This window comes from Mesorhizobium sp. M0296 (assembly GCF_040321675.1).
Classification (GTDB): Bacteria; Pseudomonadota; Alphaproteobacteria; order Rhizobiales; family Rhizobiaceae; genus Mesorhizobium.
Map to the genome: position 1 here is coordinate 107,222 of NZ_JAMYRZ010000006.1, position 55,676 is coordinate 162,897.

The 55,676-nt window shown below is 62.8% G+C and carries 51 protein-coding genes and 3 pseudogenes (2 of these 54 running past the window's edge); 20 read left to right on the top strand and 34 right to left on the bottom strand.

Annotated features, from left to right (window positions below; all coding sequences use genetic code 11):
* Positions 1-232, top strand: the 3' portion of a protein-coding gene (locus NKI97_RS08690) for a PIN domain-containing protein (RefSeq protein WP_352451008.1). The gene continues 176 nt to the left of window position 1, outside the view; only the last 232 of its 408 coding nucleotides appear in the window; the start codon falls outside the window, past its left edge; the stop codon is at positions 230-232.
* An 87-nt stretch (positions 233-319) separates the two neighbouring features.
* Here the strand turns inward: NKI97_RS08690 and NKI97_RS08695 are convergent, their stop codons facing one another.
* From NKI97_RS08695 to NKI97_RS08735, 9 genes are all read right to left on the bottom strand, one after another.
* A complete protein-coding gene (locus NKI97_RS08695; RefSeq protein WP_352634581.1) occupies positions 320-1,576 on the bottom strand; it encodes an RNA polymerase sigma factor in 1,257 nt (418 codons plus the stop codon).
* Positions 1,577-1,662: 86 nt separating this feature from the next.
* The gene (locus tag NKI97_RS08700; protein ID WP_352451006.1) at positions 1,663-2,064 is read right to left on the bottom strand and encodes a YciI family protein; all 402 of its coding nucleotides are present in this window, start codon (positions 2,062-2,064) and stop codon (positions 1,663-1,665) included.
* A 204-nt stretch (positions 2,065-2,268) separates the two neighbouring features.
* Positions 2,269-3,051, bottom strand: a complete 783-nt coding sequence (locus NKI97_RS08705; RefSeq protein WP_352451005.1) for an ABC transporter ATP-binding protein — start codon at positions 3,049-3,051, stop codon at positions 2,269-2,271.
* Positions 3,052-3,061: 10 nt separating this feature from the next.
* The gene (locus NKI97_RS08710; protein ID WP_352833648.1) at positions 3,062-3,859 is read right to left on the bottom strand and encodes an ABC transporter permease; all 798 of its coding nucleotides are present in this window, start codon (positions 3,857-3,859) and stop codon (positions 3,062-3,064) included.
* A gap of 97 nt (positions 3,860-3,956) precedes the next feature.
* Positions 3,957-4,958, bottom strand: coding sequence for an ABC transporter substrate-binding protein (locus NKI97_RS08715; protein WP_352615287.1), 1,002 nt, complete (start codon positions 4,956-4,958; stop codon positions 3,957-3,959).
* A gap of 226 nt (positions 4,959-5,184) precedes the next feature.
* A complete protein-coding gene (gene hutC, locus NKI97_RS08720) occupies positions 5,185-5,916 on the bottom strand; it encodes a histidine utilization transcriptional repressor HutC (RefSeq protein ID WP_352833568.1) in 732 nt (243 codons plus the stop codon).
* 31 nt (positions 5,917-5,947) lie between these two features.
* Entirely contained in the window at positions 5,948-6,970 is a 1,023-nt protein-coding gene (locus NKI97_RS08725) for a zinc-dependent alcohol dehydrogenase (RefSeq protein WP_352833650.1), read from the bottom strand.
* A 15-nt stretch (positions 6,971-6,985) separates the two neighbouring features.
* Entirely contained in the window at positions 6,986-8,308 is a 1,323-nt protein-coding gene (hisD, locus tag NKI97_RS08730; protein ID WP_352748044.1) for a histidinol dehydrogenase, read from the bottom strand.
* A gap of 80 nt (positions 8,309-8,388) precedes the next feature.
* Positions 8,389-9,162, bottom strand: a complete 774-nt coding sequence (locus NKI97_RS08735) for an SDR family NAD(P)-dependent oxidoreductase (protein WP_352451001.1) — start codon at positions 9,160-9,162, stop codon at positions 8,389-8,391.
* 220 nt (positions 9,163-9,382) lie between these two features.
* Between NKI97_RS08735 and NKI97_RS08740 the strand changes: the two genes are divergently transcribed.
* From NKI97_RS08740 to NKI97_RS08750, 3 genes are all read left to right on the top strand, one after another.
* On the top strand, positions 9,383-11,416 hold the full coding sequence (locus NKI97_RS08740; protein ID WP_352833570.1) for a N,N-dimethylformamidase beta subunit family domain-containing protein: 2,034 nt from the start codon (positions 9,383-9,385) through the stop codon (positions 11,414-11,416).
* A 319-nt stretch (positions 11,417-11,735) separates the two neighbouring features.
* On the top strand, positions 11,736-12,359 hold the full coding sequence (locus NKI97_RS08745) for a dihydrofolate reductase family protein (protein WP_352450999.1): 624 nt from the start codon (positions 11,736-11,738) through the stop codon (positions 12,357-12,359).
* 102 nt (positions 12,360-12,461) lie between these two features.
* The gene (locus NKI97_RS08750; RefSeq protein ID WP_352450998.1) at positions 12,462-13,007 is read left to right on the top strand and encodes a dihydrofolate reductase family protein; all 546 of its coding nucleotides are present in this window, start codon (positions 12,462-12,464) and stop codon (positions 13,005-13,007) included.
* Between the two features lie 346 nt (positions 13,008-13,353).
* On the opposite strand, the gene NKI97_RS08755 is transcribed toward NKI97_RS08750, so the two are convergent.
* Positions 13,354-14,010 (bottom strand): TetR/AcrR family transcriptional regulator, encoded by a 657-nt coding sequence (locus tag NKI97_RS08755; protein ID WP_352450997.1) that lies wholly within the window; start codon positions 14,008-14,010, stop codon positions 13,354-13,356.
* Between the two features lie 87 nt (positions 14,011-14,097).
* On the opposite strand from NKI97_RS08755, the gene NKI97_RS08760 reads away from it, so the two are divergent.
* Entirely contained in the window at positions 14,098-14,463 is a 366-nt protein-coding gene (locus NKI97_RS08760; protein ID WP_352833573.1) for a VOC family protein, read from the top strand.
* 14 nt (positions 14,464-14,477) lie between these two features.
* Complete coding sequence (locus NKI97_RS35475; RefSeq protein WP_502907084.1) at positions 14,478-14,969, top strand: GFA family protein; 492 nt, start codon at positions 14,478-14,480, stop codon at positions 14,967-14,969.
* A gap of 65 nt (positions 14,970-15,034) precedes the next feature.
* Here the strand turns inward: NKI97_RS35475 and NKI97_RS08765 are convergent, their stop codons facing one another.
* From NKI97_RS08765 to NKI97_RS08790, 6 genes and pseudogenes are all read right to left on the bottom strand, one after another.
* The gene (locus tag NKI97_RS08765; protein WP_352833576.1) at positions 15,035-15,754 is read right to left on the bottom strand and encodes an SGNH/GDSL hydrolase family protein; all 720 of its coding nucleotides are present in this window, start codon (positions 15,752-15,754) and stop codon (positions 15,035-15,037) included.
* A 60-nt stretch (positions 15,755-15,814) separates the two neighbouring features.
* Positions 15,815-16,762 carry an RNA polymerase sigma factor gene (locus NKI97_RS08770; RefSeq protein WP_352450994.1) on the bottom strand — a complete coding sequence of 316 codons (948 nt, stop codon included), beginning with the start codon at positions 16,760-16,762 and terminating at the stop codon, positions 15,815-15,817.
* Between the two features lie 19 nt (positions 16,763-16,781).
* Positions 16,782-17,713 (bottom strand): annotated as a pseudogene (locus tag NKI97_RS08775) (alpha/beta hydrolase fold domain-containing protein).
* Between the two features lie 332 nt (positions 17,714-18,045).
* A pseudogene (locus tag NKI97_RS08780) lies at positions 18,046-18,213 on the bottom strand (GMP synthase (glutamine-hydrolyzing)); the annotation flags it as partial.
* Between the two features lie 108 nt (positions 18,214-18,321).
* Complete coding sequence (locus tag NKI97_RS08785; RefSeq protein WP_352833652.1) at positions 18,322-18,999, bottom strand: NAD(P)H-dependent oxidoreductase; 678 nt, start codon at positions 18,997-18,999, stop codon at positions 18,322-18,324.
* Between the two features lie 117 nt (positions 19,000-19,116).
* A complete protein-coding gene (locus NKI97_RS08790) occupies positions 19,117-20,013 on the bottom strand; it encodes a LysR family transcriptional regulator (protein WP_352833579.1) in 897 nt (298 codons plus the stop codon).
* 269 nt (positions 20,014-20,282) lie between these two features.
* On the opposite strand from NKI97_RS08790, the gene NKI97_RS08795 reads away from it, so the two are divergent.
* The 5 genes and pseudogenes from NKI97_RS08795 to NKI97_RS08815 form a co-directional block, all read left to right on the top strand.
* Positions 20,283-21,017: an SDR family NAD(P)-dependent oxidoreductase gene (locus tag NKI97_RS08795; protein ID WP_352833581.1), complete on the top strand. Its 735-nt coding sequence runs from the start codon at positions 20,283-20,285 to the stop codon at positions 21,015-21,017.
* A 151-nt stretch (positions 21,018-21,168) separates the two neighbouring features.
* Entirely contained in the window at positions 21,169-21,768 is a 600-nt protein-coding gene (locus NKI97_RS08800; protein WP_352833583.1) for an NADPH-dependent F420 reductase, read from the top strand.
* Positions 21,769-21,771: 3 nt separating this feature from the next.
* Positions 21,772-22,278, top strand: a complete 507-nt coding sequence (locus NKI97_RS08805; RefSeq protein WP_352614862.1) for an SRPBCC domain-containing protein — start codon at positions 21,772-21,774, stop codon at positions 22,276-22,278.
* Between the two features lie 34 nt (positions 22,279-22,312).
* Complete coding sequence (locus NKI97_RS08810) at positions 22,313-23,125, top strand: SDR family NAD(P)-dependent oxidoreductase (RefSeq protein WP_352569204.1); 813 nt, start codon at positions 22,313-22,315, stop codon at positions 23,123-23,125.
* A gap of 3 nt (positions 23,126-23,128) precedes the next feature.
* Positions 23,129-23,241 (top strand): annotated as a pseudogene (locus tag NKI97_RS08815) (alpha/beta fold hydrolase); the annotation flags it as partial.
* Positions 23,242-24,292: 1,051 nt separating this feature from the next.
* Here the strand turns inward: NKI97_RS08815 and NKI97_RS08820 are convergent.
* Positions 24,293-25,186, bottom strand: a complete 894-nt coding sequence (locus NKI97_RS08820) for an NAD(P)/FAD-dependent oxidoreductase (RefSeq protein WP_352833585.1) — start codon at positions 25,184-25,186, stop codon at positions 24,293-24,295.
* Between the two features lie 286 nt (positions 25,187-25,472).
* Here NKI97_RS08820 and NKI97_RS08825 point away from each other — a divergent pair, with 286 nt between their 5' ends.
* Positions 25,473-26,120: a TetR/AcrR family transcriptional regulator gene (locus tag NKI97_RS08825; protein ID WP_352450987.1), complete on the top strand. Its 648-nt coding sequence runs from the start codon at positions 25,473-25,475 to the stop codon at positions 26,118-26,120.
* A gap of 668 nt (positions 26,121-26,788) precedes the next feature.
* On the opposite strand, the gene guaA is transcribed toward NKI97_RS08825, so the two are convergent.
* Both guaA and NKI97_RS08840 read right to left on the bottom strand, forming a co-directional pair.
* Positions 26,789-28,351 (bottom strand): glutamine-hydrolyzing GMP synthase, encoded by a 1,563-nt coding sequence (gene guaA, locus NKI97_RS08835; protein ID WP_352833587.1) that lies wholly within the window; start codon positions 28,349-28,351, stop codon positions 26,789-26,791.
* A gap of 55 nt (positions 28,352-28,406) precedes the next feature.
* Positions 28,407-28,910, bottom strand: a complete 504-nt coding sequence (locus tag NKI97_RS08840; RefSeq protein ID WP_352833590.1) for a MarR family winged helix-turn-helix transcriptional regulator — start codon at positions 28,908-28,910, stop codon at positions 28,407-28,409.
* A 101-nt stretch (positions 28,911-29,011) separates the two neighbouring features.
* Here NKI97_RS08840 and NKI97_RS08845 point away from each other — a divergent pair, with 101 nt between their 5' ends.
* Positions 29,012-29,338, top strand: a complete 327-nt coding sequence (locus NKI97_RS08845) for a hypothetical protein (protein ID WP_352457583.1) — start codon at positions 29,012-29,014, stop codon at positions 29,336-29,338.
* Here the strand turns inward: NKI97_RS08845 and NKI97_RS08850 are convergent.
* The 3 genes from NKI97_RS08850 to NKI97_RS08860 form a co-directional block, all read right to left on the bottom strand.
* A complete protein-coding gene (locus NKI97_RS08850) occupies positions 29,310-29,984 on the bottom strand; it encodes a 5'-methylthioadenosine/S-adenosylhomocysteine nucleosidase (protein WP_352833593.1) in 675 nt (224 codons plus the stop codon). The two genes, NKI97_RS08845 and NKI97_RS08850, sit on opposite strands and share 29 nt — an antisense overlap.
* Before the next feature lie 26 nt (positions 29,985-30,010).
* Entirely contained in the window at positions 30,011-30,469 is a 459-nt protein-coding gene (locus tag NKI97_RS08855; RefSeq protein WP_023677140.1) for a PaaI family thioesterase, read from the bottom strand.
* A gap of 144 nt (positions 30,470-30,613) precedes the next feature.
* Complete coding sequence (locus tag NKI97_RS08860) at positions 30,614-31,903, bottom strand: RsmB/NOP family class I SAM-dependent RNA methyltransferase (protein ID WP_352833596.1); 1,290 nt, start codon at positions 31,901-31,903, stop codon at positions 30,614-30,616.
* A 344-nt stretch (positions 31,904-32,247) separates the two neighbouring features.
* Between NKI97_RS08860 and NKI97_RS08865 the strand changes: the two genes are divergently transcribed.
* Entirely contained in the window at positions 32,248-32,925 is a 678-nt protein-coding gene (locus NKI97_RS08865) for an MIP/aquaporin family protein (RefSeq protein ID WP_023677138.1), read from the top strand.
* Between the two features lie 79 nt (positions 32,926-33,004).
* Here the strand turns inward: NKI97_RS08865 and katG are convergent, their stop codons facing one another.
* Positions 33,005-35,203, bottom strand: coding sequence for a catalase/peroxidase HPI (katG, locus tag NKI97_RS08870; RefSeq protein ID WP_352833599.1), 2,199 nt, complete (start codon positions 35,201-35,203; stop codon positions 33,005-33,007).
* A 147-nt stretch (positions 35,204-35,350) separates the two neighbouring features.
* Between katG and NKI97_RS08875 the strand changes: the two genes are divergently transcribed.
* Positions 35,351-36,259, top strand: coding sequence for a hydrogen peroxide-inducible genes activator (locus NKI97_RS08875; protein WP_352833602.1), 909 nt, complete (start codon positions 35,351-35,353; stop codon positions 36,257-36,259).
* A gap of 55 nt (positions 36,260-36,314) precedes the next feature.
* Here the strand turns inward: NKI97_RS08875 and NKI97_RS08880 are convergent, their stop codons facing one another.
* A complete protein-coding gene (locus NKI97_RS08880; protein WP_352833605.1) occupies positions 36,315-36,917 on the bottom strand; it encodes a cupin domain-containing protein in 603 nt (200 codons plus the stop codon).
* A 416-nt stretch (positions 36,918-37,333) separates the two neighbouring features.
* Between NKI97_RS08880 and NKI97_RS08885 the strand changes: the two genes are divergently transcribed.
* Positions 37,334-37,975 (top strand): peroxiredoxin-like family protein, encoded by a 642-nt coding sequence (locus NKI97_RS08885; protein WP_352450977.1) that lies wholly within the window; start codon positions 37,334-37,336, stop codon positions 37,973-37,975.
* 411 nt (positions 37,976-38,386) lie between these two features.
* Here the strand turns inward: NKI97_RS08885 and NKI97_RS08890 are convergent, their stop codons facing one another.
* The 3 genes from NKI97_RS08890 to NKI97_RS08900 all read right to left on the bottom strand — a co-directional run bounded on the left by NKI97_RS08890 (position 38,387) and on the right by NKI97_RS08900 (position 43,970).
* The gene (locus NKI97_RS08890) at positions 38,387-41,590 is read right to left on the bottom strand and encodes an efflux RND transporter permease subunit (RefSeq protein ID WP_352833608.1); all 3,204 of its coding nucleotides are present in this window, start codon (positions 41,588-41,590) and stop codon (positions 38,387-38,389) included.
* Positions 41,587-42,693, bottom strand: coding sequence for an efflux RND transporter periplasmic adaptor subunit (locus NKI97_RS08895; protein WP_352833655.1), 1,107 nt, complete (start codon positions 42,691-42,693; stop codon positions 41,587-41,589). Before NKI97_RS08895 ends, NKI97_RS08890 begins: the two co-directional genes overlap by 4 nt.
* A gap of 713 nt (positions 42,694-43,406) precedes the next feature.
* Complete coding sequence (locus NKI97_RS08900; protein WP_023674676.1) at positions 43,407-43,970, bottom strand: TetR/AcrR family transcriptional regulator; 564 nt, start codon at positions 43,968-43,970, stop codon at positions 43,407-43,409.
* A gap of 110 nt (positions 43,971-44,080) precedes the next feature.
* Between NKI97_RS08900 and NKI97_RS08905 the strand changes: the two genes are divergently transcribed.
* Positions 44,081-44,869, top strand: a complete 789-nt coding sequence (locus tag NKI97_RS08905) for an SDR family NAD(P)-dependent oxidoreductase (protein ID WP_352833610.1) — start codon at positions 44,081-44,083, stop codon at positions 44,867-44,869.
* A 58-nt stretch (positions 44,870-44,927) separates the two neighbouring features.
* Entirely contained in the window at positions 44,928-46,139 is a 1,212-nt protein-coding gene (locus NKI97_RS08910) for an alkene reductase (RefSeq protein ID WP_502907086.1), read from the top strand.
* 424 nt (positions 46,140-46,563) lie between these two features.
* Here NKI97_RS08910 and NKI97_RS08915 read toward each other — a convergent pair whose 3' ends face one another.
* The 6 genes from NKI97_RS08915 to hisS all read right to left on the bottom strand — a co-directional run bounded on the left by NKI97_RS08915 (position 46,564) and on the right by hisS (position 53,718).
* Positions 46,564-47,667 carry a calcium:cation antiporter gene (locus tag NKI97_RS08915; protein WP_352833613.1) on the bottom strand — a complete coding sequence of 368 codons (1,104 nt, stop codon included), beginning with the start codon at positions 47,665-47,667 and terminating at the stop codon, positions 46,564-46,566.
* Positions 47,668-47,707: 40 nt separating this feature from the next.
* Positions 47,708-47,929 (bottom strand): cysteine rich repeat-containing protein, encoded by a 222-nt coding sequence (locus tag NKI97_RS08920; RefSeq protein WP_352450969.1) that lies wholly within the window; start codon positions 47,927-47,929, stop codon positions 47,708-47,710.
* 67 nt (positions 47,930-47,996) lie between these two features.
* A complete protein-coding gene (locus tag NKI97_RS08925; RefSeq protein ID WP_352833616.1) occupies positions 47,997-49,763 on the bottom strand; it encodes an AMP-binding protein in 1,767 nt (588 codons plus the stop codon).
* 407 nt (positions 49,764-50,170) lie between these two features.
* Positions 50,171-50,872, bottom strand: a complete 702-nt coding sequence (gene hisG, locus NKI97_RS08930) for an ATP phosphoribosyltransferase (RefSeq protein WP_352744035.1) — start codon at positions 50,870-50,872, stop codon at positions 50,171-50,173.
* Complete coding sequence (locus NKI97_RS08935) at positions 50,869-51,987, bottom strand: ATP phosphoribosyltransferase regulatory subunit (protein ID WP_352744036.1); 1,119 nt, start codon at positions 51,985-51,987, stop codon at positions 50,869-50,871. Before NKI97_RS08935 ends, hisG begins: the two co-directional genes overlap by 4 nt.
* Before the next feature lie 171 nt (positions 51,988-52,158).
* Complete coding sequence (gene hisS, locus NKI97_RS08940; protein WP_352833619.1) at positions 52,159-53,718, bottom strand: histidine--tRNA ligase; 1,560 nt, start codon at positions 53,716-53,718, stop codon at positions 52,159-52,161.
* A 231-nt stretch (positions 53,719-53,949) separates the two neighbouring features.
* On the opposite strand from hisS, the gene NKI97_RS08945 reads away from it, so the two are divergent.
* A complete protein-coding gene (locus NKI97_RS08945) occupies positions 53,950-54,201 on the top strand; it encodes a hypothetical protein (RefSeq protein ID WP_352450964.1) in 252 nt (83 codons plus the stop codon).
* A gap of 4 nt (positions 54,202-54,205) precedes the next feature.
* Here NKI97_RS08945 and NKI97_RS08950 read toward each other — a convergent pair whose 3' ends face one another.
* Positions 54,206-54,841, bottom strand: a complete 636-nt coding sequence (locus NKI97_RS08950) for a DNA-3-methyladenine glycosylase I (protein WP_352833622.1) — start codon at positions 54,839-54,841, stop codon at positions 54,206-54,208.
* Between the two features lie 222 nt (positions 54,842-55,063).
* On the opposite strand from NKI97_RS08950, the gene NKI97_RS08955 reads away from it, so the two are divergent.
* Positions 55,064-55,676 carry the 5' portion of a L,D-transpeptidase gene (locus NKI97_RS08955; protein WP_352833625.1) on the top strand. The gene runs 122 nt beyond the window's last position, so the window shows 613 of its 735 coding nt (coding positions 1-613); it begins with the start codon at positions 55,064-55,066; its stop codon lies off the right edge, out of view.

The window sequence follows — 55,676 nt, forward strand, 5'->3', positions numbered from 1 at the left end:
TGCGCTGCTGACCACGCTGCGCGGCCTGTTGACGGTTCATCCGCTCACGCTCGAGACCCACGAAACAGGATTGAGGCTCGCCGAGCGGTACGGCCTTTCCACCTATGACGCGATGATCGCCTCCGCGGCGGTTCACGCTGGCTGCGATACACTTTGGTCGGAGGACATGCAGCACGCAATGGCGCTCGACGAAGGCTTGCGCATCGTTAATCCCTTTCGCGTTGCGAGCTGATCACGCTCATTGAAGGGGGCTGGCCGGGAGCGAACTGGCGGCTTTCGATGTTGCCGAGCGGCGCGTCGGGCACGGAGAGCGATGCTGTCAACCACAAGCGTCTGCGCGGGCGAGGAGAAAGGCCGCTTCGCGCACGTTGCGGGTGAGCTTGGCCGCAGCCTCGAATTCGGCGCGGGCCTCGGCCAGCCGGCCGGCCCGAAACAGAAAATCGCCCCTCGCCGCCGGCAATGGCGCATAATTGCGCAAGGCGGCGGCGTCGGCAATCTCGTCTACCAACCGCAGGCCCGCTTCGGGCCCGAAGGCCATGCTGTGGGCGACCGCTCGATTGAGATCGACCACCGGCGAGGGCATCACTGCACGCAGCCGGTCGTAGAGCGCTGCGATCCGGGGCCAGTCGGTGTCGGCCGGACTGCGCGCCCGCGCGTGACAGGCTGCAAGCGCGGCCTGCAACACATAGGGGCCATCGCCCCCGAGGGCTTCGGCACGGGCCAGCGCGTCAAGGCCTCGGCGGATCAGCAGCTGGTCCCAGCGCGCGCGGTTTTGCTCGGTCAGGGTCAAGAGGGCGCCGTCCGGCCCGATGCGTGCCGGCAGGCGCGATGCCTGGATTTCCATCAGAGCCAGCAGGCCGAACACCTCGGCATCCTCGGCCATCAACCCCGCCAGCATGCGGCCGAGCCGTTGTGCCTCCAGGCACAGGCTCGGCCGGACAAGGTCGTCGCCTGCCGTGGCAGCATAGCCTTCATTGAAGATGAGATAGATGACCTCCAGCACCGAGGACAGACGCGCCGCACGCTCGGCGCCGCGCGGCACCTCGAAGCTGAGCCCGGCCTTTCCGATCGTCCTCTTTGCGCGGACGATGCGCTGGGCGATCGTCACCTCGCTCGACAGGAAAGCACGGGCGATCTCGTCTGTCGTCAGGCCGCCGATGACACGCAGCGTGAGGGCCGCGCGGGCGTCGGCCGAAAGTATGGGATGGCAGGCTGTGAAGATGAGGCCCAGCAGCTCGTCGCCAAGATCGTCGTTCATGGCCATTTCGTTTCCCTCGGCCGTACCATCGCACTCGCCGTCCAGCTCCCGCGCGATCTCCTCATGCTTGCGCTCGCGCATCTTGTCGTGACGGATCGCGTCGATGGCGCGGCGTTTGGCGACCGTCATCAGCCAAGCGCCGGGATTGGCCGGAACGCCGGTCCTGGACCATTCGGATAAGGCTATGACCAGGGCGTCCTGCACCAGTTCCTCTGCAAGATCGACATTGCGCACGAGGCGGGCCAGGCCCGCGATGAGCCGGGCTCGTTCAATGCGAAAAATCGCCTCGATCGCCTGCTGCGTCTCGCCTGCCGTCATGCTGCCTTATCGGCCAAAGCCATAACGAAGGCAAAGCAGGTTGCGGCCGACAGGTTCAGTTGCCGCTAAGCTTCTCACGCGCCCGGTCATGGATTTCCGCGACCTCCGGCATCAGATTCCCATTGCCAATCAGCCATCTCGTACAGCGGCCGGATTTCAATCTCGCTCGGTCCCGGCATGGGATTGGGGCAGCGCTTCACCCAGGCGACCGCCTCGTCCATGTCCTTGACTTCCCAGAGCCAAAAGCCGGCGACCAGTTCGCGGGTCTCGGCGAAAGGCCCGTCGATGACCGTCCGGCGGGGACCATCGAACGCAACGCGCTTGCCCTGCGAGGAGGGCTTGAGGCCATCGGCGTCGAGCAAGATGCCGGCATTGCGCAGCTCGTCGTTAAACCTGCCCATCGCCTCCATCGCCTCCTTCGCCTCGGGCGTGGGGACAAAGCCCTTTTCGCTGTCCTCGGTAGCCTTCACGAGCACCATCACACGCATCGTCTGTCTCCTTGTTGAGCCGGACTCACCGGCCGGCATCGAAACGACGAACGGAGTTTAGGAAATCGACATTGTCCTGCAAATTTTTTTCGAGGTTGAGGAGAAAGCCGCCGATCGCGGCTCGTCTGGTCAGGAATCGCGATGGCGCGATATCGAGATTGGGCGCAACGCTGGTCGCCGATTGTAAGTAATTGAGTGGCTCGCCTAAACCATTTCGGGACGTTTTGAAGCCTCGCGGATCGCCTTGTGTACGCTGCGCTGCAAATCCATAAAGGCCGGGGTTTCCATGACCTCTTCCCGGCGCGGGCGCTCGATATCGACATTGAAGGTCTGCATGATGCGTCCCGGGCCGATCCCCATCACGACGATGCGGTCCGACAGGTAGACGGCTTCTTCCACATCATGGGTGACGAAGAGCACGGTGAGCCTGTGCTCCTCCCAGATCTGCGTCAGGAGTTCCTGCATCTGATGCCTGGTCAAGGCATCGAGCGCGCCAAAGGGCTCGTCCATCAGAAGCATTTTGGGTCGATAGGAAAGAGCACGCGCTATGGCCACCCGTTGCTTCATGCCGCCCGAAAGCTCAGACGGATAACGATTGGCGCTGTGAGGGAGCTTGACCAGATCGAGATGCTCGCGTGCTATCCTGCGGCAGGTCGCGCGATCATGACCCGCGGCCTTGAGGGCGAACTCGATATTCTGCTGCGCCGTCAGCCAGGGAAGCAGGGTGTAGGACTGGAAGACGACGCCGCGGTCGAGGCCCGGCTGCAGGATTGGCGCGCCATCGATGGCAAGATCTCCCGCGTCGAAATCCTGCAGTCCGGCAACGATCGACAGCAGCGTGCTCTTGCCGCAACCCGACGTGCCCACCAGCGAGACGAACTCGTTGTCGGCAAGATCGAGATTGATATCGCGCAGCACTTCCGTGCGCCGCGCGCCCGTGCCGAAGCTCTTGTGGAGACCCTCGATCCGCAGTTTGGGCAAACTCATCGGCCCGGCCTCATTGCACGTGGCCCTCCTGCCGGAACAGCACTTTTCCCAGTGCCTTCATGACCTGGTCGGTAATGAGGCCAAGCACGCCCAGCAGCAGGATGTAGCCGATGATGGTGTTTGTCTGGAAATAACGCTGGGACACGGTGATGCGGTAGCCGAGCCCTGATGTCGCCGCGACAAGTTCCGCCAACACCAGCCAGGTCCATGCCCAGCCGAGACTGATGCGCAACGTGTCCCAGATGCCTGGCAAGGCGCTGGGAACCACGATGCGGGTCAAGATCCTGCGATCCGGCAGGCCGAGTGTCCTGCCAAGGCCAATGAAATCAGCGGGAACCCGCTTCACATTGTCCATGATCATCAGCACCTGCTGAAAGAAGGTGCCGATGAAGATGATCAGGAACTTCTGGGCATCGCCCGTCCCCGACCACAGGATGGAAAGGGGCACGAAAGCGACCACCGGCATGTAGCGGATGAAATCCACAAGCGGCTCGATCGCCGCTTCCCAAGTCCTGAAGCTGCCGATCAGCACGCCAATCGGAATCGCCAATGCCGAGGCGATGAGGAAGCCAACAGAAATACGGTATATCGAGGTCCTGAGATCCAGCCACAGCGTGCCGTCACCCGAGAGCTTGCCGAGCTGGGTCACCACGCTCCCCGGCGAGGGCAGGAAAATCGGCTTTACCAGCCCCAGCCCTGTTGCCGCCCACCAGGCGAGGCCGAGGCCGGCAAAAACCGCCACCGCTAACTTCCGCCCGCGGGCGCGGGCGTGGGGCGCGCCGATCCGGGCGGTTCGGCCACGGCGCATCGGCTGTTTGATCACCGGCCCCGGCGCTGCGTGAGACGGGCTTGGCTTGGTCGCACGCTGCTCGGACATTTGCGTCACCACCGCGAGCCGGCCCTCGTCATTTCGCGGCCTTGACGAATGACGGGTCGATCATCTGCTCCGGCGTCACGTCCGCCTGAAGCAGCCCGGCGTTCTTGGCGGCTGCCTCGACATCGGCGAATGTCTTGGTGGAAAATTCGCCCGTCAGCGCATCCTTGTTTTCGGCGAGAGTATAGTATCGCACGCCATCAAAGGCGGTGTTGAGGTCTTCGACGCTCGAACCGACCGCCTTGGAGATGATCGCCCGGCCGTCGGGCGTGTCGGCATTGTAAGCCTTCAGGGCCGCATCCCAGGTCTTGATCATGGCAAGCACCTGGCCGGGACGCGACTTGATCACCTCATCGCGCACCACGAACACGTCACTGATCAGGCCGGGATCTTCGCCTGCGGTGAAGAGCAGCTTGACGTCCTTGTTCTGTGCCCTGGCCGCGGTGAGATAAGGCTCATAGGTAACCGCGACCGGAACCTGGCCAGCGATCAACGCGCTGCCGGCATCCGCCGCCGGCATTGGAACCGGCTGGACATCGGCGATGGACATGCCATTCTTGGCGAGCGCGTATTTGAGCAGGATGTCGCTCGTCGTGCCTTCCTCGAAAGCCACCTGTTTGCCCTTGAGGTCGGCGACGGAGGCGACGTCCTTGCCGGCGATCATGGCGTCTGCCGTCATGCTGACGTCGAGCAGAAGCACGATCTTCACCGGCAGGCCCGCCGCAACCATTCCCATAGCCGTGTGGGTCGCGATGTTGGCGGCATCGAGCTGGCCGCTCGCCAGGGCGGCGTTGATGTCCTTGTCCTCGGCGAAGTTCACGATCTGCACGTCGGACAGCCCGTTCGCCTTGAACAGACCCTTGGCTTCGGCGACGTGCCACTGGCCGTAGCCAAGCCATGGCTCGATGCCGATCTTGAATGTTCCTGCCTCAGGCGTCGCCGGAATTGTCGTGTCGGCCGCGTAGACCGCCGGGGCAAACCCGACGGCAGCAGCCATAACGAGTGCCCGAAATTGTCCTGCTAGGTTACGCATCATCTTGTTCCCCTTGATGATCAGGCCGCTTTTTTTGAGCCAAACATCCGGCCTGGTGAGAATGCGGGCTTCTGCTCTTGCGGCATCGTGCCTCGGCATCTTAGCTGTCAGTTCAACCGAAGTGCGACGACACTTCAACGTCAGCAACAGCGGATGTCAAGGCTAAATACATACATGCATATACAAGTTAGACACCTCTTTCCGACTCTGAATCGCTCCACTGCGATCAGGTTTTTTTGGACGGAGAATACCGACTGCCAAGCGAGTAGCGGCTTCCAACGTAAGTCAGCTTGCTGATCGTGGCAACGACGGCGCCCGTCCATGTCCGGCGATGCAGAAGCAGGCAGCAGCTGCCGGTATCGATGCCCAGATACCGCGCCGTCTCGGCATCGGCAGGGGTCGCCGAGATGATGTGCTCGACCTCCGTCACCGGGGTTTTCTGCATGAGGTAGTCGTAGGTCGCTGTCCTGGAAAAATCCTGCTTGTCATAGTCGGGTATCAGGCCCGGGTTGACGAAGCGCTCTTCCAATTGCACAGGCAGATCGTTCTCGAAGTTGACGACGATGGAATGATAGACCGACACGCGCTTTGCAAACTCGAACGAAAGCGCGAGCTCCTTTGTCGGCATGATCTTTTCGAGGACGATAACCTCGGAGCGATGCCTGTTTCCCCGCGCGACAATTTCCGCCGCGATGTTGTTGATCTCGATCAGTGCGGATTGCGGTCGAGGTGGCGCGATGAATGTGCCGACGCCCTGGAGCCGGATCAGAAAACCCGCAGAGGTCAACTCCCGCAAGGCACGATGGACCGTCATCCGAGACACGCCGAGTGTCGCCACGAATTCATTTTCGGACGGCAGCTTGCGGTCCTTGCTCCATCGCCCCGTTCCGATGTTCGTCAGGATGTAGTCCTTGACCTTCTCGTAAAGAGGGCTGGCGGTGTCGGGCAAAGTGATCATTTCAAAAATCCTTTCCGGCAAGGTTCGGAAATCACACGCGCCCGGCAGACCGCATCCGGATGATTGTTTTCAAACCATCGCCCTGCCCCGCCAACAGCCGCTCATAGGCTGCGGGAACATCATCCAGGCCGATCTCGCGGTCGATCAGTTCGACCATGGGCTCGGTCAATTCGCCGAGCATCCGAATGGCGTCGGGAAGCTCATCGGCAAAGGCGTGGCATCCCAGCAATGCGATTTCGCGTTCAACCAGGATGTTGGGATCGATGTCGAGGCGGCCATGGAATATGCCGACCATCGCAACGGTGCCGCCGGCATCGAGAACGCCGAGCAACTGGCCGAGTGCTGCGACGCTGCCGGTTGCTTCGACGGCAGCGAGCAAGGGGGCATCCGCGGTGGCGGCGGCAATGGCGTCCCGGTTCAAGTCGACGATGCTGGCGCCGGTGATCCTCGCCACCCGGGCGCAGCGGCCCTGATTGCGGTCGGCGACGAGCACGGTACCTGCGAATGTCCGGGAAAGCAGCAGTGCGGCAAGCCCGCCGATAGTCCCGCAGCCGACGACAAGAACGGAGCCGGCCGTTTTCGGCAGACGCCGCACTGCGTGCATCGCTACAGCCAGCGGCTCGGCCATCGCCGCGACCCGTTCGTCAAGCACGGCATCGACGATGTGCAGGAGGCGTGCGGGCAGGACCGCCTGTTCGGCAAATCCGCCGTCGCATATCTCGCCGACGAAGCCCAGCGACGTGCAAAGATGCCGCTTGCCTGCATGGCATTGCGCGCATTCTCCACACCAGAAACGGGAATCGGCGACCACTCGGTCGCCAACACCGACGGTATCCACGCCCTCGCCGATGGCAATCACCGTGCCTGTCAGCTCATGGCCAGCCGTCGAAGGCGATCGGCTTATCCATTGGCCCGTGCGGAAGTTGTGGAGATCGGAACCGCAAATGCCTGCGGCATCGACCCTTAGCTTCACCCAGCATGGTTCGGGAGCGCCTGGCGCGGCGATATCCTCGACGCGCAAGTCGCCGGGTCCATAGAGTCGCGCCGCCCTCATCGTCATCATTTCCGCTCAGCCGGCGAGATAGCGATCGCGGATCTCCGAAACCGCGTTCTCATGCGAGCTGAATCCTTCGTAGCGGGCGAGCCTGCGGGCATGCAGGGCGAGTTCCGGATAGGCCGCCGAGGTCACATAGCCGACCGACGATCTCTTGACGAAATCCGTCACGGAAAGCGGTCCAAAGGTTCGCGCCCACCGGCTGGTCGGCAGCACCGCATTGGGCCCGAGGACGAAGTTGGCGAGGGTCACCGGCGTATGCGGACCCATGAGGATCTCGGCGGCTTCCGTGATACGTCCGAGATGCGCAAATGGCTCCGTTGACAGAATCTCGAGGTGCTCCGGCGCATAGTCGTTGATGAACCGGTAGCTGTCCTCCAGCGACTCGGTCAGCACGATGCCGCCGCGCTTCCCAGTCAGCACCGCGCGTGAGAACTCCACACGCTGTTCGCTCATCCTGGACCAGTGTTCCGGTATCGCAATCAACGCGGCTTCGGCGACCTTGCGGCTGTGCGTCACCAGGTAGGCCGAGGAATCCGGCCCGTGCTCGGCCTCGATCAACAGGTCAAGAGCGGCCAGGCCGCCGTCGACGCTGTGATCGGCAAAAATGATCGCTTCGGAAGGACCGGCGGGGAGACCTGTGTTGATGATCGGGGACAACACGCTCTTTGCCGCCACCACCCAGGGGCTCCCCGGCCCGACGATCTTGACGGCAGGCTTCACGGTCTCGGTCCCATAGGCGACGGCGGCGACCGCATGGGCGCCGCCGCACTTGTACACGGTCTCCACGCCGGCGATGCGGGCAGCAACCAGCGTCGCGGCGTCGACGGAACCATCCGAAGTCGCAGGCGTCACGATCGCGATCTGGGGAACCCCGGCAATCACCGCCGGAACCGAGGTCATCATCGTCACCGAGGGAAAGGCGCCTTTGCCGCGCGGAACATAAAGCGCAACGGAAGCAATCGGTGTGTATCGGTCGCCCGCATAGGCGCCTGGCCGAACTTCCTTGAGCCACATTGTTTCCGGGCGCTGCTCCTCGTGGAAATGCCTTATGTTCTCGATGCCGAACCGGATACTCTCCACGACATCCTTCTCGACCTTGTCGAATGCCGCGTCGAACTCCGCTTCCGAAACTTTCAGTCCACCGTCGGCAACATCGGCTTTGTCGAGTTCGCGTGCAAACCGGAGCAGTGCCGCGTCACCTTCATCCTTGACGGCCTGGATGATTGGACGGACCTTTTCGATGAAGGAAGACAGATCTCCTTCGGCGCGTTTCAGTAAACTGGCCCGCTGATCGACACTGAGGGATGACAGGCGGTGGAAGCTGACGTCAGACATGGCGGCTCCTTTTCTTAGAACGCAATTACGATTAGCGCTTGTCGATCACTTCTGGGACACGTCTCCGGCCCCTGAAGCCTTCAAATCGATGCGAGAAAGCCTCCATCCACGGGAATGGACTGGCCGGTTATGTAGGCTGCCGCATCCGAAGCGAGGAACACCGCGATTCCGTGCAGGTCCGAGAGATCACCAAAACGGCGCTGCGGAATCTTGGCGAGCATCGATTGCTGCCATGCCTCGTTGCTGTAGAACACGTCTGTCATCGCTGTCCTGAAATAGCCAGGCGCAATGGCGTTGACCCGGATCCCGAGATCGGCCCACTCCGCTGCAAGCGCCCGCGTCATGCCGAGGAGGCCTGATTTCGACGAGCCGTACGGCACCGCCGTGGGGACCCCAACCTCGGAGGTCAGCGAGCAGAGATTGATAATGACGCCGGGCCGTCCGGCGTCTCTCATCTGCCGCGCGGCGGCTTGGGCGCAGAAGAAGGCGCCTTTGAGATTCGTATCGACAATCCGGTCCCACAAGGCCTCGTCGACATCGAGTGAAGGCCGGACCTCTTCCACCCCCGCATTGTTGACGAGAATATCGAGACCTCCGAGCAGGCTGCCGGCCTCGGCAGTCGCCGCCCGGCAGCGGTCGACATCGGTGACATCCAGGGCGATGGCATGCGCGACCCCGCCGGCGGTGCGGATGGCGGCCATCGTCTTCTCGAGCGAGGCCACGCTGCGCGCCGTGACCGCGACGTCGGCGCCGGCCGCGCTGAGCGCCTCGGCGATGCTGCGCCCGATGCCACGGCTTGCGCCGGTTACAAGCGCCTTCCTGCCTGACAGATCGAAGAGAGATGCGTTGCGCATGTCATCCTCCTTGGTAATGTCGCGCTTGGACCGATCGCGTCGAGACTATCCGAATGCAGCTTATCTATACAAGCATGTACATCATGGCTGTAGTGCGCCATGCGGAACTTGTCAGAGCGGCAGCGCATTGGCCGACATCGGACCGGACTACGCGGTTCGCCCCAGCCCATCTGGAGTTCATCGGGAGGGATAGATGAAGCGCGCAGTAGACCACGACGCGATGAGCGTGGTTGGCTATACCACCCCCTGGAGTGCCAAAGCAGGCCAGCGGATCAAGCTCAGCCTGTCATGCGATCGGCCGATAAAGGCCACACGAATTTGCCGGCTCGACAAGCCGGCTCCGGAATTTCTCGCCTGGCCCATCGAAACGGTAGGTGAAGCACGGCGTCGGCATTTCGACCAAGGGTCGTTCCTGTTCGTGCGAGCCGGCGAACTGGCCAAAGTACAAGCCGTCCACGTCATACGTTTTGAGCTGTTCCTCACGCGCAACGAAGGTGCGCGCACGATCCTGGAGGCAGGCGCCCTCGGGCTGCGCCTCCGCGACGGCGCATTTGTCGTGAAAATCGGTGACGAAACCTTTGTCGAGAAGAAGGCGCCAACTGGTGTGTGGCTCACCGTCGAGTTGGACCTGCGGCAGGAACAATCGCGTCTGCGCATCAAATCCCACGACCGTCTCGCGCCTTACGAACTCCATGAAGGTTTTGGCGGCCCGGCGCGGAACCTCCAGGCGCACGGCATCCATTTCGGCGCAAGTGCCACCAACCACGAACCTACCCTCAACGCGAAATTTGCTGCGATCCGGCTCGACACCCCACACGGGACCATTGCCTGGGATTTCCCGACGCTGTTACCAACGCAGCCGATCCTGTCGTCGGGCGGAGCAGATCCGTTGCTCCTCGACGTGATCAATCAGCCAGCCTTCTGCGTGACTTCGGCACGCTGGGACGGATCGAGCTTCGAGCCTCGCTTGGTGCCGTCGCACTACGACGCTATCCATTGCCACGACGACGATATCGGCCCGCTTGAGTGGCCGGCATCGCACCGCGCGACGATCCCTGAAAACGCACACCCAGGCGTCTACGCGTTCCAGGTCGAATGGGAGGGTGGCTACGAACGCGTGGTGTTCTTCGTCACCTCTTCACAGGTTTCGTCGCCGCTGTTGTATCTCGTGCCGACGGCGACCTATCTCGCTTACGCGGACGAATGTCTCCCGGATCATCTTTATGAATGGAAAGGCGACGACCGCGGACATCGCTTCGCGATCGCCAACAATCTGAAATCCCTTTACGACTACCATTCCGACCTTAGCGGTGTTTCCATTTGCTCCTACAAAAAGCCGAAAGTGACGCTCAGGGACGATTACGATTATCCGCTCTGCGGCTGCCCACACAATTTGCCGGTCGATCTGCATTTCCTCCGATTCTGCCACGACAATGGAATCGTGTTTGACATCCTGACCGATCACGATTTGCACGAATGCGGCATAGACGGTTTGCGTCGACATCAAGCCGTCGTCACCGGCAGTCATCCCGAATATATGTCGATCGAGATGGAGCAGGCGCTGCGGCAGTTTGTAGCCGAAGGCGGCAGCATCGCCTATCTCGGCGGAAACGGCTTTGCTGCCACTGTGGCTTTCAAGGACGATCTGATGGAGTTGCGGCGCTCGCCGCTGGAGGCCGGCCGCACCTGGGACGGCCCGGTCGCCGAACAGGCGCTGTCGATCACCAACGAACCAGGCGGTTATCTCCGCTGCCGCGGCCGAGGCGAATTCTCGCTGATCGGCAGTGCAATCTCATTGATGGGTTTCGATGGCGCACGCCCCTTCACGCGCACTGAGGAAAGCCATGAAGCAGGATGCGCATGGCTGTTCGAAGGCGTTGAAAATGCGACCTTTGGCACGAACGGCATCGTGCTGGGCGGTGCCGCGGGCTACGAAGTGGATGCGACGGACCCAGCCCTCGGCACTTCCGCTGACACCGTCGTGATCGCGCGTGCGACGGGATTTCCCGACAGCTTCTTTCAGGATCCGACGCGCTGGTACGAGGGCGGGGATAGGCAACGCATCGCCCGCCGCTGCGCCGAAATGACCCTGCGAAAGCTCGCAGCAGGCGGCTTGATCTTTTCCGCAAGCTCGGTTGCCTGGTGCGGCGCGCTGCCAGCCGCAGGCGCCATGAACGATGTCGGCAGGATCACGCTCAATCTGCTTACCCGCCTCGGCGCCACGAAAGGAGAACCGGCCGAGAAAAATCGATAAGCTGATTGGCGCCGTTACGGAAAGACCCGTATCCGTTTTTGGGAGTCAAATCAGTCGGCGTGCACCGGCTTCGTCTCACATGCCTCTCGCCACCTGGCGGACGGCAGTTGCCTCAGCCGCAACCTTCAGGTGCGCTGCTTTGACAAACGGCGCTGAACCAGAATTTGGCGCGGCATCAACGACACCCTCGCCGACTAGGCAAGGAAGCTCGGTATCCCTCTTCGGCGGCGTGCAAGCGTTGTCGGACTATCCCGCAACGAATTGTCGGAACTGACCGATCTGGCCCGTCCTTCGGTCTCACCAGCGCTAGGAAGAAGCGATGAGAGACTTGATCTTGAAGATGTCCATATCGATCCGTGACCTGGATGGCCGAAACACATGGATGTTCGGCGCCGATCAAGAGGCGAAGGCCTGGGGCGTAGAGTTCATATGGAACTCGAGCCTGCACATCATGGGCAGCCGCAGCTTCCGTGACATGGCCGCCTGGTGGCCGATCTCCTGCGACCAGTTCGCGGCGCCGATGAACCAGATCCCCAAGGCCGTCTTCTCACGACGGGGACCGGAGATCCTGAGGGAGGTGAGCAAGTCGGCGGCGCTCGATGAGGCTCGCGCCGTCAACGCGGGAACCGGTCAGCCGGCAAAGTTACAGCCCGGTGGTGAAAGTTGGGCGGAGGCCTATGTGGCGAGCGGTGACTTGGCGGAGGAAGTCGCGAAGTTGAAAGCCCAAGAGGGCAAGCCGATCATCGCCCACGGCGGAGTGAGCTTCGCCCGGAGTCTCGTCGCCCAAGGACTGGTCGACCAGCTCGCCCTGACGGTGGCCCCCGTGGCGCTGGGCAAAGACCTGCCGCTGTTCTCCGAACTGGTCGCGCCGATGTCTCTCAAGCTGGTGAGCTCGAAAGCCTTCCCGGGGGGCGCGGTGGCGCAGATTTACCGGCCAACGTGAACACGTCAGAGAATGTGTGCAGCCAACGAACCGACGAAGTGAGGGCGAGGTATAAATGAATGCGATCCCTTCGGATCGTCGTCGATCGATAGGAGCCTGTGCATGGCGAAGCTTGTGTTCGGAATGATGCAGTCGCTCGACGGCTATGTCGCTGGCGCCGAGGGCGGGCCCGGGCTGCCGATGCCGGGCGAGGCGCTCCATCGCCACTTCAACGCCCATGTGCGCGGGATCGCCGGCAGCCTCTACGGCCGGCGCATGTACGAGGTAATGCGCTATTGGGACGAGGATCAGCCGGGACAGGACCAGGTCGGGCGCGACTTTGCGGCGGCCTGGCGGGCGCAGCCGAAATGGGTCGTCTCTCGCACCCTGAAGTCGGTCGGGCCGAACGCCACGCTGGTGGACGACGATCTCAAAGGGTTCGTTAGGGCGCTTAAAGCCGAACACGAGGGCGAGATCGAAGTCGCCGGACCGGAGCTTGCGGGTAGTCTGACCGAGCTTGGCCTTATCGATGAGTACCGGCTCTACTTCCGTCCCATCGTGCTTGGTCGCGGCAAGGCATTCTTCGCCGGCCCCCGGCCACCGCTGCGTCTCGTGGCCAGCGACCGGGTTGGCGAGGACGCGATCAGAGTGACGTACGTTCCCGCCTGATCATAACCCACCCGACATCCTAATGTCCGTCGGACCGAATTTGAGCTCATTCCCTCTCGATCGTTTTGAGCCATGGTAACGCGAGGAGGCGGCAGCACAAACTTTTCTGCACGCCCTAAAGAACCGACTCTGCGATCCGTCAGAAATCTGCGCTCTTGATTTCAAAAGGGAATTTCGGCGATTCGGGATCAGCTCGGTTTCGGCGACTATCGACAACAATCGGTCGATTTTCGACAGCCGCGCCGCAACAAGCCGCGACCCACTGGGGACCAAAAAAAGGACCGTCAAACACGGCCGAACGGTCCGCACGGTAGCGCCCGGCATTCGCTCGTCGCCGTGGCGTGCCTCACTTGCCGTATGACGCAAGGAACACCCGCACGCCGGCCGCGGCGTGCCGTCGAAGCTTCGCCGGTTTCGGAATCGACTCGTCACCCAACAGCATGGCCCTGTTCAATGGCTCGCCCATAATCAACCAATTGAACTGGGAAGCGGCGACGGCCGGATCATCGATCGCAAGCAGGCCGCGATCAGCCAAGCGCTCGAACAACACTGCCATCGCCGCAATTGCGCGCCCGGGTCCGCCATCGAAGAGCGCCTTTGCCAGTTCTGGGAAGCGGCCGACCTCGCCGATCACCAGACGGCGCAGCTGCATGACACGCGGCGTGAGCACCACGGTAAGCTGTCGGTACGCATAGCGCTGAAGATATTCGGCAACATCCTCGCCCTCAGCGAGGTCCGGCATTTCACTGTGGACCCGATCGCTGGCTCGATTGGTCACGCTGCTTACGATCTCCACGAACAGCGTCTCCTTGCCTGGAAAATTTTTATAGACGGTCTGCTTCGACACCGCCGCAAGCGCTGCGATCTCATCCATACTGGTGGCCAGATAGCCTTTTTGCAGAAACACCTCTGTCGCCGCATCGAGGATGGCCCGCCGCTTTTGTGCCGATCGGCCCTGCTCGTCGAGTTCTTGTGAAACACCTGCTGAGGGCGTCCTGGTCATGCCTCTGGCGCCTGCGCTGCTAATTGACTCATAGTACTGGACCGTCTAGTTTGATTTGAGCCGGGATGCAATGGGGAGAGATCGACAATGCACATCCAGTTCGCGGAGCTTCCGGTGTTCGACCAGGAACGCGCCAAGGCGTTCTACATCGATCACCTGAACTGCCGCGTCGTCGCCGATCAGCCAATGGGCAATGATGGGTGGCGATGGATCGAACTCGGATTTCCAGGTGCCGAAACCACCCTCCACTTCCTAAGGCGCAAGGACGAAACACCATCTGAGGAGCCCGTCCTCGTGCTGGTTGACAACGAAATCGAAGTCACCGTTCAGAGACTCAAATCGCGAGGCGCCGAGATCATAGCAGAACCGCGCCCTGCGCCATGGCAACCGGGGCGCTCGATCGCGGAATTTCGGGACAGCGAGGGCAATCGCATGATGATCACCAGCAGATGACGCACTCACCTATCATGACCGCAACTTGCTCTTGCGGTGGCGTCGAACTCAAAGCCTTTGGCAGGCCGATCGTGAGCAGTGCCTGCTACTGCGACGACTGCCGGAAGGGAGCTGATCAGATCGAAGCTTTGCCAGGTGCTGGCGCCATACGCGATCCCGATGGCGGCACCGAATACATCCTCTATCGAAAGGACCGCATCGAGTGCTCCAAGGGGGCCGAATTGCTGAGGGGTTACAAGCTTAAGGAAACTTCAGCCACGAATAGGGTCATCGCCATGTGCTGCAATTCAGCGATGTTAATGAACTTCGATAGAGGTCCGCATTGGGTCTCGGCATACAGAGCGCGGTTTCACGGAGAACTCCCGCCACTGCAGCTGCGGATTTGCACTAAGTTCAAGTCGGACAGCGATGTCATTCCTGACGACGTGCCGAGCCACCGGGGTTATCCTCTAGGGTTCGTCGTTAAACTTTTGGCATCGCGCGTGGCGATGTTGCTAGGTCGATAAACCGGCCGCCAGCCTGCGCGATAAGACATTCAGATAGGTGCGCAAATCGGATACAGCCTTGCCGCTCAGGGTTCAGGCCTGACGAATTTCTGTAGGCGATCCGCCACGATCAGCCCTGCCCGGCTGTTCAAGTGCACGCCGTCGGTGTGAAATAGCCAGCCATTTACGCGGGCGACATCATCCGGACGCTGCCGCAGCACCAGTACGCGAAAAGCATCGCGATAGAATGGAAGAAAGTTGAACGCCGTGTAGGCCCGGCCAGGCGAGGCGCGAACCGCCTCGGTGAGCGCCTCATGGAGCGGGACATAGCCGCAGCGTTCCTCGTGCGCGATGGCCGCCACGATCGCAGAATATTCCTTGATCCGCCGGTTGAGCTCGCTCTGGAACGGGTCGTCCGAATCCGGCGCTTCTCCTATCGGAGGGAGCGAGCAAAGGCCGATGTCCGCCGCCGTCTCGCGCTTCAGCCTGCGTGCTATCTCGGCCAGATTCTCGTGGAACCAATCGGGCGAAGGCGTGCGGGGCAGACGCTTCCAAAACGTAAAGAATCGCCGCACTTTGCGTGACACGAGCGTGAGAACATCATTCCCGCCGACCCAGACGATGACCTTGTCGGGACGACAGGCGAGCACATCCGGCAACCGCTGCAGCGCGTTGTAGGCCAAGTCGCCGCCGACGCCAAAATTCCGGAACTCAAATTGCCCGTTGCCCGGCCGCCGGCGGAGCTCCGCGATCCAATCGAATGCCTGGCCCTTGCCCGCCGTGCTGCTCGATCCGAGGCACGCCACGATTTTTCGTTGAGAATTCACCAGCGTGACTCCGCCAAGCCAGAGTGAGAAATCGTCGCCTTATGCTCTTCCCAAAACGGCTGGCCAAGGCGTGAGCGTCAAGTCGGACTCCGAGGCGTTTCCAACGACCCACGGGCAGGCATAATAGTCTTCGATGCGGTCGATGACGCGACCGGCGACATGGACACGAACCGGCCACGCGACCTGCCACTGGTCGCCTCGCTGGAAAAGCACGAGGAGGACAGGTTCTCCGTCGATCGTCCCCAACTCCATGGTCCACGTCTCCGGGTTTCGCTCGTATTCGACGAAATAGGGAGAGCTTCTGAGCAGGCCGTCATAGCAATCGGCGACCCGCAACCGGGCATCGGCGCTGGTCAGGCCCCGCACGCCATCCCAGTCATGGCGGTTGAAGAGGTCAACATAGCGCTGCAAGAGCCGCGCGGTGTCGGGATCCAGCGGGCGGCTCGGTTCACCGACAGGTTCCGCGGGCAAGCCGGCGAGCTTCGCACGTCCACGGGAGAGCGCGGATTTGACGCCGCCAACCGTCGAGCCCACGAGTTCCGCGGTCTCTTCCAGCGAATAGTCGAACACATCCTTCAAGAGCACGCAGGCGCGCTCCTTGGGCGGCAGATGACCGACCAGCCGTTCGACGGCGCGATGGGCATCAGTGGTCGCTGGCTCTGCAGCGATGACGCCGATGTCGTCCGAATAGGCGCTTTCCGCTCGCTCGCGCGCATGGCGCCGCCTCACAAAGTCAATGCAGCGATTGTGAGCGATGCGAAACAACCAGGGTTTTAGCCTGCGGGGATCATCGAGGGTCTCGATCTTCGTGTAGGCCTCGAACAGCGTCTCCTGCATGAGATCCTCGCCGTCGAGCCGCGAGCCGGTCATGCGAGTGCAATAGCGATGCAGTTGCGCGCGGACGCCCCACACTGTCTCGAGGAAGGCTCGATACTGCGCGTCGAACAGGCCGGTCGGTCGCTCGGGCATGTCCTTCAGCTGCCACATCTTGGTTTCAATTTGCCAGTCATGCGACCTCCTGACCTTCAGCGCGTATTGCCGCGGTTGCGGCCAGACCAAGCTTGGGGCGAACCCATTGTGCCAACCGCGCGATCGCGTCGTCGGCTTCGGGAGCACGCCCAGCCATCATCTGGAACGAGTGCAGCATCCCCGGAAATACGTCCAGGCGCACCTCGACGCCGGCGGCTTTTGCGCGGTCGGCAAGCGCCCGGCTGTCGTCGAGCAGGGTTTCGTCTCCACCCACTTGCAGATAGGTCGGGGGCAGCCCTTCAGATCGGCAAAGATCGGGCTGGCGAGTGGATCCCTGGGATCGGTACCTGCGAGGAGTTGCGATGCCAGCATATCCACGGCCGCCTTCTGGAAGAATGCGTCCTTCTCGCGATTGGCTTCATAAGAGAGCCCGCTCGCCGACAGATCGTACCAGCCAGAGATGCTGAGAATCGCGGCCGGTAGCGGCCGTCCCGCGTCACGGAGTTTCATCGCGGCCGCAACGATCAGGCCAGCACCAGCGGAATCGCCTGCAGCTATGGTGTGCTTCGGCGCGATACCTTGCTCGGCGAGCCACTCGAACGCGGTCACGGCCTGCTCGATTTGGCGCGGAAACTTGCTCTGGAAAACGTAGTCGTAAGTGGCGAGCAGCGCGTAACAGCCAATCGCCTTGGCGAGGTGTCCGACCATCTTGCGATGGGTCCAGATCGATCCGCCGAGATAGCCACCGCCGTGCAGGTAAAGCATGACCCGATCATTGGCCGCCGCTTTTGGCTGAACCCACAGCGCGGTCTTGTCGCCGAGTTTGGTCTCAATGTAATCGACGTCGCCCGGCTCTGCCGTCAAGACAGACCACTCGGAGACTTCCGGCGGCAATTCCCGACCGCTGCGCCAAGCCTCGGCGAGCGTTTCATAGTGTATCTTGTTCGCTAAGCTCTGCTTGCTGTTCATTGTCACGCTCCAATTCGTTGTGGAGGGCGACGTTCAGGATGACCGCGCCCATCAACAGCTAAGACGGACGAACTGAGCGAAAGGATACGTCGCCGGCAGATGCAACGCCTCGCCGGTGGCAGTTGCCGCGGACCCCGGGTGTCAAACCCAGCAAGGCTAGGCTGCTCCACCCTTCTCTGTGGGACGTTCGTTCCAGACATTCGCCGATCGGCCAGATGCTTCGTCTATGCCGTCGCCGGGTGGCCGGGGGCTGGGACTATTGACTATTATCGCCGAGCCAACATCGCCTTAAACATGCTGCTCCATCCTCTTCTACTCCGCAGTACTCCTTGTCACTCCCACTCGATTGTGCCTGGCGGTTTGCTCGTCACGTCATAGACGACGCGGTTGATGCCGCGCACCTCGTTGATGATGCCGGTGGCGGCGGCGCCCAGGAATGCCATGTCGTGACGGTAGATATCCGCGGTGCTGCCATCTACCGATGCTGACGCTTTCGGCGCGTATGCGCGTACATACCGATAAGGGCAGCGGTCACGAGCCGCGCTGTCCCCAAGGGCATTGCTCTACCTGCGCCCTTCAAAGAAAAGGAGCATTGTGACGGGGCTTAGCTATAGATGCTGTAGCATTGATCTAATGCGATTTATCGCAGCATCGACACCTTGCCTAGGCAGACTTTCAACCTTGTAAAATGAAAGGAACGTAAGCGAGGCTTGAGGAGCACAGGTATTCAGAATAGCTGTCTTGAGAACACGCCGCACTGGCCGCCTGAGGATCAGCCAATCGACCCACCAAGGTGAGCCCAAAGTGGTTATTGCAACCACCTTCCTTAACTGGCGAAGTCGCGGTTGTATGGCACCAAGATCGGCTGCGTGATCGTATGCAATACCAGGCACCCATACCCTGTCGAACCAGCCCTTCAATATAGCTGGAGGTCCGAACCACCACGTGGGAAAAATCAAGACGATAGTCTCGGCCCAGAGAAGATCCTCAATCTCTTTAGCTACCTCTGTAGTCTCGAATCCGGAATAGTAGCTCGCGCGCTCCGCCGGTGTAAGAGCCGGGAAGAAGCCAGATCGATACAGATCAACATGTCGGCACTGGTGCTTCGCATCCATCAGGGTGTCGATAGCTGCGTTCGAAAGCGTTTGGCAAAGGCTTGGATTGAGTGGATGAGCCGTGACAATCAAGCATCGCATACTAATATTTGAATCCTCCCCAATTTGGTTGCGCTGCGCGTCATCATTCGTGCGGCGCGGTGCTCGGGCAAAGCTTCTCATACCAATCATGGATTTCGAAATAGCTGTACGCGCCACAGTCTTCAAAGAGCAATTGTTTTTCGACGCCGAGAATGGCCCTTCTACAGCGGTACGCTCGAGACAGCGCCATCGGTGACCTGCCAGGCGTCAGTCGCGCGATATGGACAGCCCCGCGAGAAGCGGCGCGTACGCGGCGAGCCTGTGGGATACGAACTCCGTGAAGAGCCGCACGCGCTTCGTCTTGCGTGTCTCCCCCTGTGTGAGAAGCCAGAGCGTTCCGTACATGTGCAGGTCGGTGCCCGGCACCCTCACCAGTAGCGGGTCGGCATCGCCGACGAAGCAGGGCAGTGTCGTGATCCCGAGCCCTTGCCGTACAGCAACGATCTGCGCCTCGGCGTCCGTGGTCCTGAAGGGAACCCCGGTGGTGCGAACCTCACCCTCGCTGGCCCATTCCGGAATTCCATGAATGCTTATGACGATCCACCGGATGGGATCAGGCGCGCCCGCACGCCACGCGGCTAGTCGATCGCAGGACATATAGACGCCGCCGAACAGCTCCGGTCCCTTCAGGCCGTGAAGATTGAGCGGCAGGGTTTTGCGGTCGTAGACGACGCGGATCGCGACGTCGGCCTCTCGGTTGGTCAGATTTGCCAGCTCGCCGGACGACAAGATTTCCATCTCGATGTCCGGATGCAGACGCGCGAAATCGGCGAAGTCCGGCATGAGCAGATGTGTCGCGAGGGGCGGCGCCAGCGTCACCCGCAGAAGCCCGCGAACGCTCTGGTCGCGCCCCAAGACGCGCGTCTCCAGCTGGTGCGACGACGCTTCCATCTGGTTCGCGAGCTCGAGGATCTCCTCGCCCGCAGCCGTCAGGCGGTAGCCCGAAGGCAGCTTTTCGAACATGTGCGCCCCGAGGCGTTCCTCGAGCTGGGCGATGCGTCGCAGCACGGTCGAGTGATTCACCCCGAGGCGCTCGGCGGCGGCCCGCACCGAGCCTCCGCGCGCGACAGCAAGAAAGTAGCGAACGTCATCCCAGTCGATCATGGTGCAATCCCGCACCGCGCGGTGCGCCTTCCAAAGCCCGTATCTAACACATCGAACAGCAGTACGGGCGTTCATCATAGCCTATGTCGACGAGTGCGGCCCAATTCCGAACGGCGAACACCGATCGTCGCGGCTGGCGTCAGTTGTCCAACCGGATCGATTTCGCACCACCGATGTGCGCGCTTCCGCACTCAACAACTGACGCCGGCGGACCCATTTCGAGGCTCTCGGGGGCAGATGCTGTCCCGACACCACGAAAAGGAGAAGTCATGGGAAAGCTTGAGGGTAAGGTTGCAGTCATCACGGGTGGATCGAGCGGCATGGCGCTGGCGAGCGCCAAGCGGTTCGTTGAAGAAGGCGCCTATGTTTTTATCACGGGCCGGAGACAGGAGGCGCTGGACGAGGCCGTCAAGCTGATCGGCCGGAACGTGACCGGCGTGCGCGGCGACGCGGCCAATCTCGACGACCTCGACCGCCTGTTCGATACAGTCAAGCGGGAAAAGGGCAGGATCGACGTCCTGTACGCGAGCGCCGGCACAGGCGAAGCCGTCCCACTGGGCGAGATTACCGAGCAGCACTTCGATGCGGCCTTCGGCCTGAATACGCGCGGCACGCTGTTTACGGTTCAGAAGGCGTTGCCGCTGTTCAACGATGGCGGATCGATCTTCATGACCGGGTCGGTTGCTTCGATCAAAGGTTTTCCTGGTTACAGCGTCTATGCGGCGAGCAAGGCGGCGCTGCACGCATTCGCACGCGGGTGGCTCAACGAACTCAAGGGCAGGAATATCCGGGTGAACGTGCTGCACCCGGGGCCGATCGCCACACCGATGCAGGACCAAGTCCTCACCGAGGAGGCGAAGCAGATGTTCGAATCCCTGATCCCGCGGGGAAAGATGGGGCGTCCTGAGGAAATTGCGACGGCCGCGCTGTTTCTTGCTTCCGACGATTCGAGCTTCGTGAATGGGGTGGAGTTGTCCGTCGATGGCGGCTTCTCGGCCATCTGAAATTGCGCCGGATCGCGGGAAGCGGCTGACCGGCGGGAACTAGCGTGTCCATGGTGGAACGACCACGCAAAGGTCGCCACACAGCGGAACGAATAACCCAGCGCCGTTGAAGGCCGGGGAAATCAATACCAACACGGATCGGAGAAGCATTATGAGCTACGCAATTGTAGGATTCGGTAAGATAGGCCAGGCCCTCGCCCACGCCTTCGCCCGTAAAAACATCGACGTGGCCATCGCGAGCCGCCGGCCGCCCGAGGCGTTGGCGCCGCAGGCTCAGGCGATTGGACCCACGGTCGTCGCCAAGTCGCTGCGGGATGCACTCGAGGCCGACACAATCATCTTGGCGGTCCCGTTCGGGGAGCATCGGGAGGTTGCGAAGGCTCTGCCGAGCTGGGAAGGCAAGACAGTCATCGACGCGATGAACGCGTTTCCAGTCCCTGAAGAGCTGGACGGCCTCCCGTCCTCCGCCTTCGTCGCGAAGGCGTTCACCGGCGCCAAGCTCGTCAAAGGGTTCAACCATCTGGTTGCGGCCACCCTGGCTGCCGATCCGATCGTCGAGGGCGGGCACCGTGTCGTCTTTCTGTCGAGCGACGACGAGGACGCGACCGCTCCCGTGGCGGCCTTGGCCAAACAACTTGGGTTCGCACCCGTCAAGCTGGGAAAGCTCAACGAGGGTGGCGCGCTGGTGCACGCGCGCGGCCGCACTTGGGGCCAGCTCATCTTCCAGGATTTGTTCAAGAAGGAGCAGTAATCGATGTACGACCATGTGACCTGGCCCGAGCGATATGATCCGAAAACGTCGGCCATCTACGCACTCAACGACATTGACGTGAAGGCGCCGCCTGAAGCGGTCTGGAAGCTGCTCGTCGAAGCCGAGAATTGGTCGAGCTACTTTCCCGCCGAGGATCAGGTCAAGATTCTGACGGGGGAGCCGGAACTGACGCTCGGAACGCGATACAGCCGTGTGACGGTTGGATTTCCGATGAGTCTGGTCGTGACGGAATGCGAGCCCCTTCGCAGGCTCGCATGGGCGACGACAGTTGATGGCGACGAGACCGGCTCAAGCGCATACCATGGCTGGGTCATCACGCCTACGGACCATGGCTGCCATGTGCTGACCGAGGAAACGCAGCAGGGCCCCTTCTTCCTCGATGAGCTCGGGCGCAAACATCCCGGCGCACTCTACCGGTATCACCAGGACTGGGTCGAAAGCCTCGCCCACGCAGCGGAGGCGGAAACAGCGAAGACGACAGTGGATTGATTGCGCTTCCTATTTAATTTTGGAGATGAATGAGATGAATATCGAACTCAAAGGCCGCAAGGCCATTGTTACCGGATCCACCGCCGGTATCGGCCGCGCGACGGCGGAGGGGTTGGCGCGTGCCGGTGCATCGGTCGTCGTCAACGGCCGTGGAAACGCTCGGGTCGATGAGGCGGTGCGGCAGATGCGGCAGGCCTTCCCCGGCAGCGACATCTCGGGTATCGCCGCTGATCTTGCAACAGCGGAGGGGGCAAAGGCCTTGATCGCGCATGCGCCGGACGCCGATATCCTTGTGAACAACGTCGGTACAGCACACATCCGGAGCTACAACGGCGTCGAGGATATCGCAAATATCCCCGATGAGGACTGGCTTGACCTCTTCCAGTTGAACGTAATGAGTGGCGTGCGCGCGAGCCGTCATTACCTGCCGCGGATGGTGGCGAAAGGCTGGGGCCGCGTCGTGTTCATAAGTAGCGAATCCGCAGTCAACATCCCTAAGGAAATGCTCGACTATGGCATGACCAAGACCGCTCAACTCGCGGTCTCACGCGGGCTTGCCGAGGCGGTCGCGGGCACGGGCGTCACCGTCAACGCCGTCCTGCCGGGACCTACCCGCTCTGAGATCCTGGGCAACTTCATGGCGAAACAGGCTGACGCAAATGGAATCACGCAGCACGAAGCCGAGCAGGGCTTCCTGCAGGCGATGCGTCCGACGAGCCTCATCCACCGCTTCGCGACCACCGATGAGGTGGCCAACATGATCATCTACACATGCTCGGAGCAGGCTTCGGCGACCACCGGCGCGGCTTTGCGGGTGGATGGTGGCGTGGTCCGCTTCGTCGCGTAGCAGGACGACCAAATTGTTCCGTTCGCCAACTCGGGTCCGCTGTCGGCCAAGGTGCTGAAGCATGGCACGCTTAAGTCTACAGGGATCTGCCGCACGGCATGCGCACGATCCACGCATTGCGGGAGCACTCTGAAACTATGCGGGCACGAGAACGTATTCAGCTACGGCGCCGTCCCCGCTGTGCTCGGCGGCCGTGCGCTCGTCTCGTTGGTCCCGCCCCGGGGCTTAGACCATGATACAAATCCACGGAACATGATGTCTATTGTCCGAGGAATTGGATCGGCGCTCCAATCCCAATCCAAAGCATGTGCTGTGAACGGCGCGGTATATCGATCCCTTTGAGCCTCTCTACACATAATCGAAGGTCTATCGCCGACCTGCAAAACGGCTGCTTGTTCTTGCAGAATCGCCCGCGAACTATCGCCTCCTATCGTTGACCAACAATTTCCGAATATATCCGACAGTACTCCAACCTACTCTACCGTACGCCCCATCATTCCCACTCGATTGTTCTAAATCTAGTTAGGCCATTGATATAGCTAGGTTTTTTATTCGTTGCCGCGCAAGAAGCCGACCCATGGGCCGTCAAAACGTTACAGTCTTGATTTCAAAGGGAAAAATAGCACGAAAATTTTTTGTGCGGTTTCGGTATCTATCGAAGTCGATCGCCTTTCCAGACCCACTTTGGGCAACTCAGGTGGGTTTCACAGCGAACGAAGAAAGTACCGTCACCAACTTTCATAGCACAGCGCGCGCCACAACGCGACCCGCCGCGGCAGCGTCATCCAAGCGCCATCCCTCTCCGTTTGTAGGTGAACTGGATACCGCTGGCAGTGCAAACTGGACACTCCCGGCAGTATAAACTGGACACCTCAAGACCCACTCGCTCCGAGGGCGCGACAGCACGGTTCAAGGTGCAATGTCGCGCCCTCACTTGCTGAACTTCTTCCCGGGAGGGGGCCGGGGGAGGTTGAATAGCCTGTGGGTCTTTTGGGACCGTTTGCGGACCGGCCTGAGCCTAGGAATCGTTTTGCTCAACTGCCCCTTCGAGACGGCTGACCGGCCAAAGACGCCCCTCAGGGGAGAGGGGGCCCGCGTTCCGTGCCACCGGCCCGCAACCTTCAGAATATGATAGCCCGCGGCAACCGGAGAAGGGAATCTGTGCTCTCAAACCAGCATCGACTGCTGGGAGAAGATGCCCGCCATCGCGCCGTGCGATGATGCCGTGGTGACCGAGGGCATGAGGGGGTTGGCGAGGTCGCCGGCGGCGTAGATGCCGGGCATGCTGGTTTCGCGGCGCTCGTCGACCTTGAGGGCGATGCCGAGGGGCGTATCGACCGTGGCGAGGCCCAGCGATTCATGCAGGCTTGCGGACGGCTTGTTGCGCGGATGCGCGAACAGGATGTCGACCGCGACATTGGGGCCGGTATCGAGATTGACGGTGGCGAGATGGCCCCCGTGATGGGCGATCTCGGTGATCCGGCCATCGACGACAGGTATGTTACGACGCGCGAGATCGGCCCGGATATCGGGCGGAATGTCGTGACCATCGGCGAAGAGCGTCAACCTGTCGGTCCAATCGTGGAACAGCCTGACAGACTGGTGCGACTGCGGGCCGGACCAGACGAGGCCCCAATGCTGGCCGGCGACTTCAAAGCCGTCGCAATAGGGGCAGGGCACGATGGACGTGCCCCAGCCTTCGGCAAAGCCCGGAACATCAGGCATCTGGTCGGCGACGCCATAGCTCAGGATCAGGCGGCGCGCCCCAAGGCTTTCGCCATCGCCAGTGAGGACGGAGAAATCGTCGACGGCGCCGGAGACGCTGTCGGCCCGGGCATTGACCAGCCTGATCGTGGGATAGCGCGCCAGCTGCTGCCGCGCCTCGGCCAGGATGTCCAGCGGTCGCTTGTGATCGTGGCCGAGCAGACCATGTGAATGGCCGGCGAAACGGTTGCGCGGCAGGCCGGTATCGAGAACGGTGACCTTGCGGCGGGCACGGCCGAGCTGCAGGGCGCCGGCGAGACCGGCAAAGCTGCCGCCGATGATGATGACGTCATCCATGGTGATGGGCTCCGTGTCGTGGATGGAGGGGGTTGGGCTGGGCCTGGCGCGCAATATCGTCCACCGATACGCGCTCGACACCGGCAGCTAGCAGGGCTTCGGCCTCTGCGAGAAAGTCGCCCATCTGTGTTGACCGGCCGGACAATGCCGCATTCGATATCGCCGGGCGGCCCGGGGAAACTTGATTTGGACAACAGGTTGAAACCTACCCACTGGCTTGCACATTTCCGATACTACATGGTATCGTAATGCACGAATTAGGATACTGTCAAGTACTGGAATTGTCGTGACCGTAAACAGCCAGGGCCGGCGCGGCCGGCCCGCCAACGAGGCGCTTGGCCAAACGATAGTCGACGCCGCGTGCGAACTCTTTGTGGAATTGGGTTTTCAAGCGACGACATTGGACAAGGTCGCCCAGCGGGCGAAGATATCCAAGCTCAGCATCTATCGGCACTTCGAGAACAAGGAGGCGCTGTTCAGCGCGGCCATCGCGACCCGCTGCCATCAGTTTGCACCACAGGCCCTTTTTGAAGGCGTCGACGGTTCGGCCGAAGATCAGCTCATGGCGGTGGGATCATCCCTGCTTCGCACGCTGTTGAGCTCGGACGTCCGCAGTGTCGAAGCCATGATCATGGCCGACAAGACGAATCAAAGGTCGTTAAGCAAGCTCCATTACGAAGCCGGCCCCGCCCATGTCATCGCCCAAATCGAGGCCCTGTTGCGTCAGTTGCACGCGAAGGCGGTTCTGAACGTGCCCGATCCTCTCCGGTCCGCCCGCTTGTTTGCCGCGCTTTTCAAAGGATCCGATCTCCCGATTATCGCACGCTTCGATCAGGCGAGAGCAGAGGACGACAACGAAATCGAATCCTATTGCCGGTCGGCCGTCGCCATGTTCATCGCCGCGCACGGTGGCAACGACCACGCGGGCGGATAAGCATTTGATTGCTCCGGGCAGCTTGGCCGGGACCGTGGTCCAGGCGCTTCGTTATATTGGGCCGGCGTTATATTGGGCCGGCGCGCGCGGCCGAGCTTGAACAGATCGCGGCACCTCATCTTTCTCCCAACGATAAAAAGACGCTCGCATCTACCGCGGTCCAAGCTCCCGCCTGGATGCGGTCGACGCTTCTCTCCATCGCAGATCCGGCAGCAGTCGGGACAACATTTGATAGGTGATGCGACGGTGCCATCCGACGATATGCGATCGGGTCCGGAACATCGATCGGTACCGCAGCCAAAGCTGAAACTATGTATGTCGATAACTAAAGTACCGTCAGCGCGGAAATGTCATGCTACGGGGCATTTTCGTTATATATTTCAAAGCGTTGACACACAGAAAAAGTACCGTCAAACCCTAAAAACGAATGACGGTACCTTTTAGAATGCTCTGTCGGATACGAAAAACACCGTCAAAAGTACCGTCAGAGTGATCTGCTACAAGCTGCGAGCCGCGCCAGGCGCTCCGATAAACTTAACGATTTCAATGACTTGATAGATTTGTCAATTCCATTGATAATGTGCCCTGGCTAGCAGTCTGCCCTGCCCGCAAATCATTGTATTTTCTGCGAAATACTACGCTAGGGCCGCCTATCATCGCCGTTTCCCTCACTCCCACTCGATGGTGCCTGGCGGTTTGCTCGTCACGTCGTAGACGACGCGGTTGATGCCGCGTACCTCGTTGATGATGCGGGTGGCGGCTGCTCCCAGGAATGCCATGTCGTAATGGTAGAAGTCGGCCGTCATGCCGTCGACCGAGGTGACGGCTCGCAGCGCGCAGACGAATTCGTAGGTGCGGCCGTCGCCCATCACGCCGACGGTCTGCACCGGCAGCAGCACGGCGAAGGCCTGCCAGATGGCGTCGTAGAGGCCGGCCTTGCGGATCTCGTCGAGATAGATGGCGTCGGCCTCGCGCAGGATCTCCAGCTTTTCGCGGGTGATGCCGCCCGGACAGCGGATGGCGAGACCGGGACCGGGGAACGGATGCCGGCCAATGAAGCTGTCGGGCAGGCCGAGCTCCTTGCCGAGCGCCCTCACCTCGTCCTTGAACAATTCGCGCAGCGGCTCGACCAGCTGCATGTTCATGCGTTCGGGCAAGCCGCCGACATTGTGATGCGACTTGATGGTCACCGACGGGCCGCCGCTGAAAGAGACGCTTTCGATGACGTCGGGATAGAGGGTGCCTTGTGCCAGGAAATCGGCGCCGCCGAGCTTCTCGGCCTCCTCCTCGAACACTTCGATGAACAGCCGCCCGATGGTCTTGCGCTTCTTCTCGGGGTCCGACTCGCCCTCGAGCGCGCCGATGAAACGGTCCGCAGCGTCGACCAGGATCAGCGGCAGATTGTAATGCTGGCGAAACATCTCCACCACGCCTGATGCCTCGTCCTTGCGCATCAGACCGTGGTCGACAAGGATGCAGGTCAGCTGGTCGCCGACCGCCTCGTGGATCAGCAAGGCCGCGACCGAGGAATCGACGCCGCCCGACAGCGCGCAGATCACCTTGCCCTTGCCGACCTGCTTGCGGATCGTCTCGACCGCGTGCTCGCGGTAGGCGCGCATCGTCCAGTCGCCTTCGATGCCGGCGATGTTGTGGACGAAGTTGCGGAGCAGCCTGGCGCCGTCCGGCGTATGCACCACTTCGGGGTGGAACATGAGGCCGTACATTTTGCGCTCGACATTGCCGAAGATGGCGAAGGGCGAGCCCTCCGATTTTCCGAGCACCTCGAACCCCTTGGGCAGGGAGATGACCCGATCGCCATGGCTCATCCACACCTGATGGCGCTGGCCGGGCGCCCACAGGCCCTCGAACAACGGGCTGTCCTTGGCGATCTCGACGAAGGCGCGGCCGAATTCGCGGTGGTCGGAGCTTTCGGCGACGCCGCCCATCTGCACGCACATCGCCATCTGGCCATAGCAGATGCCGAGCACCGGCACGCCGGCATCGAAGACGATCTGCGGCGCGCGCGGGCTGCCGATGTCGCCGGTCGAGGCCGGGCCGCCGGACAGGATCACCGCCCTCGGATTGATGCGCTTGAACGCCGCCTCGGCCGACTGGAAGGGCACGATCTCGGAAAAGACGCCGGCCTCGCGGATGCGGCGGGCGATCAGCTGGGTGAACTGGCTGCCGAAATCGACAATCAGGACGGTGTCGGGATGATTGGCTGTTTTCATGGCGAGCGTTTAGAGAAAGAAACGAGTCGGCGCAATGGGTTGTGAGGTCGCGCTTTCACTTCGATTCCGGTATGTCGTCCTGAACGCCAGAGGCTTTGTCCAATGCATCAGTTTGAGTTGTATCGAGTGACCGCAAGGCGCCCATCAGCGCCGCGAAACGCTCGTGACCAAGGCGGGCAACATAGCTCCGTTCGATCTGCAGCTTGATGCGGTCGCCATCGCGCAGGGCGTCCAGGCCCTTGCGGGTGTAGCGCACAAGCTTGCCGCGACCGTCTTGCGGATCGGGCAGACGCTGCAACACACCTTCCGTCTCCAGGCCATCGAGCAATTGCTGAATCGCCTGCTTTGAGATCGCCGAGCGCTCGATCAGCGCCGACTGGCGCATGCCGCCGCGCGGGATGTGTCCAAGCAGGCCGGCACGCGCTTCGGTGAACCAGTGATGGCCGGCAGCGCGCATCGCGGCGGCGAACTCGGTCTGCCAGGCGCGGCTCGCCTGCCACAGCCGCCAACCTATGTGATCCGGCAGCGCTTCAGGTTTTTCGTCAAGGTCCTTGACCAAATTCTTCTCGCCCGATACATAGTCAAGCGTCTTGACTACTAGTTCACTCTAAGTGGCGATGCCGGTCAAGGCAATCGGCGACTTCAATTCAGGAGGAAATCATGGCAGCACTTCAGAAGGAAACCCTTGCAATGCTCATTCCGGGCATGACCCATGTGTTGGAACGAAACGGCAAGGAGGCTTACGTCTATTTTGAAAGCGAGGGTGCCGCGCACATGCTGCTCGACGATGGCGAGGCGCGAAGCGGGCGCTGGCGGATGCTCGATGACGGTTATGTCGCCGACTGGGACACCGGCGCGACCGGACGCTGGACCCTCGATCACGAGCCCGGGTCAGTCACTTACATCAATCGCGACAACGCCGTTCGCTTCAGGATGATCGGCGTGCTGTTCGGCAACGCTAAGAACCTGCCGCCCCAACAAGCTTGAAGTCGATCGCGCCCGAGGCGATCGCCTGTTCCAGCAGTTGCACCGCCGCGGCCAGCTTCTCGTCGATGACGTGCAGATATTCGGTCCAGTCGCCGACATGCCTCAGATCGGCTGCCCCGTCGGAAATGCCGCGCAGGCCGATAAGCGGCACGTCGAACAGCTGGCAGGCGCGCAGGCAGGCGAAGGTCTCCATATCGACCATGTCGGCGGCGATCGCGTCGTAGGCGGCGCCGGTGACGATTGCCGCCCCGGTCGACAGCGCCGCCGGCCTGATGCCTGGTATCCTGAACGGCAGCGGCACGCTGACAGGCAGGTCGAGAAACGGCGTGGCGCCCTTCTCGAACCCCAGGGGCGAGGCGTCCATGTCGCGGTAGGCGACTGAAACGGCCTGGTAGATTTCCGTCTGCTCCAGCGTCCGGCTGCCCGCCGACCCGAGCGACACGACGAGATCGGGCAGCGCCATCCCGGCATGCAGCCGGGATAGTTCGGCGCTGAGTCCGACGCCGGCCTCGACCGGTCCGACGCCGGTAATCAGCGGCGTGAACAGCCGCTGCAGGTGTGGACCGTATTCGGCCTCGGCCGCCATGACGAAGAGAACGGATCTGCCGGAGATCGGGGTGAGCTCACCAGGTGTCTTGCCGGCCATGATCGTCCATCCTCCCTACCCGCTCCTCAGCCCTCGATGCCGTCGCGGCCGAGCACCGTCATCATCGTTCCGGTCATTGTGGCAATCAGCTTAGCCTCGCCATCGACGGCGAACGCATAGGCCTGGCCGTCGGCGACGATGATGGTGCGGCCAGGCTTGGTCACAGAGCCGCGGAACAGGAAGCGCTCGCCCCTGCCCGGCGCCAGCAGATTGACCTTGAACTCGATGGTCAGCACGCCGGAATTTTCCGGCATCAGCGAGAATGCCGCATAGCCGCAGGCCGAGTCGAGAGCCGTCGAAATGACGCCGGCATGGAGAAAGCCATGCTGCTGCGTCAATGCCGCAGAATAGGGCATTTCGATCTCGATGATGCCGGGCGTCACCAGCGTCAGCTCGGCGCCAATGGTCATCATCGCGTTCTGGCGCGCGAAGGACGTCCTGACGCGGTCCTCGTAATCGGGAGCAGGAACGATCTTTGCTGCCATGGCCGTCGCCTTCGTTTCTCGGCAAATCTTATTGCAAAGGCATTTATCGCAGAGGGGTGGGCGGCAGGCAATCGCAAATGCTGCACTGCAGCAATTGGCTAAACCTGCTGATAAGAAGCGAGATCGGCGACATTCGGCAACCGTTCAGCCGGCCCGCCGCAGCGCGCAGAAGTAAAAACCGTCGGTGCCGCTGAGCAACGGCGACAGCGAAATGCCGCCTGCGGCACCGATACGCACTGTCGCTTCGTGGCCCGCAAAACGGCTGTCCCAAAGCTGGCGGTGATCGAGCGGGACAAAACCGGGATGACGATCCCGGAAGGCCGAAACCTGGTCGCCATTTTCCTCGTCGAACACCGAACAGGTGATGTAGACCAGCAGGCCGCCGGGTTTGACGAAGTCCCTGGCGGCATCGAGGATCGTCTCCTGCTCGCCCTTGCGGGCGTCGAGCTGTCTTTGCGTCAGCCGCCATTTGGCATCCGGCCGGCGCCGCCAGGTGCCGCTGCCGGTGCAGGGCGCATCGATCAGGACAATGTCCATATGCTTGCCGAGCGGCGCGAGTTCGGCCGGCTTGGTGACGATCTGCACATTGCGGTTTTCCGAGCGGCGGATGCGGTCGAAGATCGGCGCCAGCCTGGCCTTCTCGGCGTCGTGGGCGAAGATCTGGCCGCGATTGTCCATCGCCGCGGACAGCGCCAGCGTCTTGCCGCCGGCGCCGGCGCAAAAATCGAGCACCTGCATTCCAGGTTCGGCGCCGGCCAGTTCGGCCGCAATCTGCGAGCCTTCGTCCTGAACCTCGAACCAGCCTTTCTGGAAGGCCGGTTCGGCCTGCACGTTCGGGTGCCTGCCATCGCCCTCGATCGGGGGGATGCGGATGCCGTGCGGCGCGATCCGGGCAGGCTTGGCGCCGGTCTCCGCCAATTCCGCCAGCACCTTGCCGCGCTCGGCCTTCAGCGTGTTGACTCTGAGGTCGAGCGGCGGGCGAGTGCCAAGAGCGGCACCCTCTTCCACCCAGGCCGTGCCGAACGCCCGTTCGAACAGCGGCATGCACCAGTCGGGGATGTCTGCCCTGACGGCCGGCGGCGCATCGGCAAGCCGGCGAGCCGCAAGCGTTGTCAGTTCGTCGGCGGTAAGCAGCGGCGGCGCGAACTTGTCGCCCTCGAGCGCCTCGTTCAGCGACTGCGCCGTCTGGCTCCATTCGAGCAGCAGCGCGCCGAAGCCGATGGCGCGCGGCGTGTCTTCGCCCAAGAGCCAGCCGGCGGAACGCTTGCGGCGCAGCGCGTCATAGACGATGTTGCCGATTGCGGCGCGGTCGCCGCCGCCGGCGAAGCGGTGCGACAGGCCCCAGTCCTTCAGCGCATCGGCCACCGGCCGGTGACGCCGGCCAATGTCGTCAAGCACTTCGATGGCTGCCGCCAGCCGCCCGCCCAGTCTCATTGTCGTCTTCCATTACTCAGCAAATTAATTCCGGCCCTGCTCTTAGAGCTTTTCGTGCCCTGATTGAAACAGTTCTGTTTCGCCGACGGCGAGACAATCCATGCAAGGGGTGACGAATGTGGATTGGTGCATCGCGAGCCGCCCCGACCAAGCGGGCGCCGGCATGCGGAACCAAATAATTCGATCAATATATTACAAGCCTCTAATGTGCGTGTCTGGCGCTCACAAGCATAGCGGCTTGCGCAACTGCTCTGCTTTGCAAGTTTTCCGGTTGCGAATACTCTTTGCGCAGTGATTCGCGTCGCAGAAAAAGCGGAGCCGCGGGTCGATACGAGGAGAGGGCAATGAAAACTTATCTGGCGGAAGTTCTAGGCACGTTTCTATTGGTGTTCATCGGCACGGCTTCGGTGGTGACGGGCGGCTTCGGCGGCGCGCTGCCGCTCGGCCAGGAAGGCATCGGTCTGGCGTTCGGCATCGGCCTGATAGCGGCCGCTTACGCGATCGGCCCGATTTCCGGCGCGCATCTCAATCCGGCGGTGACGCTCGGTGTGTTCCTCGCCGGGCGGATGCCGGCCAGGGATGTCATTCCCTACTGGATCGCGCAGGTCATCGGCGCCATCATCGCGTCGCTGGCACTGTGGATCATCGTCTCCGGACAGGTCGGCGGCCACACCGGCGGCTTCGGCGCCAATGGCTGGGACGTGACGAAATGGGGCGTCAGCTCGGCCTTCCTGTGGGAGCTGATCGGCACCTTCACCTTCGTCACGGTGATCCTCGGCGTCACCAACGCCAAGCACACGACGGCCTTCGCCGGCCTGGTCATCGGCCTGACGCTGGCCGGACTGCACTTCGCCATCATTCCGGTGACCGGCACATCGCTCAACCCGGCCCGTTCGATCGGACCGGCGCTGTTTTCGGGAACTGCGGCGATCGGCCAGCTCTGGCTGTTCATCGTCGCGCCGCTGATCGGCGGCGCCATCGCCGGCGTGGTTGCCAAGGCCGGTATCTTCGAGAAGGACTGATTTTTCGAAGGCTTCATGGAAAAGGCGCGGGTCGAGGCCCGCGCCTTTTTCGTTGCGTCGAGAAATTCGTATGCCCGGATCACGCCGCGAGGTCGAAACGGTCGGCGTTCATCACCTTGGTCCAGGCCGCGACGAAATCCCTGACGAACTTTCGCCCGGCGTCCGCCGACCCGTAGACCTCGGCCAGCGCCCGCAGTTGCGCGTGCGAGCCGAAGATCAGGTCGGCGCGGGTGCCGGTCCACTTGACTGCCCTGGTCTTGCGGTCGCGCGCTTCGTAGACTTCATCGGAACCGGCGGCCGGATCCCAAACCGTGTTCATGGAGAGCAGGTTGACGAAGAAATCGTTGGTCAACGTGCCCGGCCTGTCGGTGAACACCCCGTGCTTCGACTGACCGGTGTTGGCGCCGAGCACCCGCAACCCGCCGACGAGCACCGTCATCTCCGGCGCCGTCAAGGTCAGCAGCTGCGCCCGATCGACCAGCATCGCTTCGACCGACATCGGCTGCTTGCCCCTGACATAGTTGCGGAAGCCATCGACTTTCGGCTCGAGCGCGGCGAAGGACTGGACGTCGGTCTGTTCCTGCGAAGCGTCCATGCGGCCCGGCGTGAAAGAAACCTGCACGTCATGGCCGCCGTCCTTGGCCGCCTTCTCGACCGCGGCGACGCCGCCGAGAACGATGAGGTCGGCAAGCGAGATCTTCTTGCCGCCGGACTGCGAGTTATTGAACTCCTTCTGGATCGCTTCGAGCGTCTCGAGCACCTTGGCCAGTTGCGCCGGCTGGTTGACCGCCCAATCCTTCTGCGGCGCCAGGCGGATGCGGGCGCCGTTGGCGCCGCCGCGCTTGTCGGAGCCGCGGAAAGTCGAGGCCGAGGCCCAGGCGGTCGAGACCAGTTCTGAGACGGACAGGCCGGAGGCCAGGATCTTCGCCTTCAGCGAGGCGATGTCCTGCTCGCTGACCAGCTCGTGGTCGATTGCCGGTATCGGGTCCTGCCAGATCAGCTCTTCTTTCGGCACGAGCGGGCCGAGATAGCGGACGGCCGGACCCATGTCGCGATGCGTCAGCTTGAACCAGGCGCGGGCGAAGGCATCGGCGAACTGATCAGGATTCTGATGGAAGCGCCGTGAGATCTTCTCGTAGGCCGGGTCGACGCGTAGCGCGAGGTCGGTGGTCAGCATCGCCGGCGCGCGGCGCTTCGAGGGATCGTGCGCGTCCGGCACGGTGCCTGCACCGGCGCCGCCCTTCGGCGTCCACTGATGGGCACCGGCCGGGCTCTTGGTCAGCTCCCATTCGTAGTTGAACAGATTGTCGAAGAAGTTGTTGCTCCATTTGGTCGGCGTCGTGGTCCAGGTCACCTCGAGGCCCGAGGTGATGGCGTCGCCGGCAATGCCGGTGGCGTGCTTGCTCGACCAGCCGAGGCCCTGCGCCTCGATGCCGGCGCCTTCCGGCTCCGGGCCGACGAGCGATGCATCGCCGGCGCCATGGGTCTTGCCGAAGGTATGGCCGCCGGCGATGAGCGCCACGGTTTCCTCATCGTTCATGGCCATGCGGGCGAAGGTTTCGCGGATATCGCGCGCCGCGGCCAATGGATCGGGCGTGCCGTTCGGCCCTTCCGGGTTGACGTAGATCAGCCCCATCTGCACGGCGCCGAGATGGCCCTGAAGTTCGCGGTCGCCGGAATAGCGCTCGTCGGCGAGCCACTTGGTTTCCGATCCCCAGTCGACGTCCTGCTCCGGCTCCCAGACATCGGCGCGGCCGCCGGCGAAGCCGAAGGTCTTGAAGCCCATCGATTCCAGCGCGACGTTGCCGGTGAGGATCAACAGGTCGGCCCAGGAGATCTTCCTGCCGTATTTCTGCTTGACCGGCCACAGCAGCCGGCGCGCCTTGTCGAGATTGGCGTTGTCCGGCCAGCTGTTGAGCGGCGCGAAACGCTGCTGGCCGGCGCCGGCGCCGCCACGGCCATCGCCGATGCGATAGGTACCGGCGCTGTGCCAGGCCATGCGGATGAAGAGCGGGCCGTAATGGCCGAAATCGGCCGGCCACCAATCCTGCGAATCGGTCATCACCTGGTGCAGATCCCTGATCACCGCCTCGAGATCGAGGCTCTTGAATTCCTTGGCGTAGTCGAAGTCCTCGTCCATCGGGTCCGAGAGGCTGGACTGCTGATGGAGGACGCCAAGGTCAAGCTGGTTCGGCCACCAGTCACGGTTGCTCCTCCTGGCCGATCCATGTGGGACCGGGCATTTGCCGGCGCTGTTGTCGTCGGTTTTCGCGTCCATCTTTGCCTCCGATTTGTTGATTTTTCGGGATTTTGTTGATTTTCCGGGCAGGGCCGGCGGCCGCGCCATCCTGGAATGGTTCCAGACTAGCCCGCCCAGCCGATAAAGACAAATTGCCTTTGCTGTTTATTCTGATAGGTTTTCCTTATGATCGGTTTGACTGTCCGGCAGATGCATTATTTCGAGGCGCTGGCGCAGACGCTGCATTTCGGCCGTGCCGCAAAACTCGCCGGCGTCAGCCAGCCGGCGCTGTCTTCGCAGATCGCCGAGATGGAGCTGCGGCTGAATTGCCGTCTGTTCGAGCGCGGCGGCAAGGTGGTGCGGATGACCGACGAGGCCGTGGCCCTGCTGCCGCGCATCGAGCGCATTCTTGCCGACGTCCGTGACGTCGAGGCGACGGCCCGGCGCGGCCGCCCGGCGCTGGAAGGCCGCTTCCGGCTCGGCATCATCCCGACGGTGGCGCCCTATCTCTTGCCGCATGTGCTGCCGGAGCTGAAACGGCATTTCCCGGCCTTGCAGCTGGAACTGCGCGAAGCCGTGACCGCCTCGCTGGTCGAGGACACCAGTTCGGGTAAGCTCGACGCCTTCGTCGCGGCGCTGCCTCTCGATTACCCAGGCCTGGTTACCGAGGAACTTTTCTCCGACCGGTTCTTCCTGGCCGTGCCGGCCGGCGATCCCGCCTTCGCCTCGCCGCCGGTGCCACCGGAGAGCCCGGCGCTGGAGCGGCTGATGCTGCTGGAGGAAGGCCATTGCCTGCGCGAACAGGCGCTCGCCGTCTGCGGCAACGTGCGGCCGGTGGCGATGGCAAGCTATGGCGCGACCAGCCTGACGACGCTCTTACAGATGGTGGCGCACGGGCTCGGCGTCACGCTCATCCCGGAAATGGCGGCAGGGCCGGCCAGCACTATCCCCGATTTGAAGATCGTGCCGTTCCAGGAACCGATGCCGCAGCGCACGATCTGCCTCGCCTGGCGGCGCAACAAGGTCCGGCACGACGAGTGCGTCGAACTGGCGAAGATCATCCGCAGGCTGGATGCGGCGGTGCTGGCGGCTTGAGCGGCGGGTCAAGGATCCGGTTTTAGCCCCGAAGCCAACCTGCAAGAAAACGACTTCAATCCTTTTTCCAGGCTGCGAGCAACGGGCCGTTGCTTCCATAGACAGGGTCCTTGCGCGGACGGCCGACCCTGGGGATCGTGACGACCGCCCTGGCATGGTCGGCGGCGGTCGTGCACAGGTCATAGGTGCCGGATGGAGGATAGGCGCCGACAACCAGAAAATCGTCGGATGCGGAAAGACGCTGGTGCCCGGTGCCGGCCGGAAGCACCGCGACGTCGCCGGCCTTCAGCGACAGGATTCGTCCCTTGTTGCCGCCAAAGCGGACCTTCGCCGTGCCGCGCGCAACGCCCAGCACCTCGTGTATCCGCGAATGGTAGTGGACGTAATCGTAAATGCCGTTGCGCCAGCTATCGCCCCAGCCATTTGCTTCGAAAAGCGCCTCCATGACGGCCGCCGGATCGAAGTCCTCGGGCAGCGTCACGGCGCCGCGATAGACGACAAGCGGCCAGAACGGATGGTTGGGCACCAGGCCATCATCCCTAAACCGAAACGCATTCGCTTTGCGCGGCCTCAGGAGGTCGGCGACCTCTCGCCTGTCCGGTCTAGCGATACCGGTGACCTGCTCGACAGCTTTCTTCGTGGTTTGCAGAATGCTCATGGCTTGGCCTTGGGTTGGTGGGGAGCTTCATGCCGGTTTAACCGGCTGCATGGCGGATCGGTTCCGCTGAGGTCGGAGATCTGCGATCCATGCGGTCGGCATTTGACGTCCGGGCACATCGAAGCCGCCCAAGTTTCAAGCCTTGAACACCGCAAGCATGTGAAGATCCAATCGGTCCCGCCGCTGTGTCGTCCCATGGCACGGATGAGACGATACACTGTTTACCACAGCGCTCGCGACAGCTCGCGAAACGGGCGACCCGCAGAGGCTTTTTTCGTGTTATGATGCACCTGCAACGCGCGTAATCTCGACCTCGGCAATATGGCAAAGGTCGAAAGCAATTTTTGCCCTGGCGTCCCCCAGCACGGACTCAACCCCGATGACTGGGTGTGCTTACCCGGGCGAGGAGGTTGTCCATGTCCGCGAGTAATGTCGAACGCCCGCTGCAGCCGGGCGACCGGGCGCCGAATATTATTCTCGATGCGATCTCCCGCGAAGGCAAAATCGCGCTCACTGATTTTCGAGGTCGTAGCCCATTGTTGATCGGCTTGTTTCGAGGCCTGCACTGTGCGTTCTGCCGGCGCAATGTCGCGGCAATGGCGCAACTCAAGCCGGCTCTGGCTGAGAAAGGCGTCGAATGCCTGGCGGTCGTCAATACGCCGGTAGAGCGGGCACGGCTCTATTTCCGTTACCATCCGACACCCGATCTTCTCGCCGCGTCCGACCCGGAGCGGGCCTCGCACCGTGCTTTCGGCTTGCGCGAGATCGGGATGGACAAGGTCATGGGGATCCGTATCGATCTCCCGGGTGAGTTGCCCGAGCCTATGGACCCCATCGCAATAAACGAGTTGCTCAACAAGAAGGAGGGGTATGAGATTACGGAAGCCGATCAGCAGATGATGGCTTCCGCTAAGGAGTTGCTGGTTGGTCAGTTTCTCATCGACCGAGGGGGCATTGTACGCTGGAGCTTCACTGAAGTTCTGGAGGCTGGCCTCAATACCCCCAAGGCGCCGAATCCGGAGGAATTGATGTCAGCGGCTTCCCAAGTTGCACATTAATGGGCTGCGGAAATAGGCGGCTGACAACTCGCTCGACGACCGCGCCCTTCCCGCTCACTACCGGGGAAAGGCCGTTCTGGGTCAAAACCTGAAGATCGTGGATAACCGCTTCGCGCCCGATCTCGGCCGTAGAGATCAGCTTCTCCGCGTCCTGAAAGCAGACATCGCAAGCGAGGACTCCGGAGGTCGCGGTTGCGCCCTCAAGCCCCGCCCGGTCGACCAGATAGAAGATCGCATTGGCCTCGCCGCCCGGCATCGTCTCACTGAGCTGGATGCGGCTGTTAGGCTGGATCAGACCGAGCAGGGTCTCCGCCGCACCTCGACGCCGAGGTCGCGCAGATCGTGGCCGTTGCCGCGCCGCGCCGATTTTCTGGAGTGATAAGCCGCGCCCGACGCGGCGAATTCGTAACCCTACTCGGCGGCCGTCTCCGATGGCGCCTCTGCCGGCCCCGAAGGCTCTGCCTCGGCACGGGGCTTGCGCCGTGAAAACAGCGACCTGAGCGTGACGTAGAACACCGGCGTCAGGAACAGGCCGACGAAAGTGACGCCGAGCATGCCGGAGAATACCGCGGTGCCGAGCGACTGGCGCATTTCTGCGCCCGGGCCCGTTGCGATCATCAGCGGCACGACGCCGAGGATGAACGAGAAGGCGGTCATCAGGATCGGCCGCAGCCTGAGCCGGCAGGCTTCGACGGCAGCCTCGGCAGCCGACAGCCCGCGTTCCTGCGCCTGCCGCGCGAATTCGACGATCAGGATCGCGTTCTTGGCGGCAAGCCCGATTAGCACGATGAGGCCGATCTGCACGAGGATGTTGTTGTCCAGCCCTCGGAGCGACACGCCGAGCAACGCCGCGAGCACGCCGAGCGGCACCACCAGCACAATGGCGAACGGCAGCACCCAGCTTTCATATTGCGCCGCCAGCGCCAGGAACACGAACAGCACCGACAGTCCGAAGATATAGACAGCGGCATTGCCGGTGTTGCGCTCCTGATAGGCGAGCTCGGTCCATTCATAGGAGGTACCGGCCGGCAGCGTCTTTGCCGTGATCCCTTCCATCAATGCCAGCGCGTCGCCCGTGGAAACGCCGGGCGCGGCGTTGCCCTGCAGCGGCACCGAAACGTACATGTTGTAGCGCTGGACCAGCGCCGGGCCGGTGACGTCGCGGATCTCGACCAACGTGCCGAGCGGAACCAGCGCGCCGGTCGCCGAGCGCACCTTCAGTTTCAAGATGTCGGCGCGATCGAGACGGAACGCCTGGTCGGCCTGCGCCCGCACCTGGTAGACGCGCCCGAAAGCGTTGAAGTCGTTGACGTAGGCGGTACCCAAATTGATCGACAGCGCCTCGAAGATGTTGGGGATCGGCACGTTCAGGATGCGTGCCTTGTCGCGATCGATCGCCAGGAAGAATTGCGGGCTCGACGCGGAGAACGTGGTGAACACACCCGTCAGCCCCGGCGTCTTGTTGGCCTTGCCGGCGATTTCGTTGGCAAGCGCCAGGATCTGCCGCATGTCGGCGCTGTTGCGCTCCTGGATTTGCAGCTTGAAGCCGCCGGCATTGCCGACGCCGCGGATCGGCGGCGGCGGCAGTGCGATAATGAAGGCTTCCTTGATGCTTTGCAGGCTGCCGAACAGATTGCCGATGACCTGGGTCGCCGACTGGCCGGCTTTCAGTCGCTCGTCAAACGGCTTGAACCTGGCGAAGATCACGCCCGCGTTGCTAGCGTTGGTGAAGGTCGCGCCGGAGAAGCCGGCGAAGGCGACTGCGTAGTCGACGCCTGGCGTTTTCTGGATGATCTGCGACGCCTGCTGGATGACCGCATCGGTCCTCGACAGCGAAGCGCCGTCCGGCAACTGGATGACGACGATCGCATAGCCCTGGTCAAGCGACGGAATGAAACCGCGCGGCACCGACTGCACCATGTAGACCGTGGCGTAGATGAGGGCCGCGAAAACGGCCAGCATGGCGGCGATCGTTATCCACGAGCCGACCAGCACGCGAATGATGCTCGAATACCAATGGGCGACCCTGTCGAAGCCGTGATTGAAGCCGTCGGCGAGCGCCCGTCCGAACCGCGCCAGGAAAAAGCGCGGCGGCGCCGCCGCGGCGTGATGCGGCTTGAACAGCAGTGCGGCCAGCGCCGGCGAAAGCGTCAGCGAATTGAATGCCGAGATCGCCGTCGACACCGCGATGGTGATCGCAAACTGCAGATAGAACTGCCCAGAAATGCCGGGGATGAAGGCTGTCGGTACGAACACGGCTATCAGCACCAGCGAGATCGCGATGACGGCCGTTCCGACTTCGTCCATGGTCAGGTGCGACGCCGGATTGGGCGCCAGCCCTCTGGCGATATTGCGCTCGACGTTTTCGACCACGACGATCGCATCGTCGACGACGATGCCGATCGCCAGAACTAGGCCGAACAGCGTCAGCATGTTGAGCGAGAAGCCGGCGGCGTAAAGCACCGCCAGCGTGCCGATCAGCGACACGGGGATCGCCACGATCGGCACGATCGCCATGCGCCACGATTGCAGGAAGACGATGATGACGATGATGACCAGCAGCATCGCCTCGAGAATCGTCTTGTAGACCTCCTGGATCGACTCGGCGACGAACTCGGTCGGATTGTAGACGATGTCGTAGCTCAACCCCTTCGGGAAGTCGCGGGAAAGCTCCTTCATCTTGTCCTGGATCTCCGCGGCTGCGGCGAGCGCATTGGTGCCCGGCCGCTGGAAGATGGCGAGCGCCACCGCCGGTTTGCCGTTGAGATAGGAGTTGGTGACGTAATCCTTGGCGCCGAGCTCGATGCGCGCCACGTCCTGCAGCGAGATGAGGCGGCCGTCGTCGGTCGATTTGACGATCACGTATCGGAAGTCGCGTGCGTCGTTGAAGCGGCCTTGCGTGGTGACAGTGTACTGGAACGCCGTGCCGGTGCTGGTCGGCGGCGCGCCGATCGAGCCGCCCGACACCTGGACGTTCTGGTCGCGCAGCGCCTGCACCACATCGCCCGAGGTCATCCCCAGGGCGGACAGTTTTTCCGGATCGAGCCAGATGCGCAGCGAATATTCGCGTTCGCCGAAGATGATGAGGTCGCCGACGCCGTCTAGTCTGAGCAGTATGTCGCGCACCCGCGAGCGGGCGTAGTTCGAGACGTAGAGCTGGTCGTAGGTATTGTCGGGCGACAGCATGTGCACGACCATCATCAGGTCGGGCGAGCTCTTGGTGGTGGTGATGCCGAGGCGGCGGACTTCTTCGGGCAGGCGCGGCTCGGCGACCGACACGCGGTTCTGCACCAGCACCTGAGCCTGGTCGAGATCGGTGCCCAGCTTGAAGGTGATGGTCAGCGCCATCGCCCCGTCGCCCGACGAATAGGACGACATGTAGAGCATGCCCTCGACGCCGTTGATCTCCTGCTCGATCGGCGTTGCCACCGTCGCTGCGACCGTCTCGGCGTCGGCGCCCGGATACTGCGCGCGAACGACGATGGTCGGCGGCGCGATCTCGGGATATTGCGCGACCGGCAGCTGGGTATAAGCAATCCCGCCGAGGATCAGCAGGACGATCGAAACGACCGATGCGAAGATCGGACGGTCGACGAAGAAATGTGCGAACCTCATTGCTGCAACTCGGCGGTCTCGGCCTTGGGCGGCAACGTCACCATCTCGACCTTCACCTTGGTGCCGGGCCTGGCGTGCATCAGCCCTTTGACGATGATTGTCTCGTCGCCGGTCAGGCCCTGGCGGATGACCCGGTAGCCGTCGAGAAGCGGGCCGGTGCGCACGGGCTTCGCCGACACCATCCCGGCCTCATCCACCAGGAACACGATGCGGCGATCCTGATCGGCGCCGATCGCCTCGTCGGGCACCAGCACGCCGCTATGCGGCAGCGACCCCGGCACGTTGATGCGCCCGAACATGCCTGGCTGGAGAATGCCATCGGCGTTGGGAAACCTTGCACGCACCCGCATGGTGCCGGTCGCGTTGTCGATCCGGTTCTCGGCAAAATCGAGCTTGCCTTTGAATACCGCCTCCGCGCGGTCGGCGACGCGAACCACCACCTCGAGCCCGCCGGCGCCTTCCTGCATGCTGCCGCCGCGCTCCTTCGCGTCGCGGGCATAGCTGAAATACAGGCGCTCATCGACGTCGAAATAGAAGTCGATCGGATCGCGCGTAACGATGGTCGTCAGCAAGGTGGAATCCGGCTGCACGAGGTTGCCGACCGACACCAGCCGGCGGTCGATGCGGCCGGACAAGGGCGCCTTGATCTCGGTGAATTCCATGTTCAGGCTGGCCGTCGTCAGCGCAGCCGTCGCGCCCTGCATCTGCGCCTGCGCCGAAAGGTATTCCCGCGGGCGGTCGTCGACCGTCGCGGTTGAGATATTGCCGGTCTTGGCGAGTTCGTCGGCGCGATCCAGCTGCATCTTGGAGAATTCGAGCAGACTCTTGGCGACGTCCACTTGCGACTTGGCGGCATCATAAGCCGCCTGGTACGGACGCTCGTCGATGGTGAAGAGCAGGTCGCCCTTGTTGACCAGTGCGCCGTCCTGGAAGCTGACCTTGTCCAGATAGCCGCTGACGCGCGAACGGATGGCGACCTGGTCGACGGCTTCGAAGCGCCCGACGAACTCGTCGTCTTCGACGATTTCACGGACCACCGGCTTGGCCGCTGTCACCACGGGTAGCTGCTGGTCCTGCGCAAACGCAGTGCTGCTGAAAGCCATGCCGAGCAGGAATGCCGCCGACACGGCGGCGCGGGGAAGCCAGCCGGCCGATCGACAGGGTCGCCCGCCCGCGTCGCGATGCAATTGCCCATTCTCTGGGGTGTCCATTTGCGTCCTCGCTCGCTGGACCCGGAGGTCGGTTGATCCGCTTCTACGCTCAGGCTTTTCGTCGAGATCAGAGCACTGCAGTGTTGTGCATGGCAATATGATCATTTTCCATGTGGGCTGAAATGTCCACCCTGTGGCTGCCCCGCCACTGGCAACGCAGATCCACCGGGCGGTCCGGGACGCCATTGAGACGGGACGGCTAGACCCGGGAGCAGACCTTGGTCCCGTCGGGCTGAACGTCCGCAATCCTTCTTCAAACGTTAAAGCCGCCATTCCGCTATCGGCCCCGAGGCTGCCGGTCTGCAACGCGCCCCAAGGTCGGCCGTTAAAGTTAGTTGTGCCACCGCCTTACAGCGGACAACACCGGCGACCGCGCTTGAGGGCGTAGTTGCGCCAGGAGCGGTCATTCGATGTTCTGCCGTTGAACGGCTTCATTCGCCAGTTTAGCGGAAATTGGGCGATTGCCTGAACAGGGAAGTTCGAAACCCTCTTGGTCCGCGAATCCCGCTGATTGCACGCTGCGGTGCGATATTCTGCAAGATAGCCACCCAACCAACGCCGATAGCCGCATTGCTCTCGACAAGAGCACTCCTGCCGCAGACCACCTAGCTGGCAGACACTTGGCTGATCCCGGCATCGACCCAGGCACGCGTCTGCTCAAGCACTTCATCCGAGAGCGCGGGATCGTCGATCGCCCGGGCGAGGATTACTGCCCCCACCATCGCTGCCCAGCTTCCGATCGCCGCGCGGCGTCTGTCTGCCGGATCCAACTCCGGGAGCGCCTTGCCGATACGGTCGATCTGCGATCGTAGGCCTTCCGTCATGGCCGAGCGTGCAGCCGGGGTCTGATGGCGGATGGCTGCGGCAAGGCCCGCCGTCGGGCAACCGCCGGCGCAGTTGTCGCGATGCCGGGGCGAAAGATAGGAACCTACATAAGCGCGAAGATCGCCCCCTCCGCCTGAGTCCGCGGCGAGGACGTGGGCAAGGGTCTGCGCGATCAGGTCGTCCTTCGAACTGAAATGACCATAGAAGCCGCCATGGGTGAGCCCGGCGGCCTTCATCACTTCCGCCACGCTGACCGCGTCGAACCCCTTCTCGCGAAACAGCCGGCTGGCCGCATCCAATATCCGGTGACGGTTCTCCGCCATCTGCTCTCGACTGACCTTCATTTCAAAATTCTCCGTCGGCCCCGTTGACATTTACATGATGCCCATCATATTTAGCCGCAATCATGATGATCGTCATGAATATAGGTTCCATCAGAGAAAAGAGCAATGCCATGACCACCGTTCCATCAGTCCTCATAACCGGCGCCTCCACTGGCATCGGAGCTTCCTATGCCGAACGGTTCGCCCGCCGCGGACACGACCTCGTGCTGGTTGCCCGTGACGTGGCACGAATGGAGGCACTGGGAGCCCGGCTCCGTCAGGAAACTGGCGTTGCGATCGACATCATCCAGGCTGATCTTACGCAGCCTGCCGAGCTTGCAACGGTAGAGACGAGGCTGCGCGATGACGCACGCATCGGGATTCTGGTCAACAATGCCGGAACAGCCATCGGCGGAAGCTTCATCGAGCAGAGTACCGATGACGTCGCACGGCTGGTTGCGCTCAACACGACCGCACTTCTGCGGCTTGCCAGCGCCATGGCCCCGCGTCTTGCGAAAGCTGGCGAAGGGTCGATCGTCAACATCGGCTCCGTGGTCGGCCTGGCGCCGGAGTTCGGCATGACGGTCTACGGCGCAACCAAAGCCTTCGTGCTGTTTCTGTCGCAGGGGCTCAGCCTCGAGCTCGCGCCGAAGGGTGTCTACGTCCAGGCCGTGCTGCCCGCCACGACGCGTACGGAGATCTGGGACCACGTCGGCGCCGACATCAACACGCTTTCCAACGTGATGGAGGTGGACGATCTGGTTGATGCGGCGCTGGTCGGCTTCGACCGCCGCGAACCGGTGACCATCCCGCCACTCCCCGATGCCGGGCAGTGGGACGCGCTTCAGGCCGCGCGCCAGGCCATGCTTCCGAACTATCGGAACGAACATCCCGCCGAGCGGTACCGCAAGGTCGCCTGAGCACCAACGAATCCATTTGATAACGACCTCGTCGCGGCGGGGACAAACAAGGTGACCTATGACCAACAAAGCACTTTTTGAGCCTTATTCTCTCGGCTCGCTGACGCTCTCCAATCGTATCGTCATGGCGCCCCTCACGCGCAATCGCGCTGGCCCGGGCTTCGTTCCGGGCGATCTTGCCGCCGAGTATTACGGCCAGCGGGCCTCCGCCGGCCTGCTGATCTCCGAGGCCACGCAGATCTCGCGGCAGGGACAAGGTTACCAGGACACGCCCGGCATCTATTCTCAGGCTCAGATCGACGGCTGGCGAAAGGTCACGACCGCGGTGCACGCCAAGGACGGGCGGATTTTCCTGCAGCTCTGGCACGTCGGCCGCGTCTCGCACGTCGATCTGCAGGAGAACGGCGCCGCGCCCGTCGCGCCCTCGGCAATCCGGGCCGCGACCAAGACGTTCGTGAACAACGGCTTTGTCGAGGTTTCGGCGCCCCGCGCGCTGGCGCTCGACGAGCTTGCGGGGATCGTCAACGATTTCCGGCAAGCAGCCGCGAACGCCATTGAGGGCGGCTTCGATGGCGTCGAGATTCATGGCGCCAACGGCTATCTGCTGGACCAGTTCGCCAAGGACGGTGCCAATGTCCGCACGGATGCTTATGGCGGATCGGTCGAGAACCGCGCCCGGCTGATGCTGGAGGTTGCGACTGCGGTGGTCGAGGAGATCGGCGCAGAGCGCACCGGCATCCGGATTTCGCCCGTCTCGCCCGCCAACGGCGTCTCGAGCAGCGCCCCCCAGGCGCAGTTCGACTATATCGTCGATCAACTCGATGCTTTGGGCATCGTCTATATCCATGTCGTCGAGGGCGCCACGGGCGGATCGCGCGATGTCGCGCCGTTCGACTTCGGATCGCTCCGCCGGCGCTTCAACAATACCTATATCGCCAATAACGGCTACGACCTCGAACTCGCGGCGTCGCGGCTCGCCGAGGGCAAGGCGGATCTGTTCGCCTTCGGGCGCCCGTTCATCGCCAATCCCGACCTTGTGGAACGGCTGAAGACGCGCACGCCGCTGACGGAGTTCAACTCGGCGACGCTCTATGGCGGCGGCTCCGCTGGCTATACCGACTATCCCGCGATCGCCGCCTCAAGCGCCCATGAGCTATCAGAGGGCGGCGCCTGCGAGGCAGCCATCCCACGTGACAGCAGCGCCTCAGGGCATCTCTCTGGCGCTCCGCTCGAACTGGTGTCCAAACCCAGGGATTCAGGAGGGCTATAGCATAGACGTTAGCTGCTCTGGTCCGCCCAGGACCAGCCAGGCGAGATTCGTAGCACGTCGTACGTTCGCTTTACAGGCGCAAGCGGACCCATTCACCGTGATTTCGACTGTCGTGAATGGGTCAGATCGCGTCGATGCATGGGGGCGCCTGAACGTCCGCTTCTCACATTCCAAGCCTCCAAGCCGCAAGTCCGCTTCCGGCCCGATCGAGACGTTCAAGGCCTCGATACTAAGCGTCCGCCCATGGCGCAAAGGAGACAAATTGGCGCCCGCCCCTCAAGCCGTCTTTGCCGTCACCACCCCAACTCTCGACCATCGCCTCATCCGGAACTTCTGCGGCTTGCCTACTTCGCAACTCAGTGCGGAAACGCGTGGCTGCTCGGTCGAGAACAGTCGTCAGTATCTGCCTGCCCCCATGCCCCCCTCACGGCACAAATATCAAAAACACCCAAGTAAAAAACACCACCAGATGGACCAAGCCGGTCAAGAACGTCGTCCTTTCCGTGCTGAAACTCACATTGCAGATGAAAAGCGCCAGGACCAAAAGCACCGTGTCGGTCGCCGGCAGCCCCAGGGTCAGGCCTCTTCCGGTCAGCAGGCTGGCGGCGGCTATGCCCGGTATTGTCAGGCCGATTGTGGCACAGGCCGAACCCATGGCGACGTTCAGGCCGCGCTGCAGCTCGTTGTTGAGTGCGGCGCGAACCGCCGAAATGGCCTCCGGCATCAGAACCAAGCCCGCGATCATCGCGCCGACAATGGCGTCGGCCTGCGGCACCTGGTAGGCGACGAGCGCATCCTCGACGCTGGCGGCGACCTGTTCGGCCAGCATGACGATGCCGATCAGCCCGATCAGCAGGAGAACAGCGCCGGCGGCGACGCTTTCGTGGGCGTCGGTTCGCGTCGAAACGCTATGCGCTTGCCCGTCGATGAAATCGTCCCGGTGGCGGACAGTCTGCGCGAACAGAAAACCGGCATAGAGCAGCACTGAAAGGACGCTGACGAAGCCAAGTTGGGCCGCCGAAAACGTGCCGGGATCGGTGGTTCGCGTGTAGGTCGGCAGAATAAGCGTCATGACGCTGAGCGCGACCAGAACCGCCAGATAGGCGCTGGTCCCTTGCCGGACGATCGCCTGCTTGCGATGGCGCCAGCCGCCAAACGTCAGACACATGCCGACGACGCCGGTGGAGGTGATCATCACCGTCGAGAACACGGATTCGCGTGCAAGCGTCGGGTTGTTGGCCCCATGCAGCATGATGGAAACGATGATCGACACTTCGATTGCCGTCACCGCGATGGTCAGCACCAACGTGCCGTACGGCTCGCCCACCCGCCTGGCCACCGCCTCGGCGTGGTCGAGCACCACGAAAATGGTGATGAACATGATCGCGCTCGACAGCGCGCCGATGAATATCCTGGTGCCCAGCGACCCTTCGTCCACCGACACCCCGCTGGCCCTGACCGCGACAGCCATCGCCAGCGCGGCCAACGGCATGCCATAGGAAACCGCCGATCTTGCGAAACCGCTCATTGTCATTCTTTTGCGTTCCAACCCGCAGGAAGCTCGCGCGCTAGCCGGGCGTGTTGGCCTTGACGACCTTCTTGCATTCGGGCGTCAGCTCGCTCATGTGACCGGCCAGGCATTTGACGACGCGGCCACCGCCCGGCAACACGCCCTTGCACAATCTTTGGTAATCCGCTTGGCAGGCCTCACGCTCGGCCGCCGTCTGCGCCAGCACCGCGGTGGCTGCCAGCTGAGTTGCCAGGAAAAGCACGCCTAACCCAATCCGCATGGAACACCCCTCAAATATGTTGCCCAAACAACGCCTCCGTCACGCGTAGATACAAACGGAAGCCTTTTCACGCCGTCTTCTGCGTCACCAATCCCAGCTCGTCGACCATCGCCTGGCGCATCAGGAATTTCTGCGGCTTGCCGGTCACGGTCATCGGCAATTCGGTGCGGAAGCGGATGTAGCGCGGGATCTTGAAATGGGCGATCTGGCCGGCGCAGAAGGCCTTGATCTCCTGCTCGGTGGTGATCTGGCCGGGCTTCAGCACGATCCAGGCGCACAGCTCCTCGCCGTATTTCGGGTCGGGAATGCCGAACACCTGCACCTCCTTGACCTTGGGGTGGCGATAGAGGAACTCCTCGACCTCGCGCGGATAGACGTTCTCGCCGCCGCGGATGACCATGTCCTTGACCCGGCCGACGATGTTGCAATAGCCCTCGGCATCGATGGTGGCGAGGTCGCCGGTGTGCATCCAGCCGTCGGCGTCGATGGCCTCGCGGGTCTTCTGCTCATCGTCCCAATAGCCCTTCATCACGGAATAACCGCGCGTGCAGAGCTCGCCCGGCGCGCCGACGGCGACGGTGGCACCTTCGGCGTCGATGGCCTTGACCTCGACATGCGGATGGACGCGGCCGACGGTCGAGACGCGCTTTTCCAGAGGGTCGTCGACGCTGCTCTGGAACGAGACCGGGCTGGTCTCGGTCATGCCGTAGGCGATGGTCACCTCTGCCATGTGCATCAGCGACACCACCTTCTTCATCACCTCGATCGGGCATGGCGAGCCGGCCATGATGCCGGTGCGCAGGCTGGTGAGATCGAAGGAGGCGAACTCCGGATGGTCGAGCAGGCCGACGAACATGGTCGGCACGCCGTAGAGCGCGGTGCAGCGTTCCGTTGCCACCGCCTTCAGGGTGGCGCCCGCATCGAACCCCTCGCTCGGGAAAACCATGGTCGCGCCCTTGGTGACGCAGCCCATCGTGCCCATCGACATGCCGAAGCAATGATAGAGCGGCACCGGGATGCACAGCAGGTCGTCGACGGTGAGCCGGATCGCCGAAGTGACGAAATTGCCGTTGTTGACGATGTTGTTGTGGGTCAGCGTCGCGCCCTTGGGTGCGCCAGTCGTGCCGCTGGTGAACTGGATGTTGATGGCGTCGTCCGGTTTCAGCCCCGCTGAAATCCGGTCGAGCTTGTCATGCTCGTCGCGGCCAGCCATCGCCAGCACGTCGGCGAAATTGAACATGCCCGCAGAATTCTCCTCGTCCATGCGGATGACGGTCTTCAGCGCCGGCAGCTTGTTGGCCTCGAGCTTGCCCGGCGCAGCGTTGGCGATCTCCGGCGCCAGCGTCGCGATCATGCCGAGATAGTCGGAGCTCTTGAATGTGGCGGCGGTGACCAGCGCCTTGCAGCCGACCTTGTTCAAGGCATACTCCAGTTCGACCAGCCGGTAGGCCGGGTTGATGTTGACCAGGACCAGGCCGATGCGGGCGGTGGCAAATTGCGTCGCCAGCCATTCCCAGCGGTTCGGCGACCAGATGCCGACGCGGTCGCCTTTCTCGAGGCCGAGCGCCAGGAAACCGGCGGCGAGCGCATCGACAGTCTCGGACAGCTCTTCCCAGGTGAAGCGCTTGTCCTGCTCGACGAAGACGGCGGCATCGAGCGTGCCGTATTTGCCGACCGTATCGGCAAACAGCGCCGGGATGGTCAGGTTGAGCAGCGGCACGCTGCGCTCGCCCGAGACATGCGCCGTGCCGTCGACCGGCGCAACGAACGAGCCGCCATCGCGCTTGGAGCGCAGGCTGGTGGCATTCTTCAACTCGTCGAGATTGATCGGCATCGCCGTGTCCTCCGCAGACCAGCCGAGCCTATCAGCCCGGCGGGGTGGTGGAAATCCCGTCCATGGTGGGGCTGGGTGGGAACTCGCCTGTAAGGGCCGAAAATAAAAAACCCGCCTCGGCGGGCGGGTCTTCGGGGCCAATTGGCACCGTAACGAGATTAATAGCATAGCTGCCGGCACAAAGCAAGAACAAAATTGCTGTACGTCAAGAAAATCGCGTCAGGTCGGTGCCAGCGGCCAAGCTGCCAATCTCCCTCCTTGAGGGGGAGATGGCCGGCAGGCCAGAGGGGGTCGTCTCGCGTGGAGCACCTGCCTGTTCTGTCCGTTAGGAGAGTCGCGTCAAGACGTACCGACCCCCTCTGTCGCCTTCGGCGACATCTCCCCCTCAAGGGGGGAGATTGGCGACGTCAGCCTGAATTCACCGATGCCATCCTGGCCGCAATATCGCGCAAAGTCGCCTCGTCGGCCGCCGAACGCATCTTCCTCGACGCGACGAGGCAGGCCTGCGAGCGCAGGATGACGCCGTCGGCCAGCACCTTGAGATGGTTGGCGCGCAGCGTCGAACCTGAGGTGGTGATGTCGACGACGATATCGGCCAATCCGGCCGCCGGCGCACCCTCGGTGGCGCCGAGGCTTTCGACGATGCGGTAGACCTGGATGCCGTGCTTTTGCGAAAAGAACTGCTGGGTCAGGCGCCAGTATTTGGTGGCGATCCTGAGCCGGCGGCCGTGGCGCTGGCGGAAATCGGCGGCGACGTCGTCGAGGTCGGCCATCGTGTCGACATCGAGCCAGATGTCGGGCACGGCGACGACGACATCGGCATTGCCGAAACCGAGGCGGGCGATGATTTCGGCGCGCGCCTCGCAATCGGCAAGGTTTTCGCGCAAAAGGTCCTCGCCGGTGATGCCGAGATCGACCGACCCCTGGCCGATCTCGCCTGATATCTCCGAGGCGGACAGGAACGCTATCTCGACGCCGTCAAGGCCGTCGATGCGGGCGCGATATTTGCGCTCGTCGCCGGGCAGGCTGACGGCAAGCCCGGCCTTGGCCAGCACCTGCAGCGCCTGCTCCTTGAGCCGGCCTTTCGACGGGATCGCCAGCGTGATCATGGCGCCGTCTCCCGCAGCGCCTCGATGCGGTCGAGCCAGACGGAAAAACCGACGCCAGGGATCGGCGTTTTGGCGCCGAGCAGCGTCAGCAGCCGGTCGTAGCGGCCACCACCGGCGAGCGGCCGGTCGCCATCCTGCGCCGCGATCTCGAAGACCAGGCCGGTGTAGTAATCGAGCGGCCGGCCGAAGGCGGCGTCGTAGCTGATTTCAGACATCGGCAGGCCGAGGCTTGCGATGGCCGCGGCGCGGGCTGCGAAATTCTCCAGCGCAGCCCCCAGTGAAAGCCCGGCATCGGCTGCAAAACGTTCGAGCGCTCCGGCGGCGCTGTCGAGCGGCACGTCGATCGCCAGGAAACTCTTTAGTGCCGCGAATGCCTCGTTCGACAGCCGTACGCTGCGCAGTTCGGCTTTCTCGATCAGGCGCCGCGCAATCTCGGACGGCGAACGCCCGGCCGTTGCCGACAGGCCGGCCTCTTCCATGCCGCCGGCGATATGCGCCGAAAGACCGTCAAGATCGCCGTCGAGGACAAGGGCGGCGGCCGCGCCGGCAAGCTGGCTGTTGCGCGGTGGATTGGCGAGGTCGGCAAGGGCTGCCTCAAGCATCGGCGCCGAGCCGAAGGCGCGCGCCAGCCGCATGCGCCAGCCGCGCGGCAGGCCAAGCGCGGCCAGCACCGCCTCGAAGATGGTCTGGTCGCCGAGCGTCACCGCCAGCTCCCGGCCGGGCAGCACCAGCGACAGCAGCGCATGCGCATCGGCCAGCGAACGGGCGTCGGCGGCCGCCGTGTCGCGGTCGCCGAGATCCTCGATGCCGGCCTGGAAGAACTCGTTGCCGCCCTCGCGGCGCTGGCGAAACACCTCGCCGAGATAGGAATAGCGGCGCGGCGTGCCGGCCTGGCTGGCGATGTGGTCGAGGCAGACCGGAATGGTGAATTCCGGCCGCAGGCAAAGCGTCTGCCCGGTCTCGCTTTCGGTGAGAAAGATGCGGCGCCGCAAATCCTCGCCGGCCATGTCGAGGAACGGATCGGCCGGCTGCAGCACAGCGACCTCGACCGCGTGGGTGTTGCGCGCGGCGAAGAGGCTGGTGATGTCGGATGCGATGGCGGGGCGCGAGGTCACGGCAGGCGCCCTTCCCTTCTCCCCCTGTGGGAGAAGGTGGATTGGCGCGAAGCGCCAAGACGGATGAGGGGTGCCGGAAGAAATGAGGCGTCGGCGTTCCCTGGAACACCCCTCATCCGACCGAGCTTCGCTCGGCCACCTTCTCCCCCAGGGGGAGAAGGAAGCGGCGCCCTACTTGCCACGCGCCCGCTCCTCGGCCTGCGCCGCCAGTATCTTCTTCACCTCGGCGACCAGATCGCCTTGCGACACGGTCACCTGCGCCGGTCGTGCGGCGCGCCATTCGGCGTTGTCGGCGATCTCGGCCGACATTTTCGCGCCTTCGATCAGGTCCTTGATCTGCACCTCGCCCTTGGCGCGCTCGTCGCCGCCCTGGATGACGGCGACCGGGCTGCCGCGGCGGTCGGCATATTTCAACTGCGCCTTCATGCCGGCGCCGCCGAGATACATTTCCGAGCGGATGCCGGCGGCGCGCAGCTCGGCCACCATCTTCTGGTAGCGGCCGAGGCTTTCCGTGTCCTTGTCCATGGTCAGCACGACGACCGGCGCGATGACATCGGAAGTATCGAGCTTGCCGAGGTTCTTCAGCGCCGTCATCAGCCGCGAGACGCCGATCGAAAAACCGGTCGCCGGCACCGGCTCGCCACGAAAGCGCGAGACGAGGCCGTCATAACGTCCGCCGCCGCCAACCGAGCCGAAGCGCACGATCTGGCCGTCCTCGTTGGGGATTTCGGCCAGCAGCTCGGCCTCGTAGACCGGGCCGGTGTAATATTCGAGGCCACGCACAACGGAGGGATCGATGCGAATGCGATCCTCACCGTAGCCGCTTTGCGCGACCATGGTTCTTATCTGCTCCAACTCTGCAAGACCCTCGACAAACGAGGCGTTCGTGATGCCGAGATGTTCGAGTTTTCTTTCCTCGACAAGATTGCTGAGCCCTGGGGTGATAGATCCCAGTGTCTGGACAACTTGTTCGGGATCATGCTGCGCCATGACCGTGAAATAGCTGATCACAACATCGATTTGAGCGTTACCCAGCCCGGCGCCCTTGGTAAAATCACCGCTCTCGTCCTTGCGCCCGGCGCCCAAAAGCAGGCGCACGCCCTCGACGCCCAGCTTGTCCAGCTTGTCGATCGCCCGCAGCACCTGCAGCCGGCGGCCAGCGTTCTCGTCGCCGCCGAGGCCGATCGCCTCGAGCACACCGTCGAGCACTTTGCGGTTGTTGACGCGGACGACGTAATCACCGCGCTTGATGCCGAGCGCCTCCATCACGTCGGCCATCATCATCGCCATCTCGGCATCGGCCGCGACACCCGGCGTGCCTACCGTGTCGGCGTCGAACTGCATGAACTGGCGGAAGCGGCCGGGACCGGGCTTCTCGTTGCGGAACACCCAGCCGGAACGATAGCTGCGATAGGGTTTCGGCAGGCGCTCGAAATTCTCGGCGACGAAGCGCGCCATCGGCGCGGTCAGGTCGTAGCGCAGCGACAGCCACTGGTCGTCATCGTCCTGGAACGAGAACACGCCCTCGTTCGGCCGGTCCTGGTCGGGCAGGAATTTGCCGAGCGCATCGGTGTATTCGATCAGCGGCGGGTCGACCGGCTCGAAACCGTAAAGCTCAAAGACCGAGCGGATCGTCGCCATCATCTTCTCGACGGTGCGCAGATCGTCGGCGCCGCGGTCGACAAAGCCGCGCGGCAGCCGCGCTTTCATCTTTTCGGATTTGTCGGCCATGGGATGGGTACTCGGTGTTTCGTGGCGCTTCGGGGATCGGTTAAATAACCGATTTCCACGGCGCGGGTGTCCTAACCGATGCAGCCCGGAGAAGGCAAGGGTTTGCGCTTCTCCCTGCTCCCCCTGCGCGAGAAGGCAAGAAAAAGAAGCTGAAACAATTGCGCCATGCGCGCGGCATCGTGCCGACACAATCCGGGCCGATAAGCGCGCCGAAACAAGGGGTTCGGGGCCATGGCCACGCTACAGAAGTTCGACATCATCGATAGCCGGGCACGCGACGCCTCGGTCCGGCTGCGGCCGGCCGATGGTTATGCCCCGAAGACGAAGCAAATCGCCGGACCGTTCGAGGTCGCGGCGCAACAGCGCAGCGGACCGACCATGCGCGACGTGCTGATGACCGGACTGCTGGTAATCTATCCGGTGTTCGCCGCGCTGGCGGCCATCCTTGCCGGGTTTTTCCTGGCCGGCGCCGGCGGCGCCTGAGCCGCTATTTCGGCCGCTTGAACGCTTTCCGTTCCGCCTCGACCGGCTCGCGGCAGACGCAGCCCTCGAGATGGTCGTTGACCAGCCCCATCGCCTGCATGAAGGCGTAGACGGTGGTCGGGCCGACAAAGCTCCAGCCGCGCTTCTTCAGCTCTTTCGAAATGCGGACCGAGACGGCCGTTGTCGGATTGGCGCGCAAATGCGCGAGGTCGATGATCTCGGGACGCTCGTGCGGGCCGGGCTCGAACTTCCAGAACCAGGCCGCCAGCGAGCCGGCCTCGTCAATGAGCTCGCGGGCGCGCTTGGCGTTGTTGATGGTCGAAACGATCTTGCCGCGGTGGCGGATGATGCCGGCATTGCCGAGCAGGCGCTCGACATCGGCGTCGGTGAAGGCGGCGACCTTGTCGACATCGAAGCCGGCAAACGCCTCGCGGAAATTGTCGCGCTTGCGCAATATGGTCAGCCAGGACAGGCCCGACTGAAAACCTTCGAGGCAGATCTTCTCGAACAGGCGGCGGTCGTCGGCGACCGGCCGGCCCCATTCGTGGTCGTGGTAGTGCAGATAATCCGGCAGGTTGCCGTGCCAGAAGCAGCGGGCGATGCCGTCGGGACCGGCAAGCAGACCTGTCTTTTCATCCATGGCGGAATTCCGTTCGTGTCTTGGCGTTGACGCGTTTTGACGCGGCCTTTACCGCGGCTTTACCAGATTCCTGAACCGGACGGTAACCACACCAAAAGCTTTACTGACAGATCGGCATTTTACGCATTCCGATTCATGTTTCGGTTGCCGCTTCGCGCCCAATGTCGGCGAAATCGGGGAGGCTTTGCACCCCGGCATGTTCGACGATCAAGGTGCGTTGCGATGAAGACATTCTTGTTCCCACTGTTCGGCGCCGCGGCCGTGCTTGCGGCCGGCGCCGCCAATGCCAACGACCGCTATGCGGAGAGGCCGCCGGTGGTGGTCAGCCCGGATCTTTCGGCGCCCTGGGTGCTGCAGCTCGGCCATGCGCCGGGCATCGTGCGGCAGAGCCGGCAAGAGGCGCAGCCGCAACGGCGCTACCGGCGGCTGGCCGAACCCGATCAGCTGCGCACCGCAGCGGTGCAGGCGCCGGCCAAGCGCATGGTGATGCGGCCGCAGATCGACCCGATCTATCTGCCGCGGGAAGTCGCCTATGACGGCCCGCAGAAGCCGGGCACGATCGTCATCGATACGCGAGAGAATTTCCTCTATCTGGTCGGGAAGAACGGTAAGGCGCGGCGTTATGGCGTCGGCACCGGCAAGCCGGGCTTCGAATGGTCCGGCACCCACAAGATCACCAACAAGCGCGTCTGGCCGGATTGGCGGCCGCCGGCGGTGATGATCGCCCGCGAAGCCGCCAAGGGCCGTTATCTGCCGACCTATCTCGCCGGCGGCATGGAAAACCCGCTCGGCGCACGCGCGCTCTATCTCGGCTCGACCGAGTACCGTATCCACG

Excerpts from the sequence above, each read along its gene's own strand:
- NKI97_RS08860 (WP_352833596.1), bottom strand. The coding sequence starts at position 31,903 with ATGAGACTGGGCGGGCGGCTGGCGGCAGCCATCGAAGTGCTTGACGAC.
- NKI97_RS08890 (WP_352833608.1), bottom strand. The coding sequence starts at position 41,590 with ATGAGGTTCGCACATTTCTTCGTCGACCGTCCGATCTTCGCATCGGTC.
- guaA (WP_352833587.1), bottom strand. The coding sequence starts at position 28,351 with ATGAAAACAGCCAATCATCCCGACACCGTCCTGATTGTCGATTTCGGC.
- NKI97_RS08785 (WP_352833652.1), bottom strand. The coding sequence starts at position 18,999 with ATGATTGGTATGAGAAGCTTTGCCCGAGCACCGCGCCGCACGAATGAT.
- NKI97_RS08725 (WP_352833650.1), bottom strand. The coding sequence starts at position 6,970 with ATGAGGGCGGCGCGACTCTATGGACCCGGCGACTTGCGCGTCGAGGAT.
- NKI97_RS08900 (WP_023674676.1), bottom strand. The coding sequence starts at position 43,970 with ATGAAGGTCAGTCGAGAGCAGATGGCGGAGAACCGTCACCGGATATTG.
- NKI97_RS08705 (WP_352451005.1), bottom strand. The coding sequence starts at position 3,051 with ATGAGTTTGCCCAAACTGCGGATCGAGGGTCTCCACAAGAGCTTCGGC.
- NKI97_RS08760 (WP_352833573.1), top strand. The coding sequence starts at position 14,098 with ATGCACATCCAGTTCGCGGAGCTTCCGGTGTTCGACCAGGAACGCGCC.
- NKI97_RS08700 (WP_352451006.1), bottom strand. The coding sequence starts at position 2,064 with ATGCGTGTGATGGTGCTCGTGAAGGCTACCGAGGACAGCGAAAAGGGC.
- NKI97_RS08710 (WP_352833648.1), bottom strand. The coding sequence starts at position 3,859 with ATGCGCCGTGGCCGAACCGCCCGGATCGGCGCGCCCCACGCCCGCGCC.
- katG (WP_352833599.1), bottom strand. The coding sequence starts at position 35,203 with ATGGACGCGAAAACCGACGACAACAGCGCCGGCAAATGCCCGGTCCCA.
- NKI97_RS08790 (WP_352833579.1), bottom strand. The coding sequence starts at position 20,013 with ATGATCGACTGGGATGACGTTCGCTACTTTCTTGCTGTCGCGCGCGGA.
- NKI97_RS08795 (WP_352833581.1), top strand. The coding sequence starts at position 20,283 with ATGGGAAAGCTTGAGGGTAAGGTTGCAGTCATCACGGGTGGATCGAGC.
- NKI97_RS08925 (WP_352833616.1), bottom strand. The coding sequence starts at position 49,763 with ATGCCGATCAATCTCGACGAGTTGAAGAATGCCACCAGCCTGCGCTCC.
- NKI97_RS08915 (WP_352833613.1), bottom strand. The coding sequence starts at position 47,667 with ATGAGCGGTTTCGCAAGATCGGCGGTTTCCTATGGCATGCCGTTGGCC.
- NKI97_RS08905 (WP_352833610.1), top strand. The coding sequence starts at position 44,081 with ATGACCACCGTTCCATCAGTCCTCATAACCGGCGCCTCCACTGGCATC.
- NKI97_RS08805 (WP_352614862.1), top strand. The coding sequence starts at position 21,772 with ATGTACGACCATGTGACCTGGCCCGAGCGATATGATCCGAAAACGTCG.
- NKI97_RS08945 (WP_352450964.1), top strand. The coding sequence starts at position 53,950 with ATGGCCACGCTACAGAAGTTCGACATCATCGATAGCCGGGCACGCGAC.
- NKI97_RS08800 (WP_352833583.1), top strand. The coding sequence starts at position 21,169 with ATGAGCTACGCAATTGTAGGATTCGGTAAGATAGGCCAGGCCCTCGCC.
- NKI97_RS08850 (WP_352833593.1), bottom strand. The coding sequence starts at position 29,984 with ATGGCCGGCAAGACACCTGGTGAGCTCACCCCGATCTCCGGCAGATCC.
- NKI97_RS08735 (WP_352451001.1), bottom strand. The coding sequence starts at position 9,162 with ATGCGCAACGCATCTCTCTTCGATCTGTCAGGCAGGAAGGCGCTTGTA.
- NKI97_RS08910 (WP_502907086.1), top strand. The coding sequence starts at position 44,928 with ATGACCAACAAAGCACTTTTTGAGCCTTATTCTCTCGGCTCGCTGACG.
- NKI97_RS08845 (WP_352457583.1), top strand. The coding sequence starts at position 29,012 with ATGGCAGCACTTCAGAAGGAAACCCTTGCAATGCTCATTCCGGGCATG.
- hutC (WP_352833568.1), bottom strand. The coding sequence starts at position 5,916 with ATGATCACTTTGCCCGACACCGCCAGCCCTCTTTACGAGAAGGTCAAG.
- hisG (WP_352744035.1), bottom strand. The coding sequence starts at position 50,872 with ATGATCACGCTGGCGATCCCGTCGAAAGGCCGGCTCAAGGAGCAGGCG.
- NKI97_RS08755 (WP_352450997.1), bottom strand. The coding sequence starts at position 14,010 with ATGACCAGGACGCCCTCAGCAGGTGTTTCACAAGAACTCGACGAGCAG.
- NKI97_RS08920 (WP_352450969.1), bottom strand. The coding sequence starts at position 47,929 with ATGCGGATTGGGTTAGGCGTGCTTTTCCTGGCAACTCAGCTGGCAGCC.
- NKI97_RS08950 (WP_352833622.1), bottom strand. The coding sequence starts at position 54,841 with ATGGATGAAAAGACAGGTCTGCTTGCCGGTCCCGACGGCATCGCCCGC.
- hisD (WP_352748044.1), bottom strand. The coding sequence starts at position 8,308 with ATGTCTGACGTCAGCTTCCACCGCCTGTCATCCCTCAGTGTCGATCAG.
- NKI97_RS08895 (WP_352833655.1), bottom strand. The coding sequence starts at position 42,693 with ATGGCTTTCAGCAGCACTGCGTTTGCGCAGGACCAGCAGCTACCCGTG.
- NKI97_RS08865 (WP_023677138.1), top strand. The coding sequence starts at position 32,248 with ATGAAAACTTATCTGGCGGAAGTTCTAGGCACGTTTCTATTGGTGTTC.
- NKI97_RS08875 (WP_352833602.1), top strand. The coding sequence starts at position 35,351 with ATGATCGGTTTGACTGTCCGGCAGATGCATTATTTCGAGGCGCTGGCG.
- hisS (WP_352833619.1), bottom strand. The coding sequence starts at position 53,718 with ATGGCCGACAAATCCGAAAAGATGAAAGCGCGGCTGCCGCGCGGCTTT.
- NKI97_RS08880 (WP_352833605.1), bottom strand. The coding sequence starts at position 36,917 with ATGAGCATTCTGCAAACCACGAAGAAAGCTGTCGAGCAGGTCACCGGT.
- NKI97_RS08740 (WP_352833570.1), top strand. The coding sequence starts at position 9,383 with ATGAGCGTGGTTGGCTATACCACCCCCTGGAGTGCCAAAGCAGGCCAG.
- NKI97_RS08695 (WP_352634581.1), bottom strand. The coding sequence starts at position 1,576 with ATGACGGCAGGCGAGACGCAGCAGGCGATCGAGGCGATTTTTCGCATT.
- NKI97_RS08810 (WP_352569204.1), top strand. The coding sequence starts at position 22,313 with ATGAATATCGAACTCAAAGGCCGCAAGGCCATTGTTACCGGATCCACC.
- NKI97_RS35475 (WP_502907084.1), top strand. The coding sequence starts at position 14,478 with ATGACCGCAACTTGCTCTTGCGGTGGCGTCGAACTCAAAGCCTTTGGC.
- NKI97_RS08855 (WP_023677140.1), bottom strand. The coding sequence starts at position 30,469 with ATGGCAGCAAAGATCGTTCCTGCTCCCGATTACGAGGACCGCGTCAGG.
- NKI97_RS08745 (WP_352450999.1), top strand. The coding sequence starts at position 11,736 with ATGAGAGACTTGATCTTGAAGATGTCCATATCGATCCGTGACCTGGAT.
- NKI97_RS08820 (WP_352833585.1), bottom strand. The coding sequence starts at position 25,186 with ATGGATGACGTCATCATCATCGGCGGCAGCTTTGCCGGTCTCGCCGGC.
- NKI97_RS08750 (WP_352450998.1), top strand. The coding sequence starts at position 12,462 with ATGGCGAAGCTTGTGTTCGGAATGATGCAGTCGCTCGACGGCTATGTC.
- NKI97_RS08715 (WP_352615287.1), bottom strand. The coding sequence starts at position 4,958 with ATGCGTAACCTAGCAGGACAATTTCGGGCACTCGTTATGGCTGCTGCC.
- NKI97_RS08770 (WP_352450994.1), bottom strand. The coding sequence starts at position 16,762 with ATGTGGCAGCTGAAGGACATGCCCGAGCGACCGACCGGCCTGTTCGAC.
- NKI97_RS08885 (WP_352450977.1), top strand. The coding sequence starts at position 37,334 with ATGTCCGCGAGTAATGTCGAACGCCCGCTGCAGCCGGGCGACCGGGCG.